Source organism: Vibrio sp. 10N.222.49.C9 (genome assembly GCF_041474985.1).
Classification (GTDB): Bacteria; Pseudomonadota; Gammaproteobacteria; order Enterobacterales; family Vibrionaceae; genus Vibrio; species Vibrio crassostreae_C.
In genome coordinates this window covers 1-57,671 of the sequence record NZ_JBFRVD010000053.1, presented here as the reverse complement: position 1 = coordinate 57,671, position 57,671 = coordinate 1, and the positions used below count along the sequence as shown (strand labels likewise).

The 57,671-nt window shown below is 45.9% G+C and carries 50 protein-coding genes and 2 pseudogenes (1 of these 52 running past the window's edge); 25 read left to right on the top strand and 27 right to left on the bottom strand.

Going from position 1 to position 57,671, the window contains the following annotated elements:
• From AB4585_RS19810 to uraH, 4 genes are all read right to left on the bottom strand, one after another.
• On the bottom strand, positions 1-1,112 hold the 5' portion of the coding sequence (locus tag AB4585_RS19810) for an 8-oxoguanine deaminase (protein WP_102332257.1). 250 nt of this gene lie to the left of the window's left edge; only the first 1,112 of its 1,362 coding nucleotides appear in the window; the start codon lies at positions 1,110-1,112; its stop codon lies off the left edge, out of view.
• A gap of 173 nt (positions 1,113-1,285) precedes the next feature.
• Positions 1,286-2,737 carry a nucleobase:cation symporter-2 family protein gene (locus AB4585_RS19805; protein WP_372170688.1) on the bottom strand — a complete coding sequence of 484 codons (1,452 nt, stop codon included), beginning with the start codon at positions 2,735-2,737 and terminating at the stop codon, positions 1,286-1,288.
• A 262-nt stretch (positions 2,738-2,999) separates the two neighbouring features.
• Positions 3,000-4,343 carry an NCS2 family permease gene (locus AB4585_RS19800; RefSeq protein ID WP_076667210.1) on the bottom strand — a complete coding sequence of 448 codons (1,344 nt, stop codon included), beginning with the start codon at positions 4,341-4,343 and terminating at the stop codon, positions 3,000-3,002.
• A 245-nt stretch (positions 4,344-4,588) separates the two neighbouring features.
• Positions 4,589-4,942, bottom strand: a complete 354-nt coding sequence (gene uraH, locus AB4585_RS19795; protein WP_048611819.1) for a hydroxyisourate hydrolase — start codon at positions 4,940-4,942, stop codon at positions 4,589-4,591.
• A gap of 411 nt (positions 4,943-5,353) precedes the next feature.
• Here uraH and puuE point away from each other — a divergent pair, with 411 nt between their 5' ends.
• From puuE to AB4585_RS19745, 10 genes and pseudogenes are all read left to right on the top strand, one after another.
• Complete coding sequence (gene puuE, locus AB4585_RS19790; protein WP_372170684.1) at positions 5,354-6,289, top strand: allantoinase PuuE; 936 nt, start codon at positions 5,354-5,356, stop codon at positions 6,287-6,289.
• Between the two features lie 26 nt (positions 6,290-6,315).
• Positions 6,316-6,831, top strand: coding sequence for a 2-oxo-4-hydroxy-4-carboxy-5-ureidoimidazoline decarboxylase (gene uraD, locus AB4585_RS19785; protein ID WP_372154483.1), 516 nt, complete (start codon positions 6,316-6,318; stop codon positions 6,829-6,831).
• 123 nt (positions 6,832-6,954) lie between these two features.
• A complete protein-coding gene (alc, locus tag AB4585_RS19780) occupies positions 6,955-7,941 on the top strand; it encodes an allantoicase (RefSeq protein WP_017069066.1) in 987 nt (328 codons plus the stop codon).
• A 14-nt stretch (positions 7,942-7,955) separates the two neighbouring features.
• Complete coding sequence (locus AB4585_RS19775) at positions 7,956-8,516, top strand: ureidoglycolate lyase (protein WP_017061598.1); 561 nt, start codon at positions 7,956-7,958, stop codon at positions 8,514-8,516.
• Between the two features lie 14 nt (positions 8,517-8,530).
• On the top strand, positions 8,531-9,850 hold the full coding sequence (locus AB4585_RS19770; protein ID WP_108093595.1) for a urate hydroxylase PuuD: 1,320 nt from the start codon (positions 8,531-8,533) through the stop codon (positions 9,848-9,850).
• A gap of 393 nt (positions 9,851-10,243) precedes the next feature.
• Positions 10,244-10,516 carry a DUF4282 domain-containing protein gene (locus AB4585_RS19765; protein ID WP_017064999.1) on the top strand — a complete coding sequence of 91 codons (273 nt, stop codon included), beginning with the start codon at positions 10,244-10,246 and terminating at the stop codon, positions 10,514-10,516.
• 47 nt (positions 10,517-10,563) lie between these two features.
• Positions 10,564-10,653: pseudogene (locus tag AB4585_RS19760) on the top strand (AraC family transcriptional regulator); the annotation flags it as partial.
• A gap of 96 nt (positions 10,654-10,749) precedes the next feature.
• Positions 10,750-10,989 carry a hypothetical protein gene (locus AB4585_RS19755; protein WP_372154484.1) on the top strand — a complete coding sequence of 80 codons (240 nt, stop codon included), beginning with the start codon at positions 10,750-10,752 and terminating at the stop codon, positions 10,987-10,989.
• Positions 10,990-11,005: 16 nt separating this feature from the next.
• Positions 11,006-11,479 carry a GrpB family protein gene (locus AB4585_RS19750; protein WP_137002188.1) on the top strand — a complete coding sequence of 158 codons (474 nt, stop codon included), beginning with the start codon at positions 11,006-11,008 and terminating at the stop codon, positions 11,477-11,479.
• A gap of 267 nt (positions 11,480-11,746) precedes the next feature.
• The gene (locus tag AB4585_RS19745; protein WP_136982328.1) at positions 11,747-12,271 is read left to right on the top strand and encodes a hypothetical protein; all 525 of its coding nucleotides are present in this window, start codon (positions 11,747-11,749) and stop codon (positions 12,269-12,271) included.
• Here the strand turns inward: AB4585_RS19745 and AB4585_RS19740 are convergent.
• The 10 genes from AB4585_RS19740 to AB4585_RS19695 form a co-directional block, all read right to left on the bottom strand.
• Positions 12,268-13,149 carry an AEC family transporter gene (locus AB4585_RS19740; protein WP_004732869.1) on the bottom strand — a complete coding sequence of 294 codons (882 nt, stop codon included), beginning with the start codon at positions 13,147-13,149 and terminating at the stop codon, positions 12,268-12,270. The genes AB4585_RS19745 and AB4585_RS19740 overlap by 4 nt on opposite strands.
• 287 nt (positions 13,150-13,436) lie before the next feature.
• Positions 13,437-14,771 carry a guanine deaminase gene (gene guaD, locus AB4585_RS19735; protein ID WP_372056039.1) on the bottom strand — a complete coding sequence of 445 codons (1,335 nt, stop codon included), beginning with the start codon at positions 14,769-14,771 and terminating at the stop codon, positions 13,437-13,439.
• Between the two features lie 59 nt (positions 14,772-14,830).
• Positions 14,831-15,712, bottom strand: a complete 882-nt coding sequence (gene xdhC / locus AB4585_RS19730; RefSeq protein WP_136982330.1) for a xanthine dehydrogenase accessory protein XdhC — start codon at positions 15,710-15,712, stop codon at positions 14,831-14,833.
• A 48-nt stretch (positions 15,713-15,760) separates the two neighbouring features.
• On the bottom strand, positions 15,761-18,151 hold the full coding sequence (gene xdhB, locus AB4585_RS19725) for a xanthine dehydrogenase molybdopterin binding subunit (protein WP_372103400.1): 2,391 nt from the start codon (positions 18,149-18,151) through the stop codon (positions 15,761-15,763).
• Positions 18,144-19,589: a xanthine dehydrogenase small subunit gene (gene xdhA / locus AB4585_RS19720; RefSeq protein WP_050632513.1), complete on the bottom strand. Its 1,446-nt coding sequence runs from the start codon at positions 19,587-19,589 to the stop codon at positions 18,144-18,146. The genes xdhB and xdhA overlap by 8 nt, the downstream gene beginning before the upstream one ends.
• A 451-nt stretch (positions 19,590-20,040) precedes the next feature.
• Positions 20,041-20,775 carry a GntR family transcriptional regulator gene (locus AB4585_RS19715; RefSeq protein WP_372170678.1) on the bottom strand — a complete coding sequence of 245 codons (735 nt, stop codon included), beginning with the start codon at positions 20,773-20,775 and terminating at the stop codon, positions 20,041-20,043.
• Between the two features lie 193 nt (positions 20,776-20,968).
• Positions 20,969-21,655 carry a DNA-3-methyladenine glycosylase I gene (locus AB4585_RS19710; protein ID WP_017101307.1) on the bottom strand — a complete coding sequence of 229 codons (687 nt, stop codon included), beginning with the start codon at positions 21,653-21,655 and terminating at the stop codon, positions 20,969-20,971.
• 97 nt (positions 21,656-21,752) lie between these two features.
• Positions 21,753-22,268 carry a GNAT family N-acetyltransferase gene (locus AB4585_RS19705; RefSeq protein WP_372170675.1) on the bottom strand — a complete coding sequence of 172 codons (516 nt, stop codon included), beginning with the start codon at positions 22,266-22,268 and terminating at the stop codon, positions 21,753-21,755.
• Positions 22,269-22,310: 42 nt separating this feature from the next.
• A complete protein-coding gene (locus AB4585_RS19700; protein WP_108338599.1) occupies positions 22,311-22,937 on the bottom strand; it encodes an HD domain-containing protein in 627 nt (208 codons plus the stop codon).
• A 185-nt stretch (positions 22,938-23,122) separates the two neighbouring features.
• Complete coding sequence (locus AB4585_RS19695) at positions 23,123-23,782, bottom strand: HAD family phosphatase (protein ID WP_108338598.1); 660 nt, start codon at positions 23,780-23,782, stop codon at positions 23,123-23,125.
• Between the two features lie 411 nt (positions 23,783-24,193).
• Here AB4585_RS19695 and AB4585_RS19690 point away from each other — a divergent pair, with 411 nt between their 5' ends.
• Positions 24,194-25,522 carry an anaerobic C4-dicarboxylate transporter gene (locus AB4585_RS19690; RefSeq protein WP_004732879.1) on the top strand — a complete coding sequence of 443 codons (1,329 nt, stop codon included), beginning with the start codon at positions 24,194-24,196 and terminating at the stop codon, positions 25,520-25,522.
• Positions 25,523-25,675: 153 nt separating this feature from the next.
• Here AB4585_RS19690 and AB4585_RS19685 read toward each other — a convergent pair whose 3' ends face one another.
• The 5 genes from AB4585_RS19685 to AB4585_RS19665 all read right to left on the bottom strand — a co-directional run bounded on the left by AB4585_RS19685 (position 25,676) and on the right by AB4585_RS19665 (position 28,332).
• Positions 25,676-25,999: a DUF4144 domain-containing protein gene (locus AB4585_RS19685; RefSeq protein ID WP_102503807.1), complete on the bottom strand. Its 324-nt coding sequence runs from the start codon at positions 25,997-25,999 to the stop codon at positions 25,676-25,678.
• A 31-nt stretch (positions 26,000-26,030) separates the two neighbouring features.
• The gene (locus tag AB4585_RS19680) at positions 26,031-26,297 is read right to left on the bottom strand and encodes a Txe/YoeB family addiction module toxin (RefSeq protein ID WP_017069754.1); all 267 of its coding nucleotides are present in this window, start codon (positions 26,295-26,297) and stop codon (positions 26,031-26,033) included.
• Positions 26,287-26,544 carry a type II toxin-antitoxin system Phd/YefM family antitoxin gene (locus AB4585_RS19675; RefSeq protein WP_102456248.1) on the bottom strand — a complete coding sequence of 86 codons (258 nt, stop codon included), beginning with the start codon at positions 26,542-26,544 and terminating at the stop codon, positions 26,287-26,289. Before AB4585_RS19675 ends, AB4585_RS19680 begins: the two co-directional genes overlap by 11 nt.
• A 186-nt stretch (positions 26,545-26,730) precedes the next feature.
• On the bottom strand, positions 26,731-27,522 hold the full coding sequence (locus AB4585_RS19670; RefSeq protein ID WP_372135779.1) for a CLCA_X family protein: 792 nt from the start codon (positions 27,520-27,522) through the stop codon (positions 26,731-26,733).
• A 120-nt stretch (positions 27,523-27,642) separates the two neighbouring features.
• Positions 27,643-28,332 (bottom strand): flavin reductase family protein, encoded by a 690-nt coding sequence (locus AB4585_RS19665; RefSeq protein ID WP_372154489.1) that lies wholly within the window; start codon positions 28,330-28,332, stop codon positions 27,643-27,645.
• A 233-nt stretch (positions 28,333-28,565) separates the two neighbouring features.
• Here AB4585_RS19665 and AB4585_RS19660 point away from each other — a divergent pair, with 233 nt between their 5' ends.
• From AB4585_RS19660 to AB4585_RS19635, 6 genes are all read left to right on the top strand, one after another.
• Positions 28,566-29,897: a ferric reductase-like transmembrane domain-containing protein gene (locus AB4585_RS19660; protein ID WP_017061619.1), complete on the top strand. Its 1,332-nt coding sequence runs from the start codon at positions 28,566-28,568 to the stop codon at positions 29,895-29,897.
• 139 nt (positions 29,898-30,036) lie between these two features.
• Entirely contained in the window at positions 30,037-30,444 is a 408-nt protein-coding gene (locus AB4585_RS19655; protein ID WP_017054885.1) for a hypothetical protein, read from the top strand.
• Positions 30,445-30,612: 168 nt separating this feature from the next.
• Entirely contained in the window at positions 30,613-31,551 is a 939-nt protein-coding gene (locus tag AB4585_RS19650; protein WP_372106761.1) for a LysR family transcriptional regulator, read from the top strand.
• Positions 31,552-31,849: 298 nt separating this feature from the next.
• Positions 31,850-33,730 carry a TonB-dependent receptor domain-containing protein gene (locus AB4585_RS19645; protein ID WP_372127458.1) on the top strand — a complete coding sequence of 627 codons (1,881 nt, stop codon included), beginning with the start codon at positions 31,850-31,852 and terminating at the stop codon, positions 33,728-33,730.
• A gap of 14 nt (positions 33,731-33,744) precedes the next feature.
• The gene (locus AB4585_RS19640; RefSeq protein ID WP_372170670.1) at positions 33,745-34,641 is read left to right on the top strand and encodes an alpha/beta hydrolase fold domain-containing protein; all 897 of its coding nucleotides are present in this window, start codon (positions 33,745-33,747) and stop codon (positions 34,639-34,641) included.
• Between the two features lie 551 nt (positions 34,642-35,192).
• The gene (locus AB4585_RS19635) at positions 35,193-36,566 is read left to right on the top strand and encodes a carbohydrate porin (protein ID WP_372170667.1); all 1,374 of its coding nucleotides are present in this window, start codon (positions 35,193-35,195) and stop codon (positions 36,564-36,566) included.
• 134 nt (positions 36,567-36,700) lie between these two features.
• On the opposite strand, the gene AB4585_RS19630 is transcribed toward AB4585_RS19635, so the two are convergent.
• Positions 36,701-37,687 (bottom strand): LacI family DNA-binding transcriptional regulator, encoded by a 987-nt coding sequence (locus AB4585_RS19630; protein ID WP_017061622.1) that lies wholly within the window; start codon positions 37,685-37,687, stop codon positions 36,701-36,703.
• A gap of 234 nt (positions 37,688-37,921) precedes the next feature.
• On the opposite strand from AB4585_RS19630, the gene AB4585_RS19625 reads away from it, so the two are divergent.
• From AB4585_RS19625 to AB4585_RS19615, 3 genes and pseudogenes are all read left to right on the top strand, one after another.
• Positions 37,922-39,361 (top strand): sucrose-specific PTS transporter subunit IIBC, encoded by a 1,440-nt coding sequence (locus AB4585_RS19625; RefSeq protein WP_017064972.1) that lies wholly within the window; start codon positions 37,922-37,924, stop codon positions 39,359-39,361.
• A 196-nt stretch (positions 39,362-39,557) separates the two neighbouring features.
• Entirely contained in the window at positions 39,558-40,517 is a 960-nt protein-coding gene (locus AB4585_RS19620) for an aminoimidazole riboside kinase (protein WP_017061624.1), read from the top strand.
• A pseudogene (locus AB4585_RS19615) lies at positions 40,514-41,967 on the top strand (sucrose-6-phosphate hydrolase). Before AB4585_RS19620 ends, AB4585_RS19615 begins: the two are co-directional and overlap by 4 nt.
• A gap of 142 nt (positions 41,968-42,109) precedes the next feature.
• Here the strand turns inward: AB4585_RS19615 and AB4585_RS19610 are convergent.
• Positions 42,110-43,552 (bottom strand): N-acylglucosamine 2-epimerase, encoded by a 1,443-nt coding sequence (locus AB4585_RS19610; RefSeq protein WP_372170665.1) that lies wholly within the window; start codon positions 43,550-43,552, stop codon positions 42,110-42,112.
• 143 nt (positions 43,553-43,695) lie between these two features.
• A complete protein-coding gene (locus tag AB4585_RS19605; protein ID WP_372170662.1) occupies positions 43,696-44,343 on the bottom strand; it encodes a glutathione S-transferase family protein in 648 nt (215 codons plus the stop codon).
• A 117-nt stretch (positions 44,344-44,460) separates the two neighbouring features.
• On the opposite strand from AB4585_RS19605, the gene AB4585_RS19600 reads away from it, so the two are divergent.
• Complete coding sequence (locus tag AB4585_RS19600; RefSeq protein ID WP_372170660.1) at positions 44,461-45,312, top strand: LysR family transcriptional regulator; 852 nt, start codon at positions 44,461-44,463, stop codon at positions 45,310-45,312.
• Positions 45,313-45,327: 15 nt separating this feature from the next.
• Here the strand turns inward: AB4585_RS19600 and AB4585_RS19595 are convergent, their stop codons facing one another.
• A complete protein-coding gene (locus tag AB4585_RS19595) occupies positions 45,328-47,124 on the bottom strand; it encodes a sigma-54-dependent Fis family transcriptional regulator (RefSeq protein WP_372170657.1) in 1,797 nt (598 codons plus the stop codon).
• A 327-nt stretch (positions 47,125-47,451) separates the two neighbouring features.
• Between AB4585_RS19595 and AB4585_RS19590 the strand changes: the two genes are divergently transcribed.
• The gene (locus AB4585_RS19590) at positions 47,452-48,972 is read left to right on the top strand and encodes an aldehyde dehydrogenase family protein (protein WP_017061629.1); all 1,521 of its coding nucleotides are present in this window, start codon (positions 47,452-47,454) and stop codon (positions 48,970-48,972) included.
• 127 nt (positions 48,973-49,099) lie between these two features.
• On the opposite strand, the gene AB4585_RS19585 is transcribed toward AB4585_RS19590, so the two are convergent.
• Together AB4585_RS19585 and AB4585_RS19580 are read right to left on the bottom strand one after the other, a co-directional pair.
• A complete protein-coding gene (locus AB4585_RS19585) occupies positions 49,100-49,837 on the bottom strand; it encodes an NUDIX domain-containing protein (RefSeq protein ID WP_104216025.1) in 738 nt (245 codons plus the stop codon).
• Between the two features lie 224 nt (positions 49,838-50,061).
• Positions 50,062-50,463 carry a hypothetical protein gene (locus tag AB4585_RS19580; RefSeq protein WP_017061631.1) on the bottom strand — a complete coding sequence of 134 codons (402 nt, stop codon included), beginning with the start codon at positions 50,461-50,463 and terminating at the stop codon, positions 50,062-50,064.
• A 306-nt stretch (positions 50,464-50,769) separates the two neighbouring features.
• Between AB4585_RS19580 and AB4585_RS19575 the strand changes: the two genes are divergently transcribed.
• On the top strand, positions 50,770-51,852 hold the full coding sequence (locus AB4585_RS19575; protein WP_017061632.1) for a pyridoxal phosphate-dependent aminotransferase: 1,083 nt from the start codon (positions 50,770-50,772) through the stop codon (positions 51,850-51,852).
• Between the two features lie 77 nt (positions 51,853-51,929).
• Here AB4585_RS19575 and fghA read toward each other — a convergent pair whose 3' ends face one another.
• Both fghA and AB4585_RS19565 read right to left on the bottom strand, forming a co-directional pair.
• Positions 51,930-52,769 (bottom strand): S-formylglutathione hydrolase, encoded by an 840-nt coding sequence (gene fghA / locus AB4585_RS19570; RefSeq protein ID WP_104216026.1) that lies wholly within the window; start codon positions 52,767-52,769, stop codon positions 51,930-51,932.
• A 154-nt stretch (positions 52,770-52,923) separates the two neighbouring features.
• Positions 52,924-54,072 carry an S-(hydroxymethyl)glutathione dehydrogenase/class III alcohol dehydrogenase gene (locus AB4585_RS19565; RefSeq protein ID WP_012601124.1) on the bottom strand — a complete coding sequence of 383 codons (1,149 nt, stop codon included), beginning with the start codon at positions 54,070-54,072 and terminating at the stop codon, positions 52,924-52,926.
• 320 nt (positions 54,073-54,392) lie between these two features.
• Between AB4585_RS19565 and AB4585_RS19560 the strand changes: the two genes are divergently transcribed.
• A complete protein-coding gene (locus tag AB4585_RS19560; protein ID WP_372170653.1) occupies positions 54,393-54,737 on the top strand; it encodes a multidrug efflux SMR transporter in 345 nt (114 codons plus the stop codon).
• Between the two features lie 232 nt (positions 54,738-54,969).
• Positions 54,970-57,267 (top strand): formate C-acetyltransferase, encoded by a 2,298-nt coding sequence (gene pflB, locus AB4585_RS19555; protein WP_372170650.1) that lies wholly within the window; start codon positions 54,970-54,972, stop codon positions 57,265-57,267.
• Positions 57,268-57,671 lie beyond the last annotated feature (404 nt).

The following is a 57,671-nucleotide window of genomic DNA, read 5'->3' as shown; positions in this document are numbered from 1 at the left end:
TCGGTTCTGCCCATTGCGCGTGCTGAGCCTGACGTTGCCCAGCGCAGTGCGTCGAAGTGTGAAACGTTGGCTGAGCCATACTGCAGGCGCTGTAAGTACATCGCCATGCGCACTTCTGCAATCATGTTCGAACCGTCATTGGAGGCCGAACCATCAACACCTAGCCCGACTTTAACGCCAGCGGCTTCAAGGTCGTTGTTCTTACAAATACCGGAAGCCAGCATCATGTTGGACGTCGGGCAGTGGCTGATGCCAATGCCTGCTTTGCCCAATCGTTTGATCTCTTCTGGGTTGAAGTGAATGCCGTGTGCAAGCCAAGTGCGTTCATTCAGCCAGCCCACATCTTCTAGGTAATCGACAGGGCGTAGACCGAACTTCTCGATACAGAAGTCCTCTTCATCGAGCGTTTCGCATAGGTGAGTGTGCATCATCACGTTCTCACGCTCACTGATCTTGGCGGTCTCTTTCATTAGATCGGTGGTGACCGAGAACGGCGAACAAGGCGCGAGTGCGATTTGAATCATCGCCCCTTCATCACGCTGGTGGTAATCGCGAATCAAGCGTTGGCTGTCATCAATGATGGTTTGTTCGGCTTGAATGGTGTGTCGTGGAGGTAGCCCACCTTCATCTTCCCCAAGGCTCATGGAACCGCGCGTAAATATCGCTCTTACACCTAGTTTCTCTGCGGCCTCGACTTGTAAATCGATGGCGTGCTCTAGCCCGTTTGGCAGCAAGTAATGATGGTCTGACGCTGTGGTACAGCCCGACATCATCAACTCAACCAGAGCTAACTCTGTGGCAAGGCTCATCATCTCCGAATCGAGGTTGGCCCAAACTGGATAGAGGCTTTGTAGCCAATGGAAGAGTTCTTTATTCAGTGCGCCGGGGTAGGCACGCGTTAGGGTTTGATAGAAGTGGTGGTGCGCATTGATAAGCCCAGGAGTCACAACATGACGCGAGGCGTCGACGCTGTAATCTACGGGTAAGGTCGGTTCTTTGTGTTTGCCAACCAGCTCGATGATTGTATTACCTTTAATGACAATACCGCCTTCTGCATCAGCCAGTGAGCCAGTGTAGATTGCGAGAGGATTCTTAATCCAGATGGTTTCCATTCATAGTAGTCCTTAGCCATCTCAGCCTTTTCAGGGAAGAGGGTCTTTATTGGTATTTGCTGTTGAAAGATAAATTCGAATCAGGGCGTTAAAACGTTCGATGTTGTAATCAGCCCTGATCCTACGGAAATCGGTTTTACGTTAGTCAGTGAACCCGTTAGTTCGAGAATCAGCTAGTTCGTTTTTGGATCAGGATTTTCTGATGCCGCTTGAACGTCTGCTTCTGTACTTGCTTGTTGAATCTCTAATTGCTCGCCTGAGTGTAGCTCTTCTTCAGCCTGTTCTTTCATTTCTAGCTCAACTTGCGCTTGGCTCTCGGCTAACGCTTCTTGTTCTTCAGCTTTTGATGATTTTGGTAACACAAGATTTAGCAGAACCGTCATAATGGTGCCTGTGGTGATGCCCGAGTGAAGGAAGTTCGCCAAATCGTGCGGCAAGTGTTGTAGCAGTCTTGGTTCGAAAGTGACGGCCAAGCCAGACGCTAAACCAACACAGATTACCAAGGCATTTCGCTTGGTGTCTGCGGCCTTGATCAACATGCGGATACCCGCGTAGGCAATCATACCGAACATCACAAAACCCACACCACCTAGAACAGGTTTCGGAATCGTGACGGCAATAGCGGCTAATTTCGGGAATAAACCGCCTAAAATTAGTAAACCACCGGTTGCAGCCACAACATAACGACTTGCTACACCTGTGATACCTACAATACCGACGTTTTGACTGAACGATGCCAGTGGCATTGCCGTTAAAATCGAGGATAAGGTACTGCCAAGGCCATCGCCCAATAGACCACGTTTTAAGTCTTTACCGCTGACTTGGGTTTGGCAGTTGTTGCCTAATGCCATGAAGTCCCCCGTTGCTTCGGCGATAACCACGATGTACACCAAGCTCATGCTGATGATGGCACTCGCAGAAAAGGTAAAGCCATATTTGAAGGGTTCAGGACCGCCTACCCAAGCGGCAGAGCTGATTTGCTCAAGGTCGACCATGCCGAGTGATAGCGCCACAATGTAACCGCCCGCCAAACCAATCACGATGGCCGAAGCGGCAACCGCGCCTTTACAGTAAACCGATACGCCGACCACAATCCCCAAAGAGATCAGTGCTAGAAACAGCTTTGGCAGCGTGGCGAATTGTTCTGTGTTGGCAGGAGAGTCTCCGACCCAGTTCATGGCAACCGGTAAAATGGTTAAGCCGATTAAGGTAACCACTACACCACTTACCACGGTTGGGAACAGTTTCCGAACCTTGTCCATGTAGAAGCTGGCACCAATCACCACGAACGAGCCGATAAGCGCTGAGCCCATGATCGCGGCGACACCGCCTTCATTGCCGATTGAAATGGCGACGCCCAAAAAGGCAAAGCTCGAACCCATCACAACGGGCAGCCGAATACCAACAGGGCCAAAACCGAGACATTGAGCGACGGTTACAATACCTGACGCCAGCAGCGCAGCATTGATCAGCGAAACGATCTCGGTGTTAGGCAAGCCAATTGACGCGCCGACAATAAGGGGAACAGCGACGATGCCACCAATCGAGGCGAGCATGTGCTGTAAAGCGAGTAGAAGGGTTAGCCCATGGGGCGGTCTTTCATTAAGGGTGTACAGAAGTTTCATTTGATATTCCTCTGCCTGCGTTTCCGTTTACAGGCGATTGGCGGTCAAATAATGACTTCTACAAACTGCGTAGGGTCATAAAAAAGGTGCACTAACCGAGCGGAATGCGTCTGCACTCCGCTGATTAGCACTATTAGCTTTTTCTTAAAAATGCTGTTCTAGCATGTGTCTTAATAGCTTGGCTTGTGAACAAACCAAGCACTCATTCTTGAGCCATCTCTAAATGACCAAATGTCTAAGCGACGGCTCAAGAACGATTTGATTAACCGATGAACACGAGCTTCGCGACAAAAATCGCGGCTAGGAAGTACATCGAAATCGAGACGTCTTTTGTTTTGCCTGTCGCCAGTTTCAGCACAGTGTAGGTAATGAAACCCAGTGCGATACCATTTGCGATAGAGAATGTCAGTGGCATCATCAGGGCAGTAATAGCTGCAGGTGCACCGTTGGTGAAGTCTTTCCAATCAACGTGCTGCATGCTGCTCATCATCACGAACGCTACGTAAATTAACGCGCCAGAGGTTGCGTAAGCGGGGATCATGCCTGCTAGTGGAGATAGGAAAATTGCCGCTAAGAACAACACACCAACCACAATCGCAGATAGGCCTGTTCGTGCGCCTGCTGCAACGCCCGCTGCACTTTCTACGTAACTGGTTACTGGCGGACAACCCACACACGCACCTGCCACACTTGAGATACTGTCGGCTTTGAGCGCTTTGCTCAGGCCTTCAATTTTTCCTGTTTCAGGGTTAGTTAGGTTTGCACGCTCAGCCACGCCCATCAAAGTACCCGCGGTATCGAACATGTTTACAAAAAGGAAAGCCAAGATAACGCTGATCATCGAAACATCGAGTGCGCCCATAATGTCCATTTTTAGGAACGTAGGCGCTAAGCTTGGTGGCGCCGCGAAGAAGCCGTTGTAATGCACTAAACCAAGCATCATACCGACTAGCGTTACACTCAAAATACCGATTAACACCGCACCAAAGACTTTACGCTCACTAAGAACAGCGATGATCAAGAATGCGATAGCGGCCAGTAGCGCTTCAGGTTTAGTGAAGTCACCTAGAGAAACCAAAGTTGCTGGGTTTTCGACGACGATACCTGCTGTTTTTAAGCCAATCAGACCTAAGAACAAACCAACGCCCGCAGTCATGGAGTAACGTAAACTCACAGGGATACTTTCAATGATCCATTGGCGGACTTTGTAGAAGCTCATCCCGACAAACAAGATACCTGAGATAAACACCGCACCCAGTGCCACTTCCCAGCTGTAGCCCATTTCGCTTACTACCGTGAACGAGAAAAAGGCATTCAAGCCCATGCCCGGCGCAAGTCCGACAGGCCAGTTCGCAAATAGCCCCATTAACAAACAACCGATAGCTGCACCAATACAGGTTGCGACGAATACCGCTCCTGCATCCATACCCGATGCGGCCATAATTTGTGGGTTAACGAAGATGATGTAAGCCATGGTTGCGAAGGTAGTGACACCACCGACTAACTCATTTTTTACGCTACTTCCGTGGGCCTTAATTTTAAAAAACTTCTCTAAAATTCCGTTGTTCGCATCTTGGTTGAGTATTTCTGTTTTACTCTCACTCATGTCAGCAAGTCCTTTTATGTTGTGATCCATTTATTGAATACAGCGAGATTTCAATATTAAGTTTTAAGGTTTTTTCCTAGCCGTTATTTCTTTAGTTATCTGTTGTTTAGTCATCAACTTCTAACTAATAACGTTGTTAGTATTTTTATATGAGCGTGTTTAGTGGGTGCACACCTTTGGGGTGTACACGTGAATCTGTTTAATATTTGGTGATTGAGCCTAGTTCGAAGTTCTAGGTCACGGGACTAACTGCCCCGATAGGTTGAGAAACTGTAAGGCGAGACGAGAAGAGGAACGTGGTAGTGCGCGTCTGGATCATCTAGACCAAAGCGAATAACCACATCATCTAGGAAGGGTACGCCATCCAGCTCCACGCCTTTGCTTCTGTAGTAATCGGCGACGTAAAACACCAATTGGTATTTCCCCGGTCGGAAATCATTTCCTGCCAGAATCGGCGCATCGGTTCGGCCATCGGAGTTGGTGAGTACCGTCGCCAGTTTTTCTGTTGAGCCTTCGTTGACCTTATAAAGCTCGACCTTGATCTCTGCACCCGGTAAGCCGTGAGTAGTGTCTAATACGTGTGTTGTTAGTCTTCCCATAGTCCTTTAATAGCGCTTTTGGCGCTCCTCTGTTCCGTGGTTTATCTGTGTAATTCGACCCTGCAAAGAATGCAACTGGTCACTTTGTTATCACTAACTATGTACGAACTGTATACAATTAGTAAAGCGAATTGTTGGAGAAATGTTAACTATTTAGTCGTTTTTTCTGCCTTTAAAGATGTGTGTTATTGGTTTTTGGTCGAGAGATTCATCGTTAAGATCCTGTTTTTAAATGGTTTGGATGATTAAAATTAACTTGAATAACAAAATCTTTACATTGAGATAAATAATTGTATACAATAAATGTACAGGGGTAAGGTTGCTCGGTTTTTGGAAAATCCATTCACTGATTCATTTTGATGAACCAGTGAAAGAGCGGCTAAGCCAACCACTTATGTTAGGAGTACTTGGATGAATAAGGATTATTCAAGAAATTTGATTGGTTACGGAGCTAACCCTCCAAACCCTCAATGGCCAGGTAATGCGCGCGTCGCGGTTTCTTTTGTATTGAACTATGAAGAGGGTGGTGAGCGTTGTTTGTTACATGGAGACGACGAGTCTGAAGCCTTTCTCTCAGAGATCCCGTCAGCACAGCCGATCAAAGGCGAACGTCACATGAGCATGGAATCCATCTATGAATATGGTAGCCGTGCGGGTGTATGGCGTGTTCTTCGCTTGTTCGATGAATATGAAATCCCACTGACCGTCTTTGCGGTCGCAATGGCGATTGAGCGTCACCCAGAGGTTGCCAAAGCCATGGTCGAAGCGGGCCACGAAATCTGTAGTCACGGTTATCGCTGGATAGACTATCAATACATTGATGAGTCAGAAGAGCGTGATCATATGACCAAGGCGATTGAGATTATCCAACAAGTGACGGGTCAACGACCACAAGGTTGGTATACCGGTCGAACGGGGCCAAATACGCGTCGCTTGATAGCAGAAGAGGGCGGCTTCCTTTACGACTCAGATGCCTACGATGATGACCTGCCTTATTGGCACACCGAAACTGGTCATCCGCAATTGGTGATCCCTTACACACTCGATGTAAACGACATGCGTTTTTCAACGGCGCAAGGTTTTAACTCTGGTGAGCAATTCTTCCAATATCTGAAAGACACGTTTGACACCCTTTATATGGAAGGCGAAACCGCACCGAAAATGATGTCGGTAGGACTGCATTGTCGTCTTATTGGTCGTCCCGGTCGTATTGCTGCATTAAGACGTTTCTTAGATTACGTAAAACAGCATGACAGCGTGTGGCTATGTCGTCGAATCGATATCGCCAACCACTGGCACCAACATCACCCGTACCAACAACAAGCTAATTATCAACAGAAAAAATAACGAAGCGAGAAGCAAGGAGGCTATACGTGACTGAATTTCGATCATGCCAACCAACAACCATGGAACGCGATACCTTTGTCGCTCATTTCGCTGATGTCTACGAACACAGCCCATGGGTTGCTGAAGCGGTTTATGACCAAGGTTTGAATGCCGAAGATGATCATATCGAGAATCTTCATCTAAAAATGGCATCAACCTTGTTAAATGCCGACCAAGGCAAACAGTTGGCTTTGATCAATGCTCACCCAGATTTAGCGGGCAGAGCAGCAGTAAACGGCGAACTCACCGAGTCGTCGACCAAAGAACAAGCGGGGGCGGGCATCGACCAGTGCAGCGCCGAAGAATTTGAAAAATTCACTTCTTACAACAACAGCTACAAAAGTCGCTTCAATTTCCCTTTTATCATGGCGGTGAAGGGAGCCAATCGTTACCAAATTCTTGAGTCGTTCGAGATGCGATTAGGAAATGATAGTGAAACTGAGTTTGCTACGGCGATTCAAGAGATCAACAAGATCGCGATGTTTCGTCTCTGGGATATGTAAGTTAACGGAGTTAACAGCTATCTCAGCCCAGTGTTAGTGCGTTAAAGGTTTGATTTGTAAAAACATAAGCCACTAAGTTCTCATTTTATTATTACTTGATTAATTTCATAGGATTACACGGACATGACCCATAAATTTGAACAGTACATAAACCTTGCAGACGAAAAACTCGGCGCAGAAGCTATCTTCGCAACCGACGATTTTTTCGCAGATAAAAGCCGTCTACTCAGCCACGCAGCGCCAGAGTGGAAAGACGACTTATATGACGACAACGGCAAGTGGATGGACGGCTGGGAAAGCAGACGCAAACGCGGCGAAGGTTACGACTACTGTGTCGTTCGCCTTGGCCTAGCTGGCACCATTGCTGGCGTTGATATTGATACCTCATTCTTCACAGGTAACTTCCCACCTTCGGCATCAATCGACGCGTGTTATTCACCACAAGGTGAGCCAACAGATTCAACAGAGTGGCAAGAAATTCTGCCTTCAATGGCACTACAGGGTGATCATCATCATCTTGAAGACATCGAAAGTGACCAAGTATTTACGCACCTACGTTTGAACATCTACCCAGACGGCGGTGTCGCACGTCTACGTGTTTATGGCCGACCAAGCGTGGATTGGGACGCAATAGATTCTCAGCAACAAGTTGACCTAGCAGCCGTTGAACACGGTGGCCGAGCACTCGCATGTAGCGATGAGCACTACGGCAACAAAGCCAACATCTTAGGCCCAGGCCGTGGTGAAAACATGGGTGATGGCTGGGAAACAGCACGTCGTCGCACACCAGGTAACGACTGGGTTATCGTGGCACTAGGCCACCCAGGCAACATCGAACGCATCGTAGTGGATACGGCTCATTTCAAAGGTAACTACCCAGACAGCTGCTCAATCCAAGCGGCTTACGTGAAAGGTGGCACCGACGACCAAGTGGAAACACAAAGCCTATTTTGGCGTGAACTCTTGCCAGCACAAAAGCTGCAAGCGCATGAGATTCACGAATTCATTTCTGAGGTAAACGACCTTGGTGCGATTACCCACGTACGTGCAAACATATTCCCAGATGGTGGTATCAGCCGTTTGCGTCTGTTTGGTACGAAAGCGAAATAGGTAAGGAAATGAGTATGAGTAATGGAATACGTCGTTTATCTATCGAACCGTTAACCAAGCAGGCTTTTGCAGAGTTTGGCGATGTTATCGAGTCCGATAATAGTGATTTCTTCATGATCAATAGTGGATCAACACGTCGCTACCACAAGCTAGCGACAACGGATGTGCAAGACCAAGATGGAGAAGCCATCATCAGCATCTTCCAAGCCACACCGTTGAGCTACCCACTGACCATCAAAATGTTAGAGCGTCATCCACTTGGCTCTCAGGCATTCATTCCATTACTTGGTCAACCCTATTTAATTGTTGTTGCGCCAAAAGGCGACGATCCAACATTAGCCAATAGCCGAGCTTTCTTGAGCAACGGTCGTCAAGGAGTGAACTATCACAAAGGGGTGTGGCATCACCCAGTGCTCGCCCTCACCGATCAAGACCAGTTCTTGATCGTCGATAGAGGCGGAGAAGGACATAACTGTGATGAAGTTTATTTTGAGAACGACCTAGTGGCATTGCATTTGGAAGATATGCCAACGGAAGACAACAAGGAAGAGCAACGCTTAGCTAAAGCGTTGTGATACAGGAGTTTATTATGGATCCGCATATTACAGAATGGTTGAACTTAGCAATACGCTGGGCTCACATGATTGTTGGTGTTGCATGGATAGGCGCATCATTTTACTTTGTTTGGTTAGAGAACAACCTTAACCGAGTTAACCCTAAAACGGGCCTTTCAGGTGACTTATGGGCGATTCACGGTGGTGGTATTTATCACCTAGAAAAATACAAACTTGCGCCACCCGAGATGCCAGAGCACCTGCACTGGTTCAAATGGGAAGCCTACTTCACGTGGATCACCGGTGTGTGTCTACTGGGTGTGGTTTACTACCTAAACGCTGAGATTTACCTGATTGCACCGGGCTCTGGCCTTGATTCAACAACGGCAATCGCGATTGGTATTGGTTCATTCGTTGCCGGTTGGTTTATCTACGATCTACTGTGTGACTCACCATTAGGCAAAACCCCCGTGTTGCTTGGCGTTGTGCTGTTCGTGCTGCTTGTTGCTGCGACATATGGCCTAACCCAAGTGTTCAGTGGCCGTGGTGCTTACATTCATGTTGGTGCAATTATTGGTACCATCATGGTGGGTAACGTATTCCGCGTTATCATGCCTGCACAGCGCAACCTGGTGAAAGCGATTGAAGAGAAGCGCGAACCGGATCCGGCACTGCCAGCGAAGGGCTTACTGCGTTCTCGTCACAACAACTATATGACACTGCCAGTGCTGTTCATCATGATCAGTAACCACTTCCCAAGCACTTATGGCTCGGAATACAACTGGCTGATCCTTGCTGGCTTAGCGATCTTCAGTATCTTGGTGCGTCACTACTTCAACACCCGTCATGGTAGCCAGAAGTTTGCCTGGACAGTACCTGTAGCGGCATTGGGTATGATCACGCTCGCGTTTGTTACCTCACCTTACGCGAAAAAACAGATGACTCCGGTTGTACAAGCACCAGTGGTTCAAGAAGTGCAAGTAAGCGCGACTGAATCGGCGACAGAAGAACTTGCTGCAAACGACACCGCGTCAACGACGACTAGTTCTCAGGCCGCACCAGCAGACCACGCAATGCAAGCGGCTAGCGCAGGCGTAAGCTTTGAAACCATCAACAAAGTCATTCAAGAGCGCTGTTCTGTGTGTCACTCATCAACCCCGAGCCACGCCGCTTTTGCTGCTGCGCCAGCCGGTGTGATGTTTGATACCCCAGAAGAGATTAAAGCCAACGTACCAAGGATTGTTGCTCAAACAGTAACAACTAAGGTGATGCCGCTTGGTAACATGACTCAAATGACCGACGCAGAGCGCGCACTCATCGGTACTTGGGTAGAGCAAGGCGCTACGCTTCAATAATGATGTGAATCCTTCACCTAAGAGCATGAGTCTTAGGTGAGGCTTGGGGAGAGTTTGGTTTACGGGCACGCGCCAAACTCATCCCACCCTGTTTCCCCGGTTCCTATAACCGGGGCTTTTTGTTGTTTTTGGACAAAGGCATATTAGAAACTTTATTAGTATGCATCCTTAATAGTTTTATGAACCCACCGACGTGAGTTCGATATTTGCGTTACATGACATATTTAGTTGCATATAAATTGTTGTTGGTCATGAAATTTAGGCTGTATGTTTGGTATGTGTATGTTCTGAAAGGAAAGCTTGTTGAAATTCAAAGCTTTTGATTGCGAATATTCACAAAGAACTAGTTAGATACCCAAGTATAAATTTCATAAAAAATAAGGAAATATAGTAATGAAATCAGTTTTTTCGTTCGACTCAATGTTAACTCCTAAGTTAGTTACTGGCCTATATTGGTTGTTGTTGCTAATCGCTGTAGTTTCAGGACTAGCAACCATGTTTGGAGGATATGGAGGCGTAACATTTGAGAAGTTTATTCTTGGTGCGTTTACGATATTAGGCGGCGCTATAGGTGCGAGAATTTGGTGTGAATTGATGATAGTTATCTTCAAAATTAATGAAAACCTGCAGTCTCTAAAGGACTTAAAAGGCGAGACTGAAGCCTAGTATTCAGATGCGTGACAGCTAACACTTCGATGTTAGCTGTCTAACATGCCGAAGCTGCAATTCACTATGTTGCGCCTGTTGGTGAGAAAGAAGACTCTGTGAATCATTGCATGTCGATAGTAAGTACTTACGTTTAAACTGATTCATTGCGTGCGCAGTCCTGTATAAGGTTCTTGATATGAATCTCTACCCATGGCATTTTTAGTCCAAATTGACTTTACTTAGGACAAAAAATGGAAGACTTGATAGTCGCGTATTTTAGGGCATTGAGCTCATTCTTTAGGTATCTGTTTCAGTCGATCTTGATTGAGTTCATTGGTTGCGGAGCTGGCTGGATAGTCTGTAAAGTATTCACACTAGGGCGCTTTCCCCCATTGATTCCAACCGACAAAGAGCGAACCAGAATCTCTTATATCGGAGCTATTAGCATCGTGTTGCTTCTGTTAGCAATTGGTGTGTTCAATAGTTTGTGATTCGGAGTAAGGATATATGAAATTTTATCCCGCGGAACAATACCAAGCAGCTTGCAACGAGCTGTTTATCCGATACGAACGTGACATCAAAAAGCTAATCCCTAACGCGAGAGTTGAGCACGTAGGTGCATCTTCTATTCCATCTGCAGTATCTAAAGGCGACTTGGATATATTCGTCGGTATTGAATCGAGTGAACTTGAGTACGCCATTGAACAACTCACAACACTCGGCTTCAATGAGAAACTCGATACCTTAAGAACGCCGGAGCTGTGCATGTTGGAGTCTACATCAGGACATGACGTGGCCTTGCAAGTAGTTGCCAATGGTTCTGAGTTCGAATGTTTTCTAAGGTTTCGTGACAAGCTACGTGCGAATCCGGCATTAGTGGAGCAATACAACACCCTCAAAATGTCTTGTGAAGGTTGGCCACAAGATGAATACCGCGAAAAGAAGTCGGCTTTTATCGAGCATGTGTTGGCTTTGAAATAACAACAAGTTTCGATTGGATATTATTCATCCAAATCCTAACTTTTTGTGCTGTTTTTACTTTCCTCTTACACTCTTTTCAAATATCGAATTTAGTATCAAATTTCTCTTTGTTATACAGGCAAGTCTCTCATTATGAAGAACTTCTTTGATAGCGAACTCATGCTCTCTAGCTCTTTGAATTTCGTTTTGCTATCGCTTGGGCTAACGCTCCTTTTTCATCTTCCGATTTGGTGTGGGTTCAACTTGAGCCGACGCAAATGGAAGCTTATGGATTATTTATGGCCGTTCTTGGCGGGTATCGGGATGCTGGGTGCAGTGTCTGAGATTCGTGCGAAAGTAGCGGGTGATTGGGTTGAAACCGAACAAACTAGAGCGGTGGCGATTTTAGAATCGGTTCAGCAGTTTTCTTTGGATAAATTAAGAAGCGACATCTGTACAGGTCAGCCATCTTTGGACTCTCACGGGCAACACCATGAGGCGTGTTTATGGTATTTGAACACGGCGATCACGTTCAAAGATGTCGATTTCACCTTGTTACCCAACGCATCGGATTTTACGGTTCCTGCGCCGAGCGTGTCGCTGGTTGAAAGCGATGCCGTGTGGGTGGATGGTATGCTGAGTCAGTATGAGAAGCAGAAAAACCAATACATAAAAACCAGAGAAGCGCAGGTGAAGCAGCCATTAGAAAGCCTCTTCTGGTATGTGAGTCCTTACTTAGTCTGTTTCGCTATTGCTCTGCGCCTTACTAAAGTGACGGCAGAGCTTAAACTGGATAAGTGCGTAAACAATTAACTCGACATAGACAGCGCGAACGACAGTAAAATAGGCAAGGTAACCACACTTAGGAAGTTGCCGAACAACACCATAGATGCGACTTTAGGCGGCTCGACATTGAACCGTTCAGCGAACAGGTAGTTCATCACGGCAGGTGGCAGCATGGTGAACAGCACCATCATTTGTAGGTGCAGCGTTGGCAGCGGGATAAAGAAGTAGATGATGGCGAAGGCGATGGCACCAGTAAACAGCGATTGAGCCGTACACAGCAAGCCAACTTTGAGTCCGCTTAGCTTCAAGTTCACCATTTGCGAACCCAACGACAACAGCATAATTGGGACAGCAGCTTGTCCAAGCAGTGAAGTGGCTTCGTAGATTGGATTCCATACTGCAATGCCAGACAGGTTGAGCGTCATCGCTAATGCTGCGGCTAAGAATATCGGCATCTTGAGGATCTGTTTGATCGGATTACCTTCGCTTAGTAGCGCTAAACCGACACTAATGTGCACGCATGCCGATACCACAAACAGCAATACCGCAGGGGCTAATGCACTCTCACCAAAGGTATAGGTGAACAGGGGAATGGCCAGGTTGCCACTGTTGCGGAACATATGTGGCGGCGCCCAAGCTTTGAAGTTGAGCTTAAAGATCTTACAGATTGGTATCATCAATAAAGCGGGCACCAACACCGCGACCAAAGAGGCGGTGATGAGTGGCAGTTGTTCGGTGTCGAGAGGCATGGTGGTCAGCGAGGCAAACACTAGCGCAGGAATACACACATCCATGTTGATGCGATTGATCGGTTTGAAATCGGGCTTGAGCCAACGACCCACCGCAAAGCCAGCACTGGCTAAAGCAAAAACGGGAAACAGAATGCTGACGACCTGTTCGAACATAGAATTCCTTTCTAGATTGAGTGCTTCCATTTAGCTGAGAAACGAATGTTTTAGAGAGACGCTAAAGTGAAGTATGAAGTCGATATGTATAAACATTAACCTATCAATATAATGACTTGGCGTCACCGAAGATCGTTGTTTGTGAACGGTTAATTTATATTTCTTTGAATGAAGCACAAAAAAGACCAGTGGCATCAGCAACTGGTCTTTCAAGGCTAGATAAATCTGGACGGATTTTTAATTAACGACGGCTGTCGCTGTCTAGCGATTGTTACTCGGTTTTCAGTCTAGCTAACGAGCTTTTGATAATCTTTGAAATTCACATCGTAGGCTTTCTCGCCGTAGATGTAAGTCTCGCTGACGGTTCTGTCGTCACCCAGGCTCATCAATACAAATAGCTTCTCTTCAAGCTTGGTCGCTTGTTCCATTCTAAAGCGCATCAATTGTGTGGCGTGTAAGTCCAACACCACGAAATCGGCTTCTTTTCCTACTTCCAAGTTGCCAATCTTGTCTTCTAAATGCAGTGAACGTGCACCACCTAATGTGGCTAAGAATAGCGACTTAGCTGGGTGCAATTTCTTATGTTGAAGCTGCATGATCTTATAGGCTTCACTCATGGTTTGTAGGATTGAGAAGCTAGTGCCTGCGCCGACATCAGTCCCCATACCAACACGAATGCCGTGCTCTTCCATTTCTGGTAATCGGAATAAACCTGAGCCTAAGAACAGGTTAGAGGTCGGGCAGAAAGCAATGGCAGATTCCGTGTCGGCTAGGCGCTTACATTCGCAATCAGACAAGTGAATGCCATGGGCGAAAACCGAACGTTTGTGCAGTAGGCCATAGTGGTCATACACATCCAAATAGCTGTCGCGCTCTGGGAACAGTTCTTTTACCCATTCAATCTCTTTCTCGTTTTCAGAAAGGTGCGTGTGCATATACACATCTGGGTACTCTTCTAGCAATTTACCAACGGTAGCCAATTGTTCTGGTGTACTGGTTGGCGCGAAACGAGGTGTCACGGCATAAAGCAAACGCCTGCGGTTGTGCCATTTCTCAATCAGTTCTTTGGAGTCGGCGTAGCCAGATTCTGGCGTGTCGGTGAGGTAATCAGGCGCATTGCGATCCATCAAAACCTTACCCGCAATCATACGTAGGTTGCGCTTCTCAGCTTCTTCAAAGAAAACGTTAACCGACTCTTTGTGTACCGTGCCGAACACGAGTGCCGTGGTTGTGCCGTTGCTTGCTAGTTCGTCTAGGAATAGCTTCGCCACTTTGTGTGCGTAGACTGGGTTTTTGAAGCGCTTTTCTTCTGGGAAGGTGTAGTTCTCTAACCAATCAAGAAGTTGCTCACCGTAAGACGCGATCATCCCTGTTTGAGGGTAGTGGATGTGCGTATCAATAAAGCCAGAGGTGATCAGCTTGTCTTTGTATTCTTTGACTTCGAGTGTTTTAGGTTGGCGAGCCAATACCTCGTCGACATGGCCCAAGTCGACGACATGGCCGTTCTCAACCACTAAAACACCGTCTTCAAAATAGTCGTAAGACTCATCGATGCCGACGTCTTTTGGGTCGGCGACGCTGTGTAAAATACTGGCGCGATAAGCTTTGCGTTGCGTTGTCATGTTTACTTCCTTTTAATGACTTCAGCGACGTTATGGCCACTGAAGCTTTGCGACTTGTGTTAGGCGATCTTCTCTTCCAATGGTGGTTCGCCTACGTCGCTTGGTTGACTGTGTTGATCGGTCAAACCCTGATTTCGATATTGTTTGGTTGGGCGCTTTTGTTCAAGCGCTTGGCCTTGATAGTGTGCGATCAGTTCACCCGCAACCGATACCGCAATTTCGGCAGGATGTTTGCCATTCACGGCGCTAATGCCAATCGGGCAAAGCATGGTTTCGATTTGTTCTTGGCTGTAGCCGCGCTGCTCTAAGCGGAAGTCGAACTTCTTACGCTTGGTAAGCGAGCCGATCATGCCAAAGTAACGGCTGTCTTCACGGTCAATAATGGCTTTGGTTAGGTCAAAATCGAGCTGGTGGTTGTGGGTCATCACAAGGTAATAACTGTTTGGTTGCATGTGTTTCACTTCACCGACTGGGTCGTCTGAGACAAGCTTTTTAACACCGTGTGGCAGCGTTTCAGGGAACACTTCTTCACGTTCATCAATCCAGGTCACACGGAAGGGTAGGGTTGCGACAATGTGCAGCAGCGCTTTGGCAACGTGGCCTGCGCCAAACAGCACAAGGTGGTTCTGCTGAGTGCCAATCGGTTCAAAGCTTAACGTTGCCATTCCGCCACAACATTGGCCTAAACGAGCACCTAGGTTGAAGCGTTCCACTTTGAGCGATTTTTCACTGGCAATCAGCATCTCTCGAGCCATTTTAGTGGCCACATGTTCAAGGTGACCACCACCAATCGTAGCGATGATTCGGTCACGAGTGACAAGCATTTTGGTGCCCGCATCGCGTGGAACGGAACCTCTGTCTTCAAGAACCGTCACCATCACACACGGTTCGTAGTTCTCTTCCAGTTTTGCCAGTTCGTGAATCCAATTATCCTTAAACATACGTCCTCCTAAATCCCTTCTATACTTCCCAAGCTATCATGAGCCTTATTAAGCCGTTTCTGATTGAACATCGACCGAAGTCGGAGCCGTTTCAGTGACTTCCTGAATCGCCATCAGAATACGCTCTGGTGTCGCAGGTGTGTTGAGCTTAGGAATCGCGCCATCGACGGCGACATAGCTAATGGCATCTTTCAGTGCGCTCCATACCGACATACCCAACATGAAAGGTGGCTCACCCACGGCTTTCGAGTTGAATACGGTGTCTTCTGGGTTGTTACGGTTTTCTAAAAGGTGCGTTCTGAAATCAATTGGCATATCAGCAATTGCAGGGATCTTGTAGCTCGCTGGGCCATTGGTCATCAAGCGGCCTTGCTGGTTCCAAACCAACTCTTCCGTCGTTAACCAACCAACACCTTGCACAAAGCCACCTTCGACTTGGCCGATATCAATCGCAGGGTTCAATGAAGCGCCCACATCATGCAGAATATCGACACGCAGAATCTTGTTCTCGCCGGTTAGGGTATCGACGATAACCTCTGAACAAGATGCTCCGTATGCGTAGTAGTAGAAAGGGCGACCGCGCGCTTTCTCGTGATCGTAATAGATCTTCGGAGTGCGGTAGAAACCAGTGCTCGAAAGCGAGATTTGGTTAAACCAAGCCAGTTCAACAAATGAGTTGAAGGTCATGATCTCATCGCGGATCTGCACCATGCCGTTCTTAAATACCACCTCTTCAGGCCACACTTTGAAGTGCGAAGAAGCGAAGTCGATCAGGCGCTGCTTAATGGTCATTGCGGCGTTTTGCGCGGCCTTACCGTTGAGGTCGGTGCCCGATGAGGCTGCGGTTGGTGATGTGTTCGGAACTTTGTCTGTGTTTGTAGCGGTGATCTGGATACGTTCGACATCGACTTGGAACTCCTGTGCAACGATTTGTGCCACTTTGATGTTCAAGCCTTGCCCCATTTCCGTACCACCGTGATTCAAATGAATACTGCCATCGGTGTAGATATGGATGAGCGCACCTGCTTGGTTCAAGAAAGTCGCAGTAAACGAGATGCCGAATTTCACTGGTGTGATCGCAAGGCCTTTCTTCAAGATAGGGCTCTGCTTGTTGAACTCGGCAATGTCTTTACGACGTGCGTGATAGTCACTGCTGCGTTCAAGCTGTTCGGTTATCTCAGGTAAAAAGTTGTCTTCAACGGTTTGGTAGTAATGGGTCACGTTACGGCCTTCTTCGCCGTAGTAGTTCGCCTTACGTACTTCCAAAGGATCTTTTTTCAGGTAACGCGCAATCTCGTCCATGATGTGTTCAATGGTCATCATGCCTTGCGGGCCACCAAAGCCACGGTAAGCGGTGTTCGATGCTGTGTTGGTTTTGCATCGATGACCGACCACTGTCGCATCGCCTAGGTAATAAGCGTTGTCTGAGTGGAACATCGCACGGTCGACAATAGAGCTTGATAAGTCTGGTGAGTAACCACAGTTACCTGCAACGGTAATGTCGGCACCTTGAATTACACCATTGTCGTCAAAACCGACCGTATATTGGTTGTAGAACGGGTGGCGTTTACCGGTTTGCTGCATGTCTTCACTGCGCAGCAAACGCATTTTTGTAGGTCGGCCTGTAAGGTGGGCAATAACCGCAGCCATACACGCTGGAGAGGCCGCTTGGGTCTCTTTACCACCGAAACCACCGCCCATGCGACGCATATCAATCACGACTTTGTGCATCGGCACGCCAATCACTTCCGCAACCAGTTTTTGAACTTCGGTCGGGTTTTGAGTCGAGGTGTAAACGATCATGCCGCCGTCTTCGGTTGGCATTACGCTACTGATTTGAGTCTCTAGATAGAAGTGCTCTTGGCCACCGATCTCTAGGTCACCAGAGATCACGTGTTTTGCTTTTGCCAGTGCTGCTTTTGAGTCACCACGTTGTTGAGTGTGGCTTTCTGTTACGAAGTGCTCTTTCTCTAGCGCTTCTTTTACATCAAGAATCGCAGGGAGTTCTTCGTATTCAATGATTGCAGCGTGTGCGGCTTTACGCGCGGTTTCTAAATCATTGGCAGCCACGGCAATCACAGGTTGGCCGTAGTATTCTACTTTGCCGTCTGCAAGCAGTGGGTCACCCGGTAGGATGGCGCCGATATCTAGCTCACCCGGTACGTCTTTCGCTTGAATGGCAATCGCCACGCCTTCGAATTCGTAACACGGTGACAGGTCTATTTTGGTGATATTCGCGTGTGCTTGAGTGCTCAGGCGTGCGTAGACGTGCAGCTGATTTGGGAACTCTAGGCGGTCATCAATGTACACCGCTTCGCCCGTGACTTGCTTGGCTGCACTATCGTGTTTAACGCTTTTACCTACGCCAGTTTTTAGGTCTTGTTTTGCAATGGTAACCATCTCTTCGTGGGTCATCGCATGCTCGTGTGATTTAGACATAAGACGTTACCCTTGTTTCGATTTGGTTGTTTTTGTTCTGCTGTTCAATGAAGTAACGACGCAACATATTGGCTGCCGACAATGAACGGTATTCTTGGCTGGCACGGAAATCAGATAGCGGCTCAAAGTCGTTATACAGTTCCTGCATCGCTAACTTAATATTAGCGTCTGTCCATGGTTTGCCTAATAACGTATTTTCACAACGCGCCGCGCGCTTAGGTGTTGCAGCCATACCGCCGAAAGCGATACGAGCGTAAGAAACCTTGCCGTCTTCGATTTGAATATCAAACGCACCACACACCGCAGAGATGTCGTCGTCTAAACGTTTAGACAGTTTGTAAGCTCGGAAGCTGTCGTTAGTTGGCTTAGGAATGATGATCTGTTCAATGAACTCACTCTCTTTTTGCGCCGTCACTTTGTAGCTGATGAAGTAATCTTCAATCGGCATGGTGCGTGACTCGTCACCGCAACGAAGTTTGATCTTTGCGTTAAGGGCAATCAGCAGAGGAGGGGTGTCACCGATAGGCGAAGCATTCGCTACATTACCGCCGATGGTGCCTTGGTTACGCACTTGCAGTGAAGCAAAGCGATGCAGCAGTTCACCAAAATCTGGGTAGTGTTTTTTCAATAGTGAGTAAGAATCACTGATAGGCAGGTTGGCACCAATGATTAGATCGGTGTCGGTCTCTTCACATACCTTCATGTCTTCAACAAGGTTCACGCTGATCAGCGTTTCAATCTCACGATGGAATTGCGTCACTTCCAGCGCTAAATCCGTACCGCCAGCAACCAGCTTAGCGTTCGGGTGGGCTTGAAAAAGCTTGGCCAACTCATCGGTGCTTTTTGGGGAAAAAGCGGTGAGGTGACCAAGGCGTAAGTTGGCCTCAGTGTCTTGAATGCTTTCTAGCTTCTTGATGGTGTTGCGTTCAAGTTCAGCAAATTGGTCGATCAAAGGTTGGTCTGTTGAAAGTGACATCGCAGCATCAACAATTGGTCGGTAGCCTGTACAACGACATAGGTTACCCGCCAGTGATTCCATGACGTCTTCTTTGCTCGCATCGGGTTTGTTTTTGCCTAGCGCAAACATCGACATGATGAAGCCCGGCGTGCAGTAACCACACTGTGAACCGTGAAAATCAACCACCGCTTTTTGCACTGGGTGCAATGAGCGATCTCGATTTTGCAGATCTTCTACTGTGATCAGTTGCTTGCCATGCAGCGCTGAAACGAACGTAAGGCAAGAGTTCACCGAGCGGTATTGCAGTTGTCCATCAACCACCTCACCCAGAACTACCGTACATGCACCACAGTCACCCGACCCACAACCTTCTTTGGTACCGGTTTTATTAACCTTGGTACGAAGGTAGTTGAGCACTGTCATATTTGGCGACAGATTATCTTCGCGTCTTATTTCCTGATTGAGCAAAAAAGTAATCAAGAGACCTCCTTGTAAATCGACATATTTCCATGTGTATTCTTTTTGACTTCTAGGTCAATAATTATCCATCCTGACCCTGTGGTCAACTATTTATTTACAAAAATGCAACAATGAGGTGTTGTGTTGAATTGTATACAATTTATTTTATTGCCTATTTGTTTGTTTTATAAAGATTTGACGGTCTTTTGGTAAGTTTAATGGTGTGAATGTGTTTTTGATGATGTATACAAAAATCGTAGGAGTTTAAGGAGGTGAGTACATCTGTGTTATTCAGTTCTATAACCTCATTCAGGCAAGTAATAACAAGGCGAACAGGGGAAGTAGTGGTGATTTTCTAACGATGGAAGAGGGCTTTACGCATAAAAAAGAGAAGTAAACGCTGAGGCTTACTTCTCTCTTGTTTGTTAACGAAAAGTTGTTAACAAAAGATTTGGCTATCTAGTTAACAGAACTATGACTTGCTCTTGAGCAGATCAGAGAACACCACATGCAGATCGCTCGAAGCTGTGTTGCTGTCTAGGTTTAGCTTGGAGCGAATGTGGTTTAAATGCTCTCGCATTAGGTCAACAGCTTGCTCTTCATCGCCAGACTCTATCGCATCCAGCAATCCTTCATGCTCATCCAAAGAGCAGTTCGAGTGGCTGCTGGTTTCGTACTGGGCAATAAGCAGAGAGGTTTGCGATACCAAGCTGCGTTGGAAAGCCAGCAGTGGCGCGTTCTCAGCCATTTCAGCCAGTTTGATGTGGAACTCACCAGATAAACGTAAGCCAGAACCATAGTCACCTTGGTCAAAGGCGCAGTTCTCTTTCGCGACCAGTTTTCTACACTCGTCGATTTGGGCTTTGGTTGCGTTCTTAACCGCTAGCTCAGTGATCGCAATTTCCATCACTTCACGTGCTTTGAAGATTTGTTTGGCTTCGTCTACCGTTGGCGCAGCAATCACTGCACCTCGGTTAGGACGGATCACCACAACTTGTTCTAAGGAGAGACGCAGCAAGGCACGGCGGATAATAGTACGGCTAACGCCAAAGATTTCTGCTAGTGCTTCTTCGCTTAATTTCGTGGCTGGTGGCAGCCTTTGTTCTAGTATCGCGTCGAAGATATGGCAGTAAACAACATCGTCTTGAGTCTGGCCTGTTACTTTCGTTTTTACACCTTTGGAGACAGAGTTTTTGAGAACTGTCATAGAGATAAGGACCCTTGTTTAGTCGAGTTGGCTTGGTCGAGAATAATTCATGAGTATTACTCTATATTGTATACATTTATCTATACAATGCCACTGGATGAAAGTGCGATGCACGCTTATTTGTTAATGACTTATAACATTTAGTTTGCAGGGAACTGTGTGCAATCTAAAGCTTTAAGCCATTCTTCTTGAACTAGACGCGGTTGTCGCCACAGCTGTATGCCACGATCTGGCTGATTTCGCTGAGGCTACGACCTGATTGCTGCTGCCATTCGTTGAAAGCCTTACTCGCCGCGACTTGTGCTCGCTTGGTGTTACGACCGCTATCCACCACATCGGTACTGCGCAAATGCGCTTCAACGTCCGATGACAAGATGAAGGTATCTTTGCCCATTTGGCGTAAGGTGTAAGCGCCAGTGTTACCGCCCAGTCGCTTGCCGTGTTTCTTCAGATAATCCCAAAGTTCGGTGATGCGTTCTGATGGCCAGTCGGCAACCATTTGCGAGAACGAATCGGCCTCACGCTTGGCGTTGTGAATCATGGTGGCATTGGCAGGGATGGTCATCACCTTAGTAAGGTGACGAATAATGCGCGGATCTTGCGCTTTCTGTTCCCACATCTCATTCGGCAGCATCAGCATTTTTTCGATATTGAATTCAAAGAACACTTCTTCAAATTGCGGCCATTTCTTTCTCACCACATTCCATGAAATACCACACTGGAATACCTTTTCGGTAAAGGCTGCTAGCCAACGATCGTCGGTGATTTGCGATAACTCGGCTTGGGAAAGGGGCGCACGAACAATCTTTTCGAGTTCGGCTGCTCCGCCTTTACGGTGAGCCGCACGTTGATAAATGGTGTCGAATTTCTCTTGGGTCATTGGAGGTTCCAAACTAAAGCGATTCTTTATGATATGGGGACTAATTTCTATATGAAAAGGAGCTTAAGCCATTGTCTTCAAATCAAATGAAAGCCAATTAAAAGAGTTTCAATTCCATTTGATACAAGGGCCATGTTTTACCATTGAACTCTTTCACGCTCGGCTCTTTGTCGACCACCTGAAAGCCTGCTTTGTCGTAGCAGCGTTTTGCGCCGTGGTTTTGCTTAAATACCGCTAAGGTGATGGTGGTGACATCTGGTATTTGTTTCGCCTCCTCTAAGGCCGTTTCAAGCATCGATTGTCCTAACCCTTTACCTCGAAGGTTTGGGTGAATCGCGACTCGGCAGAAGCGAAGTTCATTGTCTGACATACGCTGAAATTCCATAAAGCCAAGTAAGTCATTACTTTTGGTGTCTGAGTTCGGTTCAGGTAATGAATGAGTTTCAGATAAGGTATATAGCTCGACATGTGGCTCTTGTGATCGTTCGATGATGGAGGTTGCTTTTAACGGCCAACCAAATGTTCGCCCACCCCACAACACGTAGTCTTCTAGGGATGTAAACCAAGTGACGATCTCTTCAGCGTCGGATGCTTTAAAGCGATTTATTTCCATATCCTTCTCTCTTCCTTATCGTGTGTCTCTTTTTCTAAGCCGCTAAACTTCCGAGCCCAATTGCTCAAGAAAACCACGCATGTAGTCGGTGCGCTTGTTGGCTTCTAACTTGGCGGATTCTGTATTCATGGTTCCAGCCAGCTTAAACAGTTTCACGTAGAAATGGTCGACGCTGTAATGCTTGTCATCCAAGTCACGATGTTCAGCGAATGGATCTTCGTGGTTATAGAGCTCTGCGTTAAAACTCTGGCCCACATACAGGCAGCGAGCAATGCCAATTGCGCCGAGAGAATCTAGGCGATCGGCATCTTGGACGATTTGAGCTTCTAACGTTTCAGGTGTGATGTTGGCGCTGTAGCTGTGAGTGACAATCGCATGATGGATCTCATCAAGATAGGACGCAGGATATTCGATAGATTTGAGGAAAGAGATCGCCCTGTCTGCCGCCATTTGTGAGCTTTGAGCGCGGTCTGGGTGGTTCTTTGGAAAGGTGAAGCAATCATGAAGGTAAGCGGCGGGCACCACGACTTCAAGCTTAGCTTGTTCTTGAGTACATAAAGCCTTGGCGGTTTTGACTACGCGCTTAATATGGCTGATATCGTGCGCTGCATCTTGTGTCATCTCTTGCTTTGCAAAATCAAGCAGTTGGCTTTCAAATTTTTCTATCACGCGTCCCTTTCTCCATTATCAATATTGCTTCTCGATTTCCATCGTTTCACATCGACTTTAACAGTTTCAAGCGCGAGTTTTTATCTTTTATAAAAGGAATACCCACAAAAAAACCGACTCTGTGAGTCGGCTTAATAGAAAGGTTATTCTGTGTTGATTAAAGCGTTATCAACGGTAATAAGAGCCTAAGCTGCAGCTTGTTGAAGTTTTGCTAACACATGATGCAAAGAAGGGCTGATAGTGTGTCCAAGCGCTTTCACTTCTTCGCAAGGCTCAACCAAATCAGGGATCTGGAAGCTGATCATGTTGGCTGCCATTGATGCGCGAATACCGTTGTTTGAGTCTTCAAACGCTAGGCAGGCTTCAGGGGCAACACCTAGGCGTTCTGCCGCTAGCAGGTAGATCTCGGGGTGAGGCTTACCATTGGTGACTTCACAGCCTGTGCTTAGTGAGGTGAAGTAAGAATCTAGGCCAGCCAGCTCAAGCTTCTTTTTCGCGATATCAAGCTGAGTGGAGGTCGCCACCGCGATTGGAATGTCATTCGATTTTAGCCATTCAAGCAGCTCAATCACGCCATCTTTTACCGGGATTGCTTGGTTTTTAACAATTGCACTGTAGCGGGTGCGCCATTCATTATTCAGCGCTGGGTAATCTAACCCTTCACCGTAACCATTTCGAAAAATCTGTTCGATGGTTTTTGCGTTACAACCAATGATGCCTAGGTAGACATCTTGCAAAAACGGAACACCTTGCGCGTGACATGCGTCTTCAAAAACCTGCATACAAAGTCGCTCAGTGTCGAGCAGCAGTCCATCCATATCAAAAATAGCAGCTTGAAAATTCATATACGTGGTTCTTTCTGTGTTGTCGTCGTGAGGACGGGTATTTTGACATAGTGTCTAGTGATAGGCGAGTCAGCGTTCAGTAAGAATGTATTCAATCGGCTCGGCAATATGCTTTTGAATGACTTTAAATGTGATTGATTGTGGTTGGAATAATATCGTTGAGTTATGAGCCTGGTATTTTATAGGTCATCCAGATCTAACAGATACAATTATGATTATTCCACATAACAAATCTAGGTCGTGCGTCTGTCTTCTTATTACATTTCATAAACTTACGGGCGTGTTAGCGTGACCATAATCTTATAAAAAACAATTTGCGGAAGCCTGCAATCATAGTGTGACCAAGTAATAAGTAAAAGGCTGAACTAAAGGACAAAATATAATTAGTCCATATTTTTAGCAAGGTTGCTTATGTTGTATTTTGAGTTTCTATTTTTATTAGTCGTACTTTATATCGGGTCTCGGTATGGCGGTATTGGCTTAGGTGTTGTTTCTGGGATTGGCTTGGTTATCGAGGTGTTTGTCTTCAAGATGCCGCCAACGTCTCCACCTGTCACCGTAATGCTGATCATCCTCGCTGTTGTTACCTGTGCTTCGATCCTCGAAGCGGCTGGTGGCTTGAAATACATGCTTCAAGTTGCGGAAAGGGTACTGAGAAAGAACCCGAAACGCGTCACCTTGATAGCACCGTTCGTGACTTACTCGATGACTTTCTTATTGGGTACTGGCCACGCGGTTTACTCAATTATGCCAATCATCGGCGATGTTGCGTTGAAGAATGGCATTCGTCCTGAACGCCCAATGGCGGCTGCGTCTGTTGCGTCTCAGCTAGCTATCACGGCATCACCAATTTCTGCTGCTGTGGTCTATTACCTCGCACAACTTTCTGATATCCAACACTCTATTACTCTGCTTTCTATTCTGATGGTGACGGTTCCTGCAACCTTGTTCGGCACACTTTTGCTTTCTCTGTATAGCTTGAAACGCGGTAAAGAACTAAACGACGATCCTGAATACCAAGCTCGTCTAAAAGATCCTGAGTGGAAAAAGCGCATTGAAAGCACTACAGCGACCTCTTTGGATGAAGTACTTCCAACTTCGGCTCGTAATGCGGTATTGATTTTCCTACTTTCAATTGTCGTGATTGTTATCGTGGCGATGGTGCCTGAGATCAGAACCATCGTAGACGGCGACAAGCCAATCAAGATGTCGGTGATCATCCAAATGATGATGCTCTGTTTCGGCGGTATCATCTTGCTGGCAACCAAAACTGACCCGCGTGATGTGCCAAACGGTGTGGTATTCAAATCGGGTATGGTGGCAGCAATTGCTATCTTCGGTATCGCTTGGATGTCGGATACTTACTTCCAATACGCAATGCCTCAGTTCAAATCTGGCATCGTGGAAATGGTGACCAACTACCCGTGGACGTTTGCTCTAGCGCTATTCATCGTATCGGTTGTGGTGAACTCACAAGCAGCAACAGCACGTATGATGCTACCGGTTGGTCTCGGCTTAGGACTCGACCCAGCCTTGTTGATCGGCTTAATGCCAGCAGTTTACGGCTACTTCTTCATCCCGAACTACCCATCAGATATCGCAACGGTTAACTTCGATGTCTCTGGCACCACCAAGATTGGTAAGTGGTACTTCAACCACTCATTCATGTCGGTTGGTTTAATCGGTGTAGTAGGCGCATGTTGCTTAGGCTACGCACTGGCACAGATTTTTATCGCTTAATCTGACTTCTTGTCGCGTAATCTCACTTTTCATCGCTTAATTAAACTAGCGATAACGAGATAAAACGAAAAACAGCGCCTATTGAGGCGCTGTTTTTGTTTGTTCTGTTTGGAATTTCTGATTCGAATCTAGGTTTCGAATTAATAACCGATATTAACGAGGTTCAAAAGCGAGTGACTGAATCGCTTCTTCAATCGTTAGGAAGTGGATCTTCATCAGGCACACTTCGGCTTTCTGAAACTCGTGGTTTCGAATGAGTTTGGTCACGTTTTCAACCGAATACTGGTCCGCTCGTTTAGCTAGAGACAGTTTGTTAGAACTCGATTGAAGCGAATAGCTGTCGCCAACTGAATCGATGAGGTAATCCTCTTCGCCCAAGATCATGTCTGAGCATTCTGCTTGAAAATCGTTCTCGGACGCGACGTAAATAAGCTCATCATCACCGTCGAGTTTTACTAAAGATGGCCAACTGATCATTACTGCCCTTTCTATGTGCTGCTTACGGCTTTTAATAGTGGTGACGACAAGCAATTATGTAAAAGTTATCGTCATCTGCTTTATAGACTAATCGATTCTTGTCATCGATTCGTCTTGACCAAAATCCAGACAGGTTGCCGACTAGTGGCTCCGGCTTTCCAATCCCTTCAAAGGGCGTTCTTTTGGCGGCTTCAATCAACTTATTTAGTTTCTTGAGCGTTTTCTTGTCTTGGGTTTGCCAGTATAGGTAATCTTCCCAAGCATTATCTGTAAATACAATCTTTCGATCATTCGTCATTATTCAATTCTCGAACGGTTGTATTTCCGACTTCGAGTTGAGCAATGGATTCAGCCAATCTTTCAGCGTTTTTAGGCGAGCTCATTAGGTACAAGGTTTCTTGCATTGAATTAAAATGATCAAGAGACATGACCACTGCATCTTCTGAATCTCGTCTGGTTATTACCGTAACATCAGAATCGTCTACCACTCTATCGAGCACAGACTTAAGGCTATTTCTGGCCTCAGTAAAAGAAACAATATTCATCACTTATTTACCCTGTTGTTTTTGGATATGTTTAATCTTTCTATATACACAGAATAGTTAATTATTCATGAATTAACTGTTGTACATGTTCCGCTTATTGTACATGTTATCTCAGAGATTACACATGATCAACTTATGGTACATGTCACTCACTGTAAATCTGCAGAGTGTTACTGACTCAAAATGCTATTTACTTAAAGATCGGCCCAACGGCGCGAAGTAACCTTGCAGCGCTTGATAAATCTCTTTGCGATGCGTGAGATCTGGATAGAGAGGGAACATATCCGGTTTGGTCGTGCCATCGACTAAGTAAGAATTCTCGATATCTGAGCAGGATTCAATCGTAGCTTCAAAGGCACGAGCCATCATTTCTGTTGGCAATGAGAAGTAACGAGCCGACGTTGCCTTGTCGGCAATGACACTGCGTGCCACGTAATCGTGTTTGTCCAAGTTATTGTCGCTAAGCAATGTGGCGTCAAACACAGACATCAAACTTTCATTTAATGGATGAGGTCGCACCTTTCTATCGTGTAACCAACAGTCACTGGCGAACAAGATTTGCTTGCGAGGACCGGAGGTGTCACCAATCTCAAACGCTTTCTCAGCGATATAATGGTCAAATGCATGCCAAAACTCGTGTGCGAGCGCGCCAGCTCCGGCATTCTTCGCGAGGGCTAATTCTCGTTGGTTCGGGGCATAGTGTGCTTGTACGCCTTTTCTGCCGCCACTGCCGAACGCTAAGCCTAATGTGCCGCGAAGGCCAATCGCTTCTGGTGGCAAAGCCAAGATGTAAGCCAAGTCGGCTAGCGAATCGAATATCAGATTTGCGGCCAACTCTTTTTCTTCTTTCGTCACCCAAGCACCCACACGAATGCTGCCCATACCGAAGGTTTGTTTGATGTCCATGAATGACACCTGATCGCCATGTCGGTAGTCTGGGCCTTCGCGCGTTTTGTATTTAAAGTGAGTTAACTTCAAAAGGGTCCTTGGAAACAGACGTAAGAATGAATAGTGTGCTCAGTGAGATGCGCCTGTGTGAGATGCATCTCTTGGAATTAAAGGACGTTAGCACTTTTGATAGCAAATTGCCGAACAAAATTAGTTTAGATTGAGTTCGAAAGCTTCCCATGAAGTTGGGTTACCTTCACGAGTGAGTGGAAAGAGTGGCTGTTGTGGTTTTGCATAGCTTAATCGGTGCAGTCTTTGAGTTACGTGGTAGCTATCAAGCCCTGATACCGTGACCAAATCCAACGCTTCTAAATCAAGGTAGCCATCCGGCATCACGGCGCGTTTGGGTGCGTGAATTGTTATAACTTCACCGATCAACATTTGCGTTTGATTGCTTTCGATTGTTATCTGTTCTTTGAACGCTAACCCTATCTTTAAACTGCTCTCCAAGACGAAGGGAGCGGGGAATGTGTCGTCATAATAGGCCGTTAAGCCGACCGCGTTGAATTCTGAGACTGGTTTAGGGTAGCGAGCCGAGGTTTGATGGGCCTTTTTAACAAAGTCAGCACCAATGCTGTTAACGGTGAAGTACTTAGTTTCTAGGATGTTTTCTAGCGTATGACGTCGGCTTTTATCTGGGCGAACAATAAAACCAAGCAGCGCGGGATCAGACCCTAGGTGAATGACAGAGCTTACTATCGCAAGGTTTTCAAACCCCTGTTTATCACAAGTGCCAATTAGGTTGGCGCTTTTAAATCCAGACAAGGAATTAACTAAACGAATGCGGTGGCGCGGGTCCATTGTTTGGATATCTTGTTTAGAAAGGGTCATGTCCTTCATATCTTCTCTTCTTCTCATTTATTGTTATCTTCGAGCATGCTCACTAACGGACTTATATGTACGAAGAATCCGCTTTTATCGATCAAAGAGCGCTTATTGGCCGTGGGCAGTTTGTCTCTTTTATCTCTGCTACAGCACAATGAACGAGATCCTTTGCATAGATTTACGTACGTTGACGTCCCTTTACATCACAGGAGCTAAAGTAATGATGTCGTCTTTATGAGTGTTAACAAATGAAAACAGTCCGCAATATCATTTGGGCAATGATTGCCACAATGTCAGCCTTTTGGTTTGCGATGGAACCGCAATTATTCGCTTCAAGCGATGTCTTTGAATGGCGCTCAGCCATGATTCAGTACTCAGGTATTTTGTCTCTGGTGTTAATGTCCATCACAATGATCTTGGCGATGCGTTTGCCTATGGTTGAGAATTGGCTGAAAGGTATGGATAAAGCATATCGAGTCCATAAATGGCTCGGTATCGGTGGTGTTGCACTGGGTGTGACACACTGGTTGTGGTACCAAATACCTAAGTCATTGGTGGTGTCTGGTGTGTTAGATAAGCCTGTTCGACACGATGGTTCAGGGCCGCAAGCTGTTTTGACTGGATGGGAGTTATGGGTCAATGAATTACGCGGTATTGCTCAGAGTATTGGCGAGTGGGGCTTCTACTTGTTGCTCATTTTACTGGTGGCGTCACTATGGGCGGCAGTGAAGTACAAACCGTTTAAATTGTCGCACCGTCTGATGTCGGTTGCGTACCTGTTTATCGCTTTCCACTCAGTAATCCTGCTTAAACGAGCGTATTGGGGAGAACCTATTTATTATCTAACTGTGGCATTTGCTTTGGCTGGGTCTATCGCAGCGATTTACAGTTTGTTGGGCTTGGTTGGGCGTCGTAATCGTCACTCAGCGAAGATTATCTCGACTCGCTATTTTCCACAAGCTGAAGTGATGGAGCTGGTGTTAAAACCGGAGGCATCTTGGCAAGGTCACAAAGCTGGGCAGTTTGCGTACTTGCGTTTCGGTAATGAAGACCCGCATCCGTTTACCATTGTTTCTGGCAGTGATGATCCAGAGCTGCGCTTTTTGATCAAAGAGCTGGGTGATTTTACTAATGGCCTATATGAACGAGTGAAAGCGGGCGATGCGGTTACGGTTGAAGGACCCTATGGTCGACTTTATTTTGACCTAAGCAAGCCACAAATTTGGATTGCTGGTGGTGTCGGGATAGCGTCGTTTTTTGCAACACTTGAAGCGCTCAAAACAGAACGAGATCATCCTCGTATTCAACTGTTTTATTGTACTCGCGGTGTTGATAAGCAATTAATCGATGAGTTGTGGCACCTAGCACACGCGGTTGGTGTGAAGTTGACCGTGATAGATACCTTGCACTCACCGCGGCTAAACGCCGGAAGAATTGTCAATCAATGTGGCGACCTCAACGAGTACGAGATGTATTTCTGCGGGCCGGAGTTGTTCTCTACATCACTGAAAAAAGAATTAGACACCTATCAATTTGATATTGAAAAGCACTACCACGAAGAGCTGTTTGTGATGCGTTAAAGCCAACTATTGGAGCTGTGATTGTTAAATTAGTCAATCGGCACAGTGTAAAAAGGCGTAAAGTCACTCAATTTGTTATTGCAGCGGTTTGCTATTGAGCGATACCATATAGGGCTGTTTCTTTGGTAAAGATGTAATTATGTCAGATGAAAAACTCGCACTCGAATGGATGCGCCAACAAGCTCATAAAGTTGACCCATACGTTATCGATCCATCGTTTGATGAATGCGTTGAGTTGCTTGATCCTGCCTTCAAGAAAGGCAAGAGTGTTGCTCAACTCAAGTATCTGTTATCAGAAGCAGATCGCCGAGCGGGCGCGGCAGAACGTAAGCATGCGGCTTTAAAATACGCCAAAGAGAAAAGCCCAAATGCTGGTCAAATCTTGCGACTGCAAAGCAAGCTTCAACAAGTTCAGTTGGCTCTCAAGCTTGCCACTGGCGATAACAATATGACCATATCTCAGTTCTGTGCGGAGTACGATGTCTCTAAGCGTGACGGCAATACGGCATGGAATGAAAAGTTGGTGGAGCAGGGTAAGAGAAAGTAGCGATCTCTATTTCTATTTTTTGATTTAGTCGTTTTTCTATTGAACTTTAAATCATGCTCGCAGAGCCGTTAACTCGGTATCTTGAACCCCAATCATTGATATGCATTGCCGTGGTTTGAGCGCGGCGTATTGTCTCAACGATGCCCTCATTATTTTGGTGACGCACTCATGAACCTCTCCCAGATTGACCTGAATCTTCTTTTCGTTCTTAAGCATTTACTCGAAGAAAAACACGTCTCTAATACCGCAATGTCTCTGAACATGAGCCAGTCTTCGGTAAGTCGTACGCTACAAAAAATGCGTACCTTCTTTGATGATGAGCTGCTGGTACGTAAGAAGTATGGCTATGAGCTGACCCCAAAAGCAGAGTCGATTAAAAACGATATCAACACCGTTATTACTAACCTGGAAAAGTTGGTTCATAAGCAGTCGTTTGACCCAAGCAAGGTTGATAGTACTGTGAAATTTTATGGCTTACTGCCTCAAATTAATACCTTAATGCCCAAGGTGATCGCTAAGATCCGCAAAGAAGCGCCGAACATGATCGTGAGTTTAGATTCTGCGCCCAAGCGTCATTTCGAAGCCTTGGTCGCAGGTGATGTGCACTTTGCCTTATCTTCGCATCAGCCGCCTTCTGCTGAGCAAAATATCTATCGTATGACAGTGGCGAAGCGCACGTTCCGTTTGTTGATGAGCCGAGAGCACCCATTGGCGAATGAAACTCTGACCCCACAAAAGCTGGCGGAATATGATTTTGGCCAAGTCTCTCTACAAGGTGAGAAAAGGCTTTCTTTCGAACACAAATACCAAGAACTCGGTTTAGCCAATAAAAAGCAGCGCCTGTCTGCACCTGTGCAGTTGAGTAACTTCAGCTCGGCGCCAAGTATTGCTGCTGAAACCGACATCATCTTTCACCTTCCAACACCTTTTGCAGAAGCAGCGTGTCATGATCCCCGCCTGATCACCAGAGAAGTCCCAGAAGAACTCCACTTGAGCTTTCAAGAAGTTTATTTGTACTGGCACAAGCGATTTCATGATGACCCGATGTGTGAATGGGTACGTGAAATATTCAAAGACCTCTATGTAGGCAAAGATACGTACTCTTAAAAGAGAGTGACTTCTAGTTAAGTAAGCACCGAAGTCTGAGTGATTTGAGAGCCGTTATTCGCAACATCATCAGTTTCATATCAAGCATAAGATGAAGGTAACTATCCGTCTGGCGGATAGCGATATTCTATTTTGGCGATAGCATTATGCTTGAAGCGAATGATTTACGCCGCTCTAATTGAGAATGATTATTAAATGCAATCTCAATTTAAGTAGAGCCAAGATGAACACTATTCAAACGTTTACTCGTTCCCCCCTTTCTAAGTCTATAGCTGCTGCGTGTTTTGTATTCCCTGTGATGGGCTTTGCTAACGAACAAGTAAATCAAGTTGATACCGAAGCTTTGACCATTGAAGCGACGACTATGGAAACCATGGTTGTGACAGCAGCTGGTTATGAGCAGGTTGTCACTGAAGCGCCAGCGTCGATCAGCGTGATTACTCGTGAGCAGCTGGAAAACCGATCGTATAAAGATCTGACAGACGCGCTGCGTGATGTACCTGGTGTGATAGTGACAGGTGGTGGTTCGAGCCAAGACATTTCAATACGTGGTATGCCTGCAGAATACACGGCGATTTTGGTCGATGGACGCAAGCAGTCTGGCCGTGAAACACAACAAAACAGCAGTGGTGGCTTTGAGCAAGATTGGCTACCACCTCTAAGCGCGATTGAGCGAGTTGAAGTCGTGCGTGGCCCAATGTCGACGCTTTACGGTTCAGACGCGATTGGCGGTGTGATCAACATTATCACTCGTAAAGATTATCAAGAGTGGTATGGCAGCGTACGTGGTGAAACAACACTGCAAGAGAACTCAGACTCGGGCAATTCATATCAAAGCCAAGTGCATCTAGCGGGCCCTCTTATTGATGGCTTGTTGAGTGCTTCTTTCTCTGGTTTATATCAAGAGCGTAAGGAAGATGAGATTCTTTACGGATACGGAGGCAAAACATTAGAGAGTTACCGTGGCGCACTACACTTGACGCCTACGGATGACGATACTTTCTCGTTTGATTACACCTATCACGATCAAGAACGAGTGACGACGGATGGAAAATCGAAAACCACAGATTCTGAGCGTGTGAACAATCGTCAATCATTGGGCCTATCTCACTCAGGCAACTACGACTGGGGCTCGGGCACTTCATACATCAACAATGAAACGGTGGAGAATGAAGGCGGAGAAATGGAAGTGGAAAACCTGACTCTGAACTCACAATGGTCTATGCCTGTGCTTGAGGCGCACTACCTAACTATCGGCTTCAACTATACACGTCAGGAGCTGACAGATTCTGCAGAAGATCATGTCTTCAAAAATAACCAATGGTCACTGTTTGCGGAAGATGAATGGTACATCACCGATTCTTTTGCTCTAACAACTGGTCTCAGATTTGATCAAAATGACGTGTTCGAGTCTCATCTGAGCCCTCGCGTTTATGGTGTGTGGAGTGTCGACTCATATTGGACAGTGAAAGGCGGTGTTTCAACGGGTTATCGAGCACCAGGCTTAACTGAGATGGAAGCGGGTTGGGCGCAAGAAAGTTGTGGTGGCGACTGCTCGGTTTACGGTAATCCTGATCTAAAAGCCGAGACGTCAGTGAACAGTGAAATGGGCGTGTACTTTGTTGGCGATGCCGATTTAAGCTCGAACTTCACCGTGTTCTACAGTGACTTTAAAGACAAGATCGACAAGAAAGAGCTGAGCACTAACTGTGGCCGACGTGGTTGTGATTCTACCTACGTGAACATTGAAGACGCGATTACTTACGGTGCTGAATACACGATAAATAAAGGCATTACCGAGGCGATTTCTGTCGGTTCGACGTATACCTATACACATACTGAGAAGCAGTCCGGTGAAGATGAGGGTAAGCCACTAACGCAAATTCCTGAGCATTTAGCTACCGTAAATGCAGATTGGCAAGTACGTGATGATGTCCAATCTTGGATACGAGTGACATACCGTGGCAAAGAGTCAGAACCGACAACGAGTAGTTCAAAAACACAATACGAAGCGCCATCAATTACTTATGTTGACTTAGGTGCCAACTGGTATGTGCAAAAGAACCTTAAGGTGATGGCTGGTATCTACAACCTATTTGATGAACAAACCGATTACGAAGAGTTTGGCTACGTTGAAGATGGTCGTCGTTACTGGTTAGCAGCAGAAGCGTCATTCTAGATAAGAGGTTCATAATGAAAAAGATAACAAAATTACTGATGCTTTCATTTGTTGGATTATCGGCTGCTAATGCTAATGCTAATGCTAATGCGGTATACACAGTAGAAAAGGACATCTTGTTTAAGACGGTAGAAGCACGAGAGATCAAGCTTGATCTCTACCTTCCCAAAACAGAAGCAAAGGTTGATGGAAAATATCCGTTGCTCGTTTGGGTACATGGCGGTGCGTGGAAGCGTGGCACTAAAGACGATATTCCGACTAAAAACCCGTTGTTGCTTAATTCTGTTTTGGATGAAGGTTATGCGTTGGCTGCGGTCGATTATCTTTTAAGTTGCGAAGCAACTTTCCCAAAACCAGTCGCGGATATTAATGATGCTATTAACTATCTTCATGACCATGCTAACAAGTACAATCTTGCCGCCGATAACGTGGTTATGATGGGGCGTTCAGCTGGTGGTCATTTAGCGGGATTGGTCGGCGCAAGTAATACGCACGGTGACATTAGCTTTTACTCAGAACCTAAGTATCGAGTGGCTGGAGTTGTAAGCTTTTTTGGCCCGACGGATCTGCTGGAACTAGGTAATAAAGGGAACAGACCAACCAGTAAAAAGTCGTCGGTGTCACGCTTTTTAGGTGATATCCCGAGTGAAGTACCAGAGCTAGCGGCACAAGCTTCAACGACCAGTTATATAAACAGTGATGCTCCGCCTTACATTCAGTTCCATGGAACACTGGATAAGCGAGTGCCTTTAGCGCAAAGCCAGATCCTCAAACATGCTTTGGACAAGTACGGCATTGAGAATCAGCTGTTTATCGAGGAGGGTGTTGGTCATAGTGCTCCAATTTTTGATACCGATAAGTATGTACCGCATGTGATTGCGTTTTTAAAGCGACATTATCCAATTAAATAATCTCTACTTTTGTGACGTTACAACGCGCTAGAAAGCATTCATTGAGCCATTTAAAGCCAAGTTGATCACTAAGGTTCAACTTGGCTTTTTTATTGGAAGCTTTCATAAGTATCTGGATTCATTTCTAACTTCCCTTTTATGATTCGATCGTCATTTATTAGATCGAACAAAACCGTGTTCACCTTCGATAATCGAGTTATTCATCAGTTAAAGGTGGTGGTTATTGTGTGTTTCATCACGCTTTGTTCGTAACTGACTCTAGCTTATCGACGACCTTGATAAAGGCTTCAATGTGCGCGATACACTATTTTTCGCCCATTAATCAATTTCACTTGTGACAAAGTTATCAGAATTATGCATTTTCGGTAACGTTCCCGAAATTATCGATCTATCATCCACTCAGATACAAAAGTGAAGTAATCAACACGACTGATTTCTATTTCTTCTTCGATATAGAGCTTATACATCAAAAGTATAAGCCGAAATGTGCTTACGAATTATTTTGGGAACGTTTGCAGATAATCCAAAACAATTAACGTGAGAACATCAGAATGAAACGACACATTTTAGCGGTTGCTGTAACAATGGGGCTAATGACTACATCGGTATTAGCAAGTGAAGACGTTGCAGCATTAGAGCAACGTATTAATGAATTAGAACAAAGGGTTGCACAAACAGAGCAGGTCTCTACCGAGGCCAATGAAAAGGCTTCTTCGTTTGAGTTTCACGGCTATGCTCGCTCTGGGTTATTGATCAACGACGACCTAAACGGCGCGACAGGTACTGGTCCTTACATGACAGCGGCGGGTGCCATTGGAGCTCCAATTGGACGTCTTGGTGTTGAAGATGATCATTACGTTGAAGCGAACTTGATTCATAAGCGATTTGCAGACGATGGCTCTAGTGCTTTGTTTCGCATCATGTTGGCCGACAGTACTGAGACAAATAACGAGTGGACTGCCAGCGAAAGCCAGTTGAATGTGCGACAAGTGTATTCAGAACTGAACCGTCTGAGCATGTTCTCTGAATCTGAAGCGTTTTCTGAAGCAACGTTTTGGGCGGGTAAACGATTCGATCGCGACAACTTTGATATTCACTTTTTCGATTCGGATATTGTCTTCTTATCAGGTACTGGTGCGGGCGTTTATGACGTTCAGATGAGCGACAACTGGAAAGCGAATTTCTCTATTTATGGCCGAGATTTTGGTGAGATTGATAGCTCGTCAACAGATGTAGAAAACTACATTGCAACCATGAATAACCGTATTGGCCAATGGCAAGTGATGTTGAGCGGTATGACCTCAGCAGACAACGATAGCCGCCTAAATGGCGCAGCTGAAAGCGGTGTACACGCAATGTTTGCGTACCATGGAGACAACTTCTTTGGTCTGAGCGAAGGCTTCTCTAAAACGGGTATGTTAGTGGGTCGTGGCCTAGGTGCAGAGCTAAAAGGCATCGGTTCAAATGGTGATCTACTGGATGACGCGAAAGCCGTTCGCCTGTTTAGCTACGGTGTCACTCGCATTGGCGACAACTGGCGCTTAGCACCTGCATTAATGGCAGAGCATAGCCAAGACCGTTTGAAGAAGAATGACGAGTTCACATGGGCTTCTTTAAACGTTCGATTAGCTCAAGAGTTCACAGAGAACTTTGAGATGGTTTACGAAGGTTCATTGCAATACATGGATTTAGACAACTCGACAGAGCAAGCGAGCGGCGGTTTCTACAAAGCGACAGTTGCACCAACACTCAAGCTTTCAACTAGCACTGGTTTCTTTGACCGACCAGAACTGCGTTTCGCTGTGAGCTATGTGGATTGGAGTGAAGACCTAAATGGTTACTCGATCAGCACTGAAGCAGATGCTGCAACGATGGGAGAGGGCGGCGAGGTTCTGTTTGCACTGCAGATGGAAACTTGGTTCTAATTGCTTGATATATCGTTTAGATAGAGAGTGTTACTCATGATGTGATAGTCGCATCAGCAAATGCCAACCTTATCGTTTCAACTCGAAGGTTGGCATTTTTTATCTTGGGATAACCTGATCTCTGAAATAAATCGCTAGCAAGACTCTCGGTCAATAGTGGTGAAGGTCAACACCATCTTGCTCATTTCAAAGCCTTTTTTCTCAATACGGTCGAGTAGCAGCTTGGCTCCATTTTCTCCCGCTTTATCAAACGCATAGTTAAACGTAGACAGCGTTGGTGTGCATACTGAAGCGAGCTCATCGTCACCTACACCGAGCACCAATATATCCTTTCCTGGAACGAGCCCCGCTTCCTGAATGGCTCTGATCGCACCGATTGCGATACGGTCAGTGGCGCAGAATAGGCCGTCGAGCTTGGTGTGCTCCTTGAGATACTGCTTCGCCAGTTGGTAACCTGATTCTATGGTGAAGTCGCCACGGGCGTGAAATTGCAGTGTGAGGTCGTTAAATTGAAGCGATTGAGCGAAGCCTTCCGATCTCATCTTATCAACCGCAATATCATCACCTTGCACACCGATGAATCCCATATGCTTACAAGCTTTCGCTATGAGGCGATTACCCGCTTCAAACCCTACGCGAGTGTCGTCGTGCACAATGCTTGGGATGTTAAACATTGACCCGTCTTGACCAACCAATACCACGGGTACGGCAGAGCTTTGAATCGCTTTGACTAATTGGTTGTCGAGGTGGGTCGCGTACAGGATGATACCTTCAACACGCCTCTGGTTAAATATCTGAATATATTCAAGTTCTTTATGGTGTGTTTGGTGTGTGCTCGCTAATAATACATGCTTGCCCGCTTGCTCTAAGACGGCGGTTAAACCATCGACACCCTGAGAGGTGGCATGGGAAGAAACCCTAGGAACAATCACGCCAACCAGGTTGGTTTTTTGGGACTTTAAGTCTTTAGCGACTTGGTTTGGGAGATAGCCACACTCTTCAACTGCTTTACGCACCTTCACCTTGGTCGCGTCTTTTACGCCATACTCATCATTGATTACTCTTGAAACCGTCGACTTGGAAACTCCAGCGAGACGAGCGACATCATGAAGACTAGCCATTATTCATTATCCAATTGTAATTTTAGTTTTGGGATTGTTTGCAAACAGAGCATCAAATTTACCTGTTATTAGGGGATTTTAACCCTGTCTTCTTATCCTAGGGAGATAATTTGAAGATCATTCTCACACTATTGAGCAGTTATCTTTGATCATTTGTTATTTCTAGGCAAAAATTTGTTTTGCAAACGTTCCCGAAAGTTCAAAAGCTCAAATGATAATCCAATGGGGTATGTAATGAATTATCCAAAAATAGCAAAAGAGCTGCTTTCTCTATTAGGTGGTAAAAGTAATATCACCGCACTCGCACACTGCGCGACTCGTCTGCGTCTTGCGGTTGCAGACCAAGATAAAATTGATGAACAGGCGATTGATAACCTAGAAGGGGTTAAGGGCCAGTTTAAAGTGGCAGGTCAATATCAGATCATCTTTGGCTCAGGCATCGTAAACCAAGTTTATGCTGAGTTGGCTAAGCTGACTGAAATGACGGAAATGTCGACCAACGATGTGGCGTCTGCAGGTGCTGACAACCAAAATATCCTGCAACGCGCGGTGAAAGGCCTGTCTGATATTTTTGTACCAATCATTCCGGCGATTGTTGCTGGTGGTTTGTTGATGGGTATCTACAACCTATTGACGGCTCAAGGCTTATTCATTGATGGCAAATCTTTAATCGACGCTAATCCGGGTTTGACCGACTTAGCAAACATGATCAATACATTTGCTAATGCTCCTTTTGTGTACTTACCTATTTTATTAGCATTTTCAGCGAGTAAGAAGTTTGGTGGTAACCCATACCTTGGCGCGGCTTTAGGTATGTTGATGGTTCACCCAGACTTGCTTAACGGCTGGGGCTTCGGTGGCGCATCAGTGTCGGGCAGCATTCCGGTTTGGAACATTTTAGGTTTCGAAATCGAGAAAGTAGGCTATCAAGGTTCAGTACTACCCGTTCTTGTTTCTGCGTTTATTCTAGCGAAAGTTGAGCTTGGGCTGCGTAAAGTTATTCCTTCGGTTCTGGATAACTTGCTAACGCCGCTATTGGCGATTTTCATAACTGGTTTGTTAACATTCACGATTGTTGGTCCATTTACTCGTGATATCGGCTTCCTGCTTGGTGACGGCCTAAATTGGTTATACAACAGTGCTGGCTTCATTGGCGGTGCGGTGTTTGGTTTGATTTATGCGCCGTTTGTTATTACTGGTATGCACCATAGCTTTATTGCTATTGAAACTCAGCTGCTTGCGGATATCGCAACGACTGGCGGTACGTTCATCTTCCCTATCGCGGCGATGTCTAACGTGTCACAAGGTGCAGCGGCACTGGCGGTTGGTTTCATGAGTAAAGATAAGAAAATGAAAGGTATCGCGATTCCTTCTGGTGTGACTGGCTTGCTTGGTATTACTGAACCTGCAATGTTCGGTGTGAACTTGAAGCTTCGCTATCCATTCATTGCTGCGGTTTGTGCCGCTGCGATTTCAAGCGCGTTTATCACGATGTTCAATGTGAAAGCACAAGCACTGGGTGCGGCGGGTATTCCTGGCATCATCTCAATATCACCAGAAAAGATTGGCTACTACGTGGTAGGTATGATTATCGCGTTCGTGACTGCCTTTGCTCTGACCGTTGTTTTAGGTCTGCGCGAGCGCAGCAAGCAAAACATTAAAGCAACAGCTTAACGTTTCTCCCTAGAAGTGAAGCCCCCCTTTTCACTTCATTTCCTAAGCTTTGGGGTGCTAGCTAGGTGATTTTGGCTTAGCTAGCCTTTTTATATTTTTACATGACAGCGTGAAGTGTCACCTTGCTTTTGGTTGCTACTGCTTTCGATTGCCATCGCTTTCGGTTGTCATGATTTTCAGTTTTAAGGTAAGAAAGATGAATCAAGTTTGGGTAACTGGAGACGCCGTCGTCGACCTCATTCCGGAGACTGACGCGACATTATTGAAATGTCCGGGCGGTGCGCCTGCTAATGTCGCGGTAGCGATTTCTCGCCTTTTAGGCAAAAGCGCATTTTTTGGCCGAGTGGGTAACGATCCGTTTGGCACTTTTATGGAAGTGACTCTGCAAAAGGAAGGTGTGAATACCGAGCGTTTGGTGAAGGACCCTGAACAACGCACGTCAACCGTGGTGGTCGATCTTGATGACCAAGGCGAGCGTAGCTTTACGTTTATGGTTAAGCCAAGTGCCGACCAGTTTATGTCTGTTGAAGACATTCCCGAATTTAAGAAAAACGAGTGGCTACACGTCTGCTCGATCTCTTTGGCTAATGAACCAAGCCGAAGCAGTACCTTCGAAGCGATCCGACGTATGAAAGCCGCGGGCGGTTACATCAGCTTCGATCCAAACCTTCGTGATGAAGTGTGGCAAAACCCATCTGAAATTAAGTCTGTGGTCATGAAAGCGGTTGAATTGGCTGATGTGGTTAAATTCTCAGAAGAAGAACTGGATTTCTTAACCGATTCAACTTCGATGGAACAAGGTTTGGCTAACATTGCAGATCTTAACAACACGCTTGTTCTGGTTACGCAGGGCGCGAAAGGCGTTTGGCGAGTATTTGAAAACCAAGGTGTGTTGATTTCAGGTCGCTCAGTGACACCAGTGGATACCACGGGTGCAGGCGATGCTTTTGTTGGCGGTTTGCTTGCAAAGCTTTCTCAAGATGATGAGTGGAACAATCAACAAGTCGTCGATTCTGCAATTCAGTGGGCGAATGGGTGTGGTGCACTGGCGACCACGCAAAAAGGCGCAATGACCGCACTTCCAACGCAAGAAGCTCTTACTCAGTTTATTCAAAAAGACTCTTCAAATACGAATGCCGTAGAGGAGAGTGTATGAGTTTGAACTCGAACTGGACAGTAGAGCAAAGATATCGCCGTATAGAAGATATTTCTCTAGAGAGTATTGATGCGATGGTAGAGCTTCGCAAACAAGACTCTGGCTATCCAAGCTACCATATTGCGCCTAAGTTTGGTCTGCTTAATGATCCGAATGGTCTGTGTTTCTTTAATGGTGAACACCACCTATTTTACCAATGGACGCCAGTTGGCCCCGTCCATGGTATGAAGTACTGGTACCACCTTTCTACCAAAGACTTCGTTCATTTCGAAGACCACGGCATTGGCTTGCACCCAGACCAAGATTACGACTCTCACGGTGTTTACTCTGGTGGTGCATTGGTTGAAAACGACAATGCATTGTTGTTTTTTACAGGTAACAAGCGCGACGGAAATTGGTTGCGAGTGCCAACTCAATGTTTTGCCAAGATGACTGCTGACGGCAAAATAGAAAAGCACGGCGTGGTTATCGAAAACGATCACTACACCGAACATTTCCGCGACCCAAAAGTGTGGAAACAGGGCGGCGATTATCTGATGGTTGTGGGTGCTCAAACGCCTCAAAATACTGGCTCTATGGCTCTATGGCGCTATATTGCAGCCGAGACCTGATGAATTGGCAGCACAAAGGTCCAATTCAAACTCGTTACAACAACCTTGGCTATATGTGGGAATGCCCAGATTTCTTTGAAATAGAGAATCAGTCGGTGATGCTGTTTTCTCCACAAGGTGTGTCTAGCGAAAATCCATACGATTTCAAAAATATCTACTCGGTGGCTTATATCGTCGGTGACCGCTTAAATCTCGATTCGGTAGAACTGGAAAACCACCAAGATATTGCGCAGCCAGATTATGGCTTCGATTTCTATGCACCACAGACTTATTTAGATGATACAGGCCGCCGTATTCTGATTGCTTGGATTGGTCTGCCTGAGATTGATACACCATCTAATGAGTATCAGTGGGCGGGCATGTTGTCGTTACCACGCGAACTTCAAATCCAAGATGGCTATCTTGTTCAGTCTGCTTTACCTGAATTGAAAGCGCTACAGGGTGAAGCTGTGGTGGTTGAAAATGCTCTTGAATTGGATACAACCAGCTTCATAGTTGAGCTCGAAACGGATACTGACGAGTTTGAGTTTACACTTACTAACGTTGCGGGTGATAACATCGTATTCAGTGCTACAGAAAAGGAGTTCATGCTTGATCGCAGTAAAATGTCTCAGCTCTACGCGGAAGAGTTTGGCTCAGTGAGAAAAGCACCGAGGTTGAGCACCAAGCAAATCATCGAGGTTTATGTTGATAAGTCAGTGATCGAAATCTTTATCAATGGCGGTAAGCACACAATGACCAGCCGTTTCTTCATTGATGACTTGAGTTCATTGTCGATGACTGGTGACGTGAACACCGTTTATCACTCGATGAACCCAATTAAAGGGTTGGACAACTAACCTCCGCTTATCTCCATCAAGAAAGCCGCTGATCAACAGCGGCTTTTGTTTGGTCTGCGACATCACTATTGTGCTAACTCTTTGACCTTGTCCATTCCCCGTAGCCCTGAATCTCAAGTCCATTTAGAACAAACAACCAACGCTAAGGTCGAATGTTATTGAAACTGACCTTCTGCGTTCCGTCATCTTTATTCAATAGCTCCACCACATCGCCTTGATAGTAATACGGTTCCATTGGCATCTCGCTGTTGGTCGGCCTTGCGTAATGCAATACTGCTGGCTTCGCGTCAACTTGCTGTGCGTATAGATAGCCAATCAGCGCATGTTCAAACTGGTGATAACCGTTGCCCCAATGGAAAGCTTTGGTGCGTTTTGGCTCAAGCCCGACACCGCCGTATTTATGGTCGACCCATACATCATGAAAAGTGGGTAGGGTGTATTGCAGGACGTCTTTCATTGAATCATCGACAAGTGAAACCGTCATTGCTGCTTGATCAAGCTCCGCCCATTCCCATGATGAAGCCCAATTTGTGTTTGGTCTGCTTTGCCAGCCAGTTATCTCTTGTCCTTTCCACGCTTTCTGAAGTTCTTCGCCATAATATTGGGATACACTCACGAAATTTTTCTGATATTGCGCATGAACGAGAGTGTGTTTCATCCCTTTGATGCCAAACTCTTTCCATTCAGAGTTATTCAATGTTTGGCCTGTAAGGTAAGTCATCCAATACGCTTTGATGGTGTGCCCAAAATCGTTGTGATTAGCATTCGGCATCTTGGCGGCTTTGCTGTGAATGGCCCCGCAGAAGCGTTGTTCATCTTCAGAGTGGTAGTGCTCGACCATGGTTTGTGTCAGCCAACTTAGATCATCAAGCCATCTTGTCTTGGTGGGCTCTTTTAGCAGGGGAGCGACTAACAGCATATAACCGTTAATCTGATCAAGTTGCGCGACCAGTTCACGCTGTGTGGCTTTGCCATCTTCACCATCCGCAAGTACCCAAGCAAGACCGCTGTTGTCGCTAAGTCGATATTTATCAAAGATAAAAGCTTGTTGTGCGATGAGTGCTTCTTCTACCTTTTTGTCTTGAGTCAGGTAGTAATACATGGCAAGGCCAACTAATGCATACGCTTGATCTTGAGAAGTACGCTGCTGCCAATTCTGGCCTACTTTTCCCTCTTTTGTGTAGCCGATAAAGCCGCCGTTTTGCTTATCTTCTAGCTGATCAATGATGTAGTCGGCTCCTTGCTTGGCAAGCGCTAAAGCCTGCTTATCGCCACTAAGGTGGTAGAGCACGCCATAGGCATAAGTTTGACGTGACTTCATCCGCGTAAACTCTTTGCCAAAGTGTGGCGTGATCCAGCCTTTGTTTAGTTCATGGCACACATCAGAAACATCGAGCAAGGTACCGTCATCACAGCGGAAAGTAGGGAAGTTTCCTACCGGTTCTCCTTGAGCGCTAGGCATTAACCAATAAGGTGCAAGCCCTTCAGTCGCATGGTTGAGCCACTCTTCTCCAGAAGGAAGATGGGCGTTGGCAGATACGGCGAAGCTAGTAATACTGAGTAATGCGATCGTTGCTCGTAACATGATGTTTATCTTAACTATTTGAATTTCTTTGAATATAAACAATCACATCTGCACATTGTGATTAGGCGATCACAATCGACCAAATTAATAAGGTTTAGATAAAAGCTCACAGACTAGTGAGCTTTGGAAGGGTGTCTTGTATTTTATACTGGCTTGCCCGCCTCATCTTCTTCAACCACATCGGTTTCTAAGCTTGCCTCTGCCAGCCATTTTTGTATTGATGGACTGTTAAGCACACGTTGTTGATACTGCGATGCCTTTTCGGAAAGTTGTATTCCATAGGTTTCTACGCGCAATGCGACGGGTGCAAACATCGCATCGGCAATCGACCATTCACCAAATAACCATCCCTCTGGGTATTGTTCCATTTGTGCAGACCATATTGCATCAATACGAGCGATGTCTTTCAGTGCGTCTTCACTCAGTGTGAGCTTTCGTTGTGCGCGGCAGTTCATCGGCATTTCATTTCTGACGGCAAAAAATCCAGAGTGCATCTCGGCGGAAATTGCTCGGGCATGGGCGCGTTCTTTCACTGAACTGGGCCATGCTACGCCGTTCAAGTGAGCGTCGTTAACGTATTCGAGAATGGCCAATGAATCCCACACAGCAACGTCACCGTCAACTAGGGTTGGAACCTTGGCCGTTGGCGTCACTTTCGCCAGAGTGTCGTAAAAATCGGAGGTGAATAGCTTGAGCTTGATGACTTCTGTACTCAGGTTGTAGTTGTCGAATATTAGCCATGCGCGCAGTGACCAAGTTGAGTAGTTCTGGTTTCCAATATAAAGCTGCATAGTTGCTTCCTTGCGTTTAGTGGGTATGTATTGAGCCTAGGGGCATGCATTTGAGCTTAGGGGATTGTATTGCGGCGTACTAACGGATAATTTTGATGCAATACATTAATAAAAACGATGGGTGGTGATTTCAATATGGATATTGATGCTTTGCGAGGTTTTCTCGCGTTTGTGGAAACCAGTAGTTTCACACGTGCAGCGAAACAGATAAATCGCACCCAATCGGCATTCAGTGCTCAGATGCGTAAGTTGGAAGAAGAACTCAATGTCACTCTTTTCCAAAAAGAAGGGCGTAACTTAATACTCACTGAAGCAGGCTTAGCGCTGCGTTCTCATGCCGAACAGTTGGTCGCGCTCCACAATACAGCCCTCAAGCAAGTAAAGCGTTACGAAGACAAACAACCTCTGCGACTCGGCTGCCCTGAAGACTACAACGACACTATTCTGCCAAAAGTGATTCGCCTATTGCAGAAAGCAGAACCCACCTGTTCTATTCAAGTATTTAGCCTGCCAAGTATTAACCTCAGAGAGTGGTTAGATGATGGCCGTTTAGATGCGGCGATTGTCACCAGAGCGCCTGATAGTGAAGAGGGTTACTGGCTTACACATGATGTGGGTGTTTGGATAAGCAGCCCTGACTATGCATTCGATGAGTCTAAACCAGTCCCACTAGCCTTGTTTCAGACCGATTGTAAGTACCACGCAGCGGCAGTGAATGGCTTAACCAAGCAGGGCACGCCTTATCAGTTATTGGCGTGTAGCAATACCGCTTCAGCGCAGCGTGCAATCGTGAAAGCAGGATTAGCGATTGGTGCGATGGGTAAGCTAAGCGTGACTTCAGATTTGAAAATTCTTGATGATATGCCGCCGTTGCCTTCGGTCGATATTGTGCTGATCCTAGCGAGTAAGCATCACCCGGTATTGGATAAAGAAGTGCTCAATCAACTTTTGGAGCTGGGTTCTGAGTAGCTTAGGTTCATCTTCCTATTGGAGGATTCCCAAGCTTTTCAATTTTCGATAAATGGTATTGCGGCTGATACCGAGTATTCTCGAAGTCTTACTGATGTTGCCTTGGTTGGCTTGATAAGTTTGCAACAAGGTTTCTTCAACGGTGCTTCTTAAATCGTTACTCGCTGTACCTTTGATGGCATTAGGAGTCATTAGCTGATGCTGATGCTGATTATCGTGTGCTAATGACGTGAGATGTTGAGCAAGGTGGCTGGGCACATGCTCGAGTGTGAGTTGGGGTTCATCACTTGCTAATAGAGCAGCAACCTTAAGTAAGTTGTCTAATTCGCGGATATTACCCGGCCAAGAATAGGCGCACAGTAAGCTCATCAAGTGCGGGCAGATTGTCTGTTCGTCTTCGGCGTATTTACGATGAATGTGCTCGATTAAAGCGTGCTTGTCTTGTCGGTGTTGTAGGCTTGGTAAGGTAAACGCCAAGCCATTTAGGCGATAGTACAAATCTTGTCGAAACTCTCCAGTTGCGACTAGCTGCTCAAGGTTTTTATGAGTCGCGGCGATGATCTGACAATCGACTTGGTAGCTCTGATTGGAACCCACAGGAACAACGGATTTGTCTTGCAGAACATGCAGTAGTCGGCACTGAGCTTCTAAAGGCATGTCGGCGATCTCATCTAGAAATAGAATCCCTTTATCTGCTTGACGGATCTTACCTTGGAAGCCCTTGTGGCTTGCTCCCGTAAAGGCGCCCGGCGCGTAACCAAACAGTTCAGATTCGATAAGGTCTTTAGGCAGCGCGCCACAATTTACCGCTACCAAGGGCGAAGACTTACGCTGGCTTTGCTTGTGCAGCGCTTTAACAAACTCGCCTTTGCCAACTCCTGTTTCTCCTAAGATCAACAAACTGATCCCTTTATCGATTACCTTGTTGGCTTGCTGCCAAGCGTGTTCGATTTGTTGCTCGCCATGGTGCAAATCACACGATGCTGAAATGGAGCGCGTGCGTTTGGTGGTTGGTTGTTTGAGGTGTTGTTTCTCAAATACAAAAGGCGTGTCTAATGAGGTTCGGTTGAAGAGGGTATCGATACTCTCACCGACGATCGAGGTTTGATCCAATAGTTGAGAGGCGACCTGATTGTGTGCCACCACCTCCCCAGCTTCATTGGCTATTACAATCCCTTGCCAACCACTGTGTAATAACGATTTCTCACATGCGAGGTCGATGCGAGTGGTGCCTTGTGGGATGTGGCTCAGTAGCTGGTTTTCAACAAGCTGAACCATATTTTGAACCAGTAGCTGCACCGAACTGTCGTGCTGTTGCTGCTCACTGGTAATGTCCAATACGCCAACCATGTTCCCTTGGTGATCAAACACAGGGCTTGCTGAACAGCTGATAAATCGATGCTGGTGGATGAAGTGCTGCTCACCAATGATGGTCACGGGTTTAGCTTCAACAATCGCGGTGCCAATCGCGTTGGTGCCCTTAAGTTGTTCCTGCCAACACGCTCCTGAGCTGAGTGCAATTGATGTCAGCTTCTCCTTAAACCGCTCCTGTCCCCAACTCGCCAGAATCACCCCTTCAATATCGGTCAGAATCAAACGACTGTCGGTACGTGCAAACATCTGGTTGAACAGAGGCAGTGCATTACGTTCGACGATTTGAATCAAGCTCGATGATTGATGACGTCGCTGCTTCAGAATCGACTGTGGCAGGCGAATATCTTCGGGAAGTCGTCTCTGTTTTAGCCCCGCTTCTGTGCTGCGGTGCCAAGACGATGAAAGCCAATCTGAGGTGTTTGCTTGTTGAAGGTGCATGACTGTTCCATGTCGTAACAGTGAGAGTGTACCAAATTGGAACAGTTGAACACTGGAGTGGTTTCCATACGTCCGTTCAATGCCAACTCACTTTGGGTTGTAAACGTTTGGTAATCATAGTTTTACAATTTATTAACAACAAGTTTTGAAGTTCTGGCGTGTGATTTGCGTTGTTACTGTTGTGAAGAAAACACGAAGTATCAGTGTTTTAAACAGAAAGCATAAACATGGGCGTCTCGCCATGAGTTCTTTTCTCAAGGGGAGCCGCCACAAAAATAAGACAGCTCTAGCTCAATAACGAATATCAAATCGAAGAAGGATCTAACTATGATTTACGCACAGCCGGGTAGTGACAACGCAGTGGTGAACTTTAAAGCGCAATACGATAACTTTATCGGTGGCGAGTGGGTGAAGCCTGTCAGCGGCGAGTATTTTGATAACACTTCCCCAGTGAATGGTCAGGTGTATTGCCAAGTGGCACGTTCAACAGAGGCAGACATTAGCTTGGCACTCGATGCGGCGCATGCGGCTCGTGCTAGTTGGGCTGCGACCAGTGTGACAGAACGTTCCAATATCCTACTTAAAATTTCCGATCGCATTGAAGCGCACCTAGAAGAAATCGCGGTGGCGGAGACGTGGGAAAACGGCAAGCCTGTGCGTGAAACTCTAGCGGCAGACATCCCGTTAGTTGTTGACCACTTCCGTTACTTTGCAGGCTGTATTCGGGCGCAAGAAGGCAGCGCAGCCGAGCTAGATTCAAACACCGCGAGCTACCACTTCCCAGAACCCATCGGTGTGGTGGGGCAGATCATTCCTTGGAACTTCCCGATTTTAATGGCGGCTTGGAAATTGGCGCCAGCACTGGCTGCGGGTTGCTGTGTTGTGATGAAGCCAGCGGAGCAAACACCGACATCGATCTTAGTGATGATGGAGAAGATCGCTGATCTTCTACCTGCAGGCGTAGTCAACATCGTCAATGGTTTTGGTAGTGAAGCGGGTCAAGCGTTAGCAACCAGCGATCGTTTGGCGAAATTGGCATTTACCGGTTCGACAGAAGTCGGCCACCACATCCTGAAATGTGCCGCTGAAAGCTTGATTCCATCAACGGTTGAGCTTGGCGGTAAGTCTCCAAACATCTACTTCCCAGACATCTTTAACCATGAAGACGAATACCTTGATAAGTGTGTCGAAGGCATGTTGCTGGCGTTCTTCAACCAAGGTGAAGTGTGTACCTGTCCATCACGTGTGCTGATCCATGAATCGGTGTACGACAAGTTCATCGCCAAGGTGGTCGAGCGTGCTCAAACTATTAAACAAGGTAACCCGCTAGATACTGATACTCAGGTTGGCGCACAAGCTTCAAAAGAGCAGTTCGATAAGATTCTGAGCTACCTAGAAATCGGTCGCCAAGAAGGCGCTAAAGTGCTGACAGGTGGCGAAGTTGCGCAGCAATCTGATGATCTCGGTAATGGTTATTACATCCAGCCAACCATGCTGGAAGGGCACAACAAGATGCGTGTATTCCAAGAGGAGATCTTCGGCCCTGTTATCGCGGTGACGACGTTTAAAGACGAAGCTGAAGCGCTAGAGATTGCCAACGATACCGAATATGGCTTGGGTGCAGGTGTATGGACGCGTGATGCAAACCTAGCGTATCGCATGGGTCGCAACATTGAAGCTGGACGTATTTGGGTGAACTGCTACCACGCTTATCCAGCACATGCCGCGTTTGGTGGTTATAAGAAATCCGGCATCGGCCGTGAGACACATAAGATGATGCTCGATCACTACCAAAACACTAAGAACCTATTAATTAGCTACGATACTAATCCGTTAGGCTTTTTCTAAAATAGATAGGTTCTAGAACAGTCTAATTAGGAAGTCACTAGCAACGAGATGGCTTAAACAATATAAGTAAAATGAAAAGCAAAACGCCAAGTTCTTATGAGCTTGGCGTTTTTATGTTTGAATCGCTTTAGTTTTTCGAAAAGAAGATCTCTGGCTTATGGTTCGGGCCATAGTTGCCTTCTAGTTGGGTAAGTTCTAATCCTTGTTTGCCTATCAAAGAGCCGACCAATTGGCGGTTAAACGGGTAGCTGTCGGGGTTGTTAATATATTCTTCAACATCTATCCATTTAGCTTCTGCAATTTCATCAGTGTCTTGAATCGCAATTTCTTGAGTTTGAGCGATAAGGTGACAAATAAAGTAGAGGTTTGATTTACCGAATTGATACGGGTGTCTTGTCGCCATGCCAACCACAGAAACGAACGTTGCCTCGATACCGGTTTCTTCCAAGGTTTCACGAACCACCGATTCTTCAATGCCTTCACCCAACTCAATATGACCGCCCGGTAATTTGTAACCCGTCATGCCGTGCTCTTTGATCATCAGAACTTGATTGTGTTCGTTAGTGATTAACGCACCAGCACCCAAGGTGTGGGTCGGAATGAAAGGCACAAACTCTACAATCTCGGATTTGTGGATCAGCGTAATCTCGTCTTCTAAGCAGTTGTGAAACACAAAGCCAAGCTCAGTCGCCACCGGAATAAGGTGCGAGAGTGAAATAGGTAAGCTAATCCAAATAATGCCTTTGCTATTCTGCTTTGAAAATTCGGTGATCTCGCTGAGTTCGGCATTGAATGAGTCAACATCGTGAGGGGCTGTTGCTGGGTCAATGATGATGCCGTTAAATTTGTCGAGCGTAAATTCCACGGGTGATCCTTTATTATTTTGATTTATTGGGCGTCGAGCATGGTCTGAGCTTATCGTATCTAAAGAGCTTATAACACCTTGAGAGCAAGGGCAGCAGTGAATCAAAAGTAGGCAATGCAGTTTATGTCGAACGGGTCGGGATAAGTGGAGGGTGTTGCTAGAAACAAAAACTGCGCTTGGAAGCCAAAGCGCAGTTTTAAAATGAGGTTTATTGCAGTTCGATTTTAACGAATATAGTTCGCGTTAATACTCACGTACCAGTGTTGAAGCTTGCCATCAGATTTCTTGATCCACAAATCGTTGGTGTAGCTATCAATCTTGCCGTTAACCGTAAGGTTGAATGTGTTCTCGTCGAATTCGCCAAGCTTCACGAACTGGTCCGTGGTAATCAGGAATGGGTCCATGTCGTCTACACCAACCACATCTGAAATCACATAGTAGTGGTAAGTCAGCGGCTTGCTCGCATCATTCGGGTTGCTGCGATACGCAACAAGCTTGAATGGTTCCGTTAATGGAACGTCGAGCGTTTGCTTGTCCATGGTCGCTGGAATTGGAATAAACAGCCAAGCGGTAAACAGACCGCTCAATAAAACCATCAGGAAGAAAAGAGTCTTAATTGCTTTCATAGCAACCTTCAAAATATGGGGGATGTTAATGGGGCTATGGTAACTAGGGAGAGTAAAGATGCAAGCTCTGTTATTACCCTATCTTATCTCAGCTTAATCTAGCGCAAAGAAAGCGGTTCGGTTAACTCGAAATGTAAACACGAGTGCTTAACTCTTGATTATGGCTTAAGAGAATTCGTTATTTGAACCAATCTTGGTTTTTAACCAGTCTCTCGAAACAAGGCGAAGAACTGTCGCGAAATGACCTATATAGATAAAATTCAGTACGATAAGAATAGCGCATGAATATTTTTTGAGCGTTTTCTTATGCATTTAAATCCACGGTTAAGTGGCGAATACCATTCTTATGTCGATCACTCATTTCGTATCGATTGTTCACTTGGCTCCAATCCATTTGGCGCACCAGAAATTCCTGAACATGTGATCAAAGATATTATCTACGGTATTGATAAGTACTATTGCCACAGGGAGCTTTCGGAGCTGACTTATCTGACTCGCCAGTTTATTGGGATTGAAGATTGTCGTATTACGTACACCACGGGCTCTCTTGGGGCGCTAGAACTTATCTTCAATAAACTTATCGATCACAACAATCGCACCATGATAGGCATTGGCCCTCAGTTTGTTGAAGCAGTATCAGAGTTCACTTTGGTGGGCGGGAAGTACCAGTCCATCAACATGTTTGATTATCAAAACGAGTCGGATCTGTTCGGTGTGTTGGCATCAAAAATAAGCAGTCAAAATCCTGCCTTGGTGTATATCGATAATCCCAACAACCCAACGGGTCGAATCTACGACAGAGCTTATCTGGTCGAGATAGCGAGAGTATGTGAGCGTTCTGGCGCTATTTTGATTGTCGATGAGGCATATGGTGAATACCTGACCCCTGAGCAGTCTATGCTCGATCAGACCTTAGTCTTGGACAACTTAATAGTTTTACGAACCTTTTCTAAAGGTTTAGGGCTCGCTGGGATTCGACTCGGTTACTTAGCCAGCAGTGAAAACCTGACTTCTGCAATCGAAGCTGCGGTGAGTGTGTTTACGCCGACTTACCCCTCAATAAAAATCGCATCGGCGACCTTACCCAATGCAAAACACTTCTTAGAAATGAACCGCAGCAAAACTGAATACTTTAAGCAGCAAATGATCGGCTTGTTGTCTGAGAACAATATTGAGGTGGTTGGCACGTCAATATCGACGCCCATTATGTTGTTGAAAAAGAGAGGAACTCACCTTTCAAAGCTATTTGAGAGTATCGGTATTAAGACATGTTCGGGTGTCGATTTTGCTATTACGTGCGACGCGATGACTGAAGAGTATGTTCGATTACGAATTGTTGGCAATGATATAGATTTAGAAGCGTTAAAGCAGCGTATTAAGCAGTTATAAAAGCAACCGTTATAAAATCAGTAGGCATAAAAAAGCCCGCACCTTGCGTTTACAAAGTGCGGGCTAAATTCATCTGGCTACTTGTTTAAGTAAGCAGCGTGGAACTCAATGTGTTCATCAATAAAGCTAGAGATGAAGTAGTAGCTGTGGTCGTAACCAGGCTGCATACGTAGATCTAAATCGGCATTGGTTACCTTAGCGGCTTCGACTAATTGCTCAGGTTTAAGCTGTTCAATCAGGAAGTTATCGGCTTCACCTTGGTCGACCAACATTGGCAGTTTAGTGCCTTTGGTTTTTAGAAGCTCAGAGGCATCGTAGTGTTTCCACTCTTCAATATCCAAGCCTAGGTATTGGTTGAAGGCTTTTTGTCCCCAAGGGCATTGCATTGGGTTGGTGATTGGGCTGAATGCAGAGATAGAACGGTAGCTATCTTCGTTTTTAATGCCAATCGTTAGGGCACCATGTCCGCCCATGCTGTGACCAGAAATCGATTTTACGGATGTAACAGGGAAGAACGACTCAAGTAATGCAGGGAGCTCTGTTACCACGTAATCGTACATGTGGTAATGGCTGTCCCATGGCGCTTGAGTGGCATTCACATAGAAGCCTGCACCTTGGCCGAGATCGTAATTTTCATCGTCGGCAACACCTTCGCCACGTGGGCTAGTGTCTGGTGCCACAATCGCGATGCCTTGCTCAGCCGCGGCTTTGAAAGCGCCGGCTTTTTGCATGAAGTTTTCATCGGTACAGGTTAAGCCTGACAACCAATACAAAACAGGAACTGGGTTTTCTTTGCTTGCGTTAGGTGGCAAGAAAATCGCAAAACGCATGTTGCAGTCAAGCGTTGCAGAAAAGTGGGTGTATTGTTTGTGCCAACCACCAGCAACCTTTGCTTGGCTAATGTTTTCGATTGTCATCTATTGTGCTCCGTTAGGTTGATGGTTTGGGAGTAAATTTGTCTATATCACTTAAAGTTTCACCACCCACCGGGCAGGAGGTGGTGAAGACAGTTTGTTGCTATTCATTTGTAGCTGTGGCCTCGATGCTCGAAAGAATCGAGGCCAAGATGTGTTACTTATCCATGTGTAGAACAGTACGGATAGATTCACCTTTGTGCATTAGGTCGAATGCTTCGTTAACGTCTTGCAGACCCATAGTGTGAGTAATGAACTCTTGAAGACCAAACTCACCTGCCATGTAGCGGTTAACGATTTCTGGAAGCTCAGAGCGGCCTTTAACACCACCGAAAGCAGAACCACGCCATACGCGACCAGTCACTAGTTGGAATGGACGAGTTGAGATCTCTTGACCTGCACCCGCAACACCAATGATGACTGATTCGCCCCAACCTTTGTGGCAGCACTCAAGTGCTTGACGCATCACGTTTACGTTACCGATACACTCGAAAGAGTACTCAACACCACCGTCTGTCATCTCTACGATAACGTCTTGGATTGGCTTGTCGAATTTAGTTGGGTTGATGCAGTCTGTCGCGCCAAGCTGTTTTGCTAGCTCGAATTTGCTCTCGTTGATATCAACACCGATGATGCGGTCAGCACCAGCCATGCGAGCACCAATGATTGCAGAAAGACCGATACCACCTAGGCCGAATACAGCAACGTTGTCGCCTTTTTCAACTTTAGCTGTGTTAAGTACCGCGCCCATACCCGTAGTTACACCACAACCTAGAAGACAAACTTCTTCAAGTGGTGCTTCTTTGCTTACTTTCGCTAGAGATATTTCTGGAAGTACTGTGTACTCAGAGAAAGTAGAGCAACCCATGTAATGGAAAATTGTTTCGCCATTGATAGAGAAGCGGCTTGTACCGTCTGGCATTAGGCCTTTACCTTGCGTTTCACGAACCGCTTGGCATAGGTTAGTTTTACCAGATTTACAGAACTTACATTCGCCACATTCAGCTGTGTAAAGTGGGATAACGTGGTCGCCAATCTCAACACTTGTAACGCCTTCGCCGATCATCTCAACGATACCACCACCTTCGTGACCAAGAATTGAAGGGAAGATACCTTCTGGATCGTCACCTGATAATGTGAATGCGTCAGTGTGACAAACACCAGTAGCAACGATGCGAACTAGAACCTCACCAGCTTTAGGAAGTTGTACATCAACTTCTTCCATTTTTAGTGGCTCGCCAGCTGCCCATGCAACCATTGCTTTTGATTTGATATGCGTTTGACCAGGTTTAATTTCGATTGTCATTGGATGTTTCCTATATGTCAGTACAGCGGATAACTGTGCAATTAAATTCAACCCGTTAAGCGTAGTTGAGCTTAATTGTTTCCGCTCTCTCGTTTTGTTGGAGCTAGTATAGGTGTGAGTGCATGTTTTGATAATCCCCTTAAATAGAAAATGATTATTACGTATTTGTAATAATAGAGCATTTAGGTTCCTCGTGTTAACCGAAAGTCACACTTAAGAATTTTTAAGGTACGTCATAATAATTGCTTACTGAAAATCACATGAATTGGAAATAAAACTACAATATTCTGAGCGCCGTATTTAATGTTGTGGACTCATACATGCTTTTATCTCTTCCGCCTCCAGTGATGCTGTCACTTGCCATCGTGCTTGAAGTTGTCGCGACTTCTTTATTGCCTAAAACGCAGCAATTTACTTCCCTTCCTGCTACCGCCGCAGTACTCGTCGGTTATGGCTTTGCTTTTTATCTGTTGTCTCTCACGGTTCAAACTATGTCTCTGGGTGTCGCCTATGCGATTTGGTGTGGGGCAGGGATTGTGTTAGTCACGGCGTTATCTTGGTTGGTCTACGGGCAAAAGCTAGACATCTACGCGATCATTGGCATCGCTTTGATTCTGTCTGGTGTGGTGATCATTAACCTGTTTTCAACGTCGGTGAGTCACTAAGAGTCTATTTCCTACTTCTGAAGGAACAAACTAATTGGAATCTAGAGTAGTTAGCCTTCAACTTAAGGTATTGAATATAATATAGTAATTCCAATAAATGCATTTTGTGCATGTATTTTATGAAAACAGCTCACTTTACTCATAGATTGGTCGGTTTAGTATAGCCAGCAGAAACCAATGATTATAAATAATCATAGATATTATCTTTTTATCAATAACTTAGGGGGTCATTATGACTATTCCGACAACCGATATGATGGAAGCTTGGACGGGATTTCAAGCTGGCGACTGGCAAACATCCGTTAATGCACGTGATTTTATTCAGCGAAACTACACCCCTTATGAAGGCGATGAGTCTTTTCTTGCGGACGTGTCGGACTCGACGACACAGCTATGGGAATCGGTGCTAGAGGGTATTAAAGAAGAAAGCCGCACTCATGCCCCTGTCGATTTTGATACTGATATCGTTTCCACTATCACCTCACACGATGCAGGTTACATTGCAAAAAACCTCGAAAAAATCGTGGGTCTACAAACCGATAAACCACTGAAACGCGGCATCATCGCTAATGGTGGTATTCGAATGGTGAAAACGTCGTGCGAAGTGTACGGTCGTGAATTAGAGCCACAAATCGAAAAGATCTTCACTGAGTACCGCAAAACGCATAACCAAGTAGCGTTCGATCTTTATACTGACGAAATTAAAGCATGTCGCCGTTCTGGTATTATTACTGGTCTGCCGGATGCTTATGGTCGTGGACGCATTATTGGCGACTACCGTCGTCTTGCTTTGTACGGTATCGACTTCCTAAAATCAGACAAAAATGAGCAGTTCAAATCAACTCAGAAGATGCTTGAAACGGGTGGTGATTTAGATAAGACATTGCGTCTACGTGAAGAGCTTACTGATCAAATTCGTGCCCTTGATGAAATGCGAGAAATGGGTTTGAAGTACGGCATTGATATGTCTTCTCCTGCTCGTACTGCGCAAGAGGCAATCCAGTTTACCTATTTTGGCTACTTAGCTGCGGTTAAGTCTCAAAATGGTGCTGCGATGTCGCTAGGCCGCACATCAACCTTCCTAGATGTTTACATCGAACGTGACCTTAAACTTGGTCTGATTGATGAAAAACAAGCGCAAGAGTTGATTGACCATTTCATCATGAAGCTTCGTATGGTTCGTTTCCTTCGCACTCCTGAATACGATTCATTGTTCTCTGGCGACCCAATTTGGGCAACAGAAGCAATGGCTGGCATGGGCGTTGATGGTCGTACTCTTGTTAGCAAAACGACTTTCCGCTACTTGCACACATTGCACACGATGGGCCCAGCACCAGAGCCGAACATGACGGTTCTATGGTCTGAACAACTGCCTATCGCGTTTAAACAATACGCGGCTAAAGTGTCTATCGAAACCTCATCACTTCAGTATGAGAACGATGATCTAATGCGTGCGGATTTTGATAACGATGATTACGCGATTGCGTGTTGTGTAAGCCCGCAGGTGGTTGGCCAACATATGCAGTTCTTTGGTGCTCGTGCAAACCTTGCTAAAGCGTTGCTTTACACCATTAACGGTGGTGTTGATGAAAAATCTAACATGCAGGTTGGCCCCCAAGTTGCTCGTATCGAAGATGAAGTTCTCGATTTTGACCGCTTAATGCCTCGCTTTGATGACATGATGGATTGGCTTGCAACGCAATACGTCACTGCGCTGAACGTGATCCATTACTCGCATGACCGTTACAGCTATGAAGCATCGTTAATGGCATTAATGGACCGCGATGTTCATCGCACAATGGCTTGTGGTATTGCAGGGCTGTCGGTTGTTGCTGACTCGTTAGCGGCTATCAAATACGCGAAGGTAACACCAGTACGTAACGAAGATGGCATCGCTGTCGACTTTGAGATTGAAGGTGAATATCCAAAATTCGGCAACAACGATTCACGTGTTGATGATATTGCTTGTGATTTGGTTGAACGTTTTATGAAAAAAATTCAGAAAATGAACACCTACCGTGAAGCGGTTCCAACTCAATCTATCCTTACGATTACTTCAAACGTTGTATATGGTAAAAAAACCGGTAACACACCAGATGGTCGCCGCGCAGGTATGCCATTTGGCCCGGGCGCAAACCCAATGCACGGTCGTGACGAGAAAGGTGCGGTTGCTTCACTTTCTTCAGTTGCCAAACTGCCGTTTGAATTCGCTAAAGATGGTATTTCTTACACCTTCTCAATCGTACCAAATGCACTAGGTAAAGATGACCTAAGCCAAAAAGTGAACCTAGCAGCACTAATGGATGGTTACTTCCACCATGAGGAAAATGGAGGATCGATTCGTGTTGAGGGTGGGCAGCATCTCAACGTTAACGTGCTTAACCGTGACATGTTGTTGGATGCCGTCGAACATCCAGAAAAATACCCACAGTTAACCATCCGAGTCTCGGGTTACGCAGTACGATTCAACTCGCTAACACGTGAGCAGCAACAAGATGTAATTAGCCGTACGTTTACTGCTAAGATCTAACCGTAAACTTCAAGTTATACGGTCCTAAAAAGCGCGAGAATGACATCCGTCTCTCGCGCTTTTTTGTGCGTCGAGTATGGCGGTAATCATGTTGTTGGACGTCGCGTTGTCTTGGCTGGTATATGAGCAAAACCGATATTTACACGGTGATTGGTATCGCTTTGATTCTTTTTTTGGGGGGATTCGCTTGTTTTTTATGTCAGAGATCACTAGGAGCTCTAACTTATCTTTGCCCCAAAATCAGCTAGACCAAATACTCTACAAGATCTGTGTCGTTCATTTTACCCTACAAAAAGTTATCCTATATGATGCAACTCAACACGATTTGACCTTTATTATGATTATTTGACCTGTCAGGTTGCCTATTTAATTGGTTTAATCATCAGATCCTCTTGCTGAGGATA

What these genes read in the sequence shown, in the direction of transcription:
- AB4585_RS19805 (WP_372170688.1), bottom strand. Translation starts at nt 2,737, where the DNA reads ATGAAACTTCTGTACACCCTTAATGAAAGACCGCCCCATGGGCTAACC.
- AB4585_RS19800 (WP_076667210.1), bottom strand. Translation starts at nt 4,343, where the DNA reads ATGAGTGAGAGTAAAACAGAAATACTCAACCAAGATGCGAACAACGGA.
- uraH (WP_048611819.1), bottom strand. Translation starts at nt 4,942, where the DNA reads ATGGGAAGACTAACAACACACGTATTAGACACTACTCACGGCTTACCG.
- puuE (WP_372170684.1), top strand. Translation starts at nt 5,354, where the DNA reads ATGAATAAGGATTATTCAAGAAATTTGATTGGTTACGGAGCTAACCCT.
- alc (WP_017069066.1), top strand. Translation starts at nt 6,955, where the DNA reads ATGACCCATAAATTTGAACAGTACATAAACCTTGCAGACGAAAAACTC.
- AB4585_RS19775 (WP_017061598.1), top strand. Translation starts at nt 7,956, where the DNA reads ATGAGTAATGGAATACGTCGTTTATCTATCGAACCGTTAACCAAGCAG.
- AB4585_RS19770 (WP_108093595.1), top strand. Translation starts at nt 8,531, where the DNA reads ATGGATCCGCATATTACAGAATGGTTGAACTTAGCAATACGCTGGGCT.
- AB4585_RS19765 (WP_017064999.1), top strand. Translation starts at nt 10,244, where the DNA reads ATGAAATCAGTTTTTTCGTTCGACTCAATGTTAACTCCTAAGTTAGTT.
- AB4585_RS19755 (WP_372154484.1), top strand. Translation starts at nt 10,750, where the DNA reads ATGGAAGACTTGATAGTCGCGTATTTTAGGGCATTGAGCTCATTCTTT.
- AB4585_RS19750 (WP_137002188.1), top strand. Translation starts at nt 11,006, where the DNA reads ATGAAATTTTATCCCGCGGAACAATACCAAGCAGCTTGCAACGAGCTG.
- AB4585_RS19745 (WP_136982328.1), top strand. Translation starts at nt 11,747, where the DNA reads ATGGATTATTTATGGCCGTTCTTGGCGGGTATCGGGATGCTGGGTGCA.
- AB4585_RS19740 (WP_004732869.1), bottom strand. Translation starts at nt 13,149, where the DNA reads ATGTTCGAACAGGTCGTCAGCATTCTGTTTCCCGTTTTTGCTTTAGCC.
- guaD (WP_372056039.1), bottom strand. Translation starts at nt 14,771, where the DNA reads ATGACAACGCAACGCAAAGCTTATCGCGCCAGTATTTTACACAGCGTC.
- xdhC (WP_136982330.1), bottom strand. Translation starts at nt 15,712, where the DNA reads ATGTTTAAGGATAATTGGATTCACGAACTGGCAAAACTGGAAGAGAAC.
- xdhB (WP_372103400.1), bottom strand. Translation starts at nt 18,151, where the DNA reads ATGTCTAAATCACACGAGCATGCGATGACCCACGAAGAGATGGTTACC.
- AB4585_RS19715 (WP_372170678.1), bottom strand. Translation starts at nt 20,775, where the DNA reads ATGACAGTTCTCAAAAACTCTGTCTCCAAAGGTGTAAAAACGAAAGTA.
- AB4585_RS19710 (WP_017101307.1), bottom strand. Translation starts at nt 21,655, where the DNA reads ATGACCCAAGAGAAATTCGACACCATTTATCAACGTGCGGCTCACCGT.
- AB4585_RS19705 (WP_372170675.1), bottom strand. Translation starts at nt 22,268, where the DNA reads ATGGAAATAAATCGCTTTAAAGCATCCGACGCTGAAGAGATCGTCACT.
- AB4585_RS19695 (WP_108338598.1), bottom strand. Translation starts at nt 23,782, where the DNA reads ATGAATTTTCAAGCTGCTATTTTTGATATGGATGGACTGCTGCTCGAC.
- AB4585_RS19690 (WP_004732879.1), top strand. Translation starts at nt 24,194, where the DNA reads ATGTTGTATTTTGAGTTTCTATTTTTATTAGTCGTACTTTATATCGGG.
- AB4585_RS19685 (WP_102503807.1), bottom strand. Translation starts at nt 25,999, where the DNA reads ATGATCAGTTGGCCATCTTTAGTAAAACTCGACGGTGATGATGAGCTT.
- AB4585_RS19680 (WP_017069754.1), bottom strand. Translation starts at nt 26,297, where the DNA reads ATGACGAATGATCGAAAGATTGTATTTACAGATAATGCTTGGGAAGAT.
- AB4585_RS19675 (WP_102456248.1), bottom strand. Translation starts at nt 26,544, where the DNA reads ATGAATATTGTTTCTTTTACTGAGGCCAGAAATAGCCTTAAGTCTGTG.
- AB4585_RS19665 (WP_372154489.1), bottom strand. Translation starts at nt 28,332, where the DNA reads ATGAAGGACATGACCCTTTCTAAACAAGATATCCAAACAATGGACCCG.
- AB4585_RS19660 (WP_017061619.1), top strand. Translation starts at nt 28,566, where the DNA reads ATGAAAACAGTCCGCAATATCATTTGGGCAATGATTGCCACAATGTCA.
- AB4585_RS19655 (WP_017054885.1), top strand. Translation starts at nt 30,037, where the DNA reads ATGTCAGATGAAAAACTCGCACTCGAATGGATGCGCCAACAAGCTCAT.
- AB4585_RS19650 (WP_372106761.1), top strand. Translation starts at nt 30,613, where the DNA reads ATGAACCTCTCCCAGATTGACCTGAATCTTCTTTTCGTTCTTAAGCAT.
- AB4585_RS19645 (WP_372127458.1), top strand. Translation starts at nt 31,850, where the DNA reads ATGGGCTTTGCTAACGAACAAGTAAATCAAGTTGATACCGAAGCTTTG.
- AB4585_RS19640 (WP_372170670.1), top strand. Translation starts at nt 33,745, where the DNA reads ATGAAAAAGATAACAAAATTACTGATGCTTTCATTTGTTGGATTATCG.
- AB4585_RS19635 (WP_372170667.1), top strand. Translation starts at nt 35,193, where the DNA reads ATGAAACGACACATTTTAGCGGTTGCTGTAACAATGGGGCTAATGACT.
- AB4585_RS19630 (WP_017061622.1), bottom strand. Translation starts at nt 37,687, where the DNA reads ATGGCTAGTCTTCATGATGTCGCTCGTCTCGCTGGAGTTTCCAAGTCG.
- AB4585_RS19625 (WP_017064972.1), top strand. Translation starts at nt 37,922, where the DNA reads ATGAATTATCCAAAAATAGCAAAAGAGCTGCTTTCTCTATTAGGTGGT.
- AB4585_RS19620 (WP_017061624.1), top strand. Translation starts at nt 39,558, where the DNA reads ATGAATCAAGTTTGGGTAACTGGAGACGCCGTCGTCGACCTCATTCCG.
- AB4585_RS19610 (WP_372170665.1), bottom strand. Translation starts at nt 43,552, where the DNA reads ATGTTACGAGCAACGATCGCATTACTCAGTATTACTAGCTTCGCCGTA.
- AB4585_RS19605 (WP_372170662.1), bottom strand. Translation starts at nt 44,343, where the DNA reads ATGCAGCTTTATATTGGAAACCAGAACTACTCAACTTGGTCACTGCGC.
- AB4585_RS19600 (WP_372170660.1), top strand. Translation starts at nt 44,461, where the DNA reads ATGGGTGGTGATTTCAATATGGATATTGATGCTTTGCGAGGTTTTCTC.
- AB4585_RS19595 (WP_372170657.1), bottom strand. Translation starts at nt 47,124, where the DNA reads ATGCACCTTCAACAAGCAAACACCTCAGATTGGCTTTCATCGTCTTGG.
- AB4585_RS19590 (WP_017061629.1), top strand. Translation starts at nt 47,452, where the DNA reads ATGATTTACGCACAGCCGGGTAGTGACAACGCAGTGGTGAACTTTAAA.
- AB4585_RS19580 (WP_017061631.1), bottom strand. Translation starts at nt 50,463, where the DNA reads ATGAAAGCAATTAAGACTCTTTTCTTCCTGATGGTTTTATTGAGCGGT.
- AB4585_RS19575 (WP_017061632.1), top strand. Translation starts at nt 50,770, where the DNA reads ATGCATTTAAATCCACGGTTAAGTGGCGAATACCATTCTTATGTCGAT.
- fghA (WP_104216026.1), bottom strand. Translation starts at nt 52,769, where the DNA reads ATGACAATCGAAAACATTAGCCAAGCAAAGGTTGCTGGTGGTTGGCAC.
- AB4585_RS19565 (WP_012601124.1), bottom strand. Translation starts at nt 54,072, where the DNA reads ATGACAATCGAAATTAAACCTGGTCAAACGCATATCAAATCAAAAGCA.
- AB4585_RS19560 (WP_372170653.1), top strand. Translation starts at nt 54,393, where the DNA reads ATGCTTTTATCTCTTCCGCCTCCAGTGATGCTGTCACTTGCCATCGTG.
- pflB (WP_372170650.1), top strand. Translation starts at nt 54,970, where the DNA reads ATGACTATTCCGACAACCGATATGATGGAAGCTTGGACGGGATTTCAA.